The 54,882-nt window shown below is 66.5% G+C and carries 57 protein-coding genes and 2 tRNA genes (2 of these 59 only partly in view); 31 read left to right on the plus strand and 28 right to left on the minus strand.

The genetic code is table 11. The features are described from left to right. Together AB4Y79_RS03555 and AB4Y79_RS03560 are read right to left on the minus strand one after the other, a co-directional pair. Positions 1-220, minus strand: partial view of an FABP family protein gene (locus AB4Y79_RS03555; protein ID WP_018760487.1) — the beginning only. It extends 389 nt beyond the left edge of the window; only the first 220 of its 609 coding nucleotides appear in the window; the start codon lies at positions 218-220; its stop codon lies off the left edge, out of view. A gap of 173 nt (positions 221-393) precedes the next feature. Then, the gene (locus AB4Y79_RS03560) at positions 394-1,161 is read right to left on the minus strand and encodes a permease (protein WP_441858903.1); all 768 of its coding nucleotides are present in this window, start codon (positions 1,159-1,161) and stop codon (positions 394-396) included. A gap of 339 nt (positions 1,162-1,500) precedes the next feature. On the opposite strand from AB4Y79_RS03560, the gene AB4Y79_RS03565 reads away from it, so the two are divergent. The 15 genes from AB4Y79_RS03565 (at position 1,501) to AB4Y79_RS03635 (ending at position 15,076) form a co-directional block, all read left to right on the plus strand. Beyond that, a complete protein-coding gene (locus AB4Y79_RS03565; protein ID WP_308930255.1) occupies positions 1,501-2,199 on the plus strand; it encodes a winged helix-turn-helix transcriptional regulator in 699 nt (232 codons plus the stop codon). Positions 2,200-2,232: 33 nt separating this feature from the next. Next, on the plus strand, positions 2,233-3,201 hold the full coding sequence (gene mshD, locus AB4Y79_RS03570; protein WP_441858785.1) for a mycothiol synthase: 969 nt from the start codon (positions 2,233-2,235) through the stop codon (positions 3,199-3,201). 132 nt (positions 3,202-3,333) lie between these two features. After that, on the plus strand, positions 3,334-5,583 hold the full coding sequence (locus AB4Y79_RS03575) for an RNA degradosome polyphosphate kinase (RefSeq protein ID WP_441858787.1): 2,250 nt from the start codon (positions 3,334-3,336) through the stop codon (positions 5,581-5,583). 8 nt (positions 5,584-5,591) lie between these two features. Continuing rightward, entirely contained in the window at positions 5,592-6,560 is a 969-nt protein-coding gene (locus AB4Y79_RS03580; protein ID WP_308930253.1) for an NUDIX hydrolase, read from the plus strand. A gap of 319 nt (positions 6,561-6,879) precedes the next feature. Then, the gene (locus AB4Y79_RS03585; RefSeq protein ID WP_441858789.1) at positions 6,880-7,572 is read left to right on the plus strand and encodes a hypothetical protein; all 693 of its coding nucleotides are present in this window, start codon (positions 6,880-6,882) and stop codon (positions 7,570-7,572) included. A gap of 9 nt (positions 7,573-7,581) precedes the next feature. Further along, positions 7,582-8,385 carry a thymidylate synthase gene (locus AB4Y79_RS03590; protein ID WP_441858791.1) on the plus strand — a complete coding sequence of 268 codons (804 nt, stop codon included), beginning with the start codon at positions 7,582-7,584 and terminating at the stop codon, positions 8,383-8,385. Then, a complete protein-coding gene (locus AB4Y79_RS03595) occupies positions 8,382-8,966 on the plus strand; it encodes a dihydrofolate reductase (RefSeq protein WP_441858793.1) in 585 nt (194 codons plus the stop codon). The genes AB4Y79_RS03590 and AB4Y79_RS03595 overlap by 4 nt, the downstream gene beginning before the upstream one ends. Positions 8,967-8,970: 4 nt before the next feature. Beyond that, the gene (locus tag AB4Y79_RS03600; protein WP_308930249.1) at positions 8,971-9,189 is read left to right on the plus strand and encodes an NF038396 family protein; all 219 of its coding nucleotides are present in this window, start codon (positions 8,971-8,973) and stop codon (positions 9,187-9,189) included. Between the two features lie 86 nt (positions 9,190-9,275). Then, positions 9,276-10,343: a hypothetical protein gene (locus AB4Y79_RS03605; protein WP_441858794.1), complete on the plus strand. Its 1,068-nt coding sequence runs from the start codon at positions 9,276-9,278 to the stop codon at positions 10,341-10,343. 19 nt (positions 10,344-10,362) lie between these two features. Continuing rightward, positions 10,363-11,004, plus strand: a complete 642-nt coding sequence (locus AB4Y79_RS03610; RefSeq protein WP_441858795.1) for a hypothetical protein — start codon at positions 10,363-10,365, stop codon at positions 11,002-11,004. Then, positions 11,001-11,411 carry a hypothetical protein gene (locus tag AB4Y79_RS03615; RefSeq protein ID WP_441858796.1) on the plus strand — a complete coding sequence of 137 codons (411 nt, stop codon included), beginning with the start codon at positions 11,001-11,003 and terminating at the stop codon, positions 11,409-11,411. The genes AB4Y79_RS03610 and AB4Y79_RS03615 overlap by 4 nt, the downstream gene beginning before the upstream one ends. A gap of 419 nt (positions 11,412-11,830) precedes the next feature. Next, complete coding sequence (locus AB4Y79_RS03620; RefSeq protein ID WP_441858798.1) at positions 11,831-12,271, plus strand: hypothetical protein; 441 nt, start codon at positions 11,831-11,833, stop codon at positions 12,269-12,271. Continuing rightward, on the plus strand, positions 12,258-12,659 hold the full coding sequence (locus AB4Y79_RS03625) for a hypothetical protein (protein ID WP_441858800.1): 402 nt from the start codon (positions 12,258-12,260) through the stop codon (positions 12,657-12,659). Before AB4Y79_RS03620 ends, AB4Y79_RS03625 begins: the two co-directional genes overlap by 14 nt. 95 nt (positions 12,660-12,754) lie before the next feature. Continuing rightward, positions 12,755-13,885 (plus strand): aspartate-semialdehyde dehydrogenase, encoded by a 1,131-nt coding sequence (asd, locus tag AB4Y79_RS03630; protein WP_441858802.1) that lies wholly within the window; start codon positions 12,755-12,757, stop codon positions 13,883-13,885. 30 nt (positions 13,886-13,915) lie between these two features. After that, entirely contained in the window at positions 13,916-15,076 is a 1,161-nt protein-coding gene (locus AB4Y79_RS03635; RefSeq protein ID WP_441858804.1) for a cation:proton antiporter, read from the plus strand. Here AB4Y79_RS03635 and AB4Y79_RS03640 read toward each other — a convergent pair. Further along, positions 15,073-16,173 (minus strand): winged helix DNA-binding domain-containing protein, encoded by a 1,101-nt coding sequence (locus AB4Y79_RS03640; protein ID WP_441858806.1) that lies wholly within the window; start codon positions 16,171-16,173, stop codon positions 15,073-15,075. The genes AB4Y79_RS03635 and AB4Y79_RS03640 overlap by 4 nt on opposite strands. Before the next feature lie 52 nt (positions 16,174-16,225). Beyond that, positions 16,226-17,293, minus strand: a complete 1,068-nt coding sequence (locus tag AB4Y79_RS03645) for a UDP-N-acetylmuramate dehydrogenase (protein ID WP_441858808.1) — start codon at positions 17,291-17,293, stop codon at positions 16,226-16,228. 186 nt (positions 17,294-17,479) lie between these two features. On the opposite strand from AB4Y79_RS03645, the gene AB4Y79_RS03650 reads away from it, so the two are divergent. After that, positions 17,480-18,460: a trypsin-like serine peptidase gene (locus tag AB4Y79_RS03650; RefSeq protein WP_441858810.1), complete on the plus strand. Its 981-nt coding sequence runs from the start codon at positions 17,480-17,482 to the stop codon at positions 18,458-18,460. A 104-nt stretch (positions 18,461-18,564) separates the two neighbouring features. Here the strand turns inward: AB4Y79_RS03650 and AB4Y79_RS03655 are convergent, their stop codons facing one another. Next, positions 18,565-19,002 carry a MaoC family dehydratase gene (locus AB4Y79_RS03655; protein ID WP_441858812.1) on the minus strand — a complete coding sequence of 146 codons (438 nt, stop codon included), beginning with the start codon at positions 19,000-19,002 and terminating at the stop codon, positions 18,565-18,567. Between the two features lie 2 nt (positions 19,003-19,004). Then, complete coding sequence (locus AB4Y79_RS03660) at positions 19,005-19,466, minus strand: FAS1-like dehydratase domain-containing protein (protein ID WP_441858814.1); 462 nt, start codon at positions 19,464-19,466, stop codon at positions 19,005-19,007. 95 nt (positions 19,467-19,561) lie between these two features. On the opposite strand from AB4Y79_RS03660, the gene AB4Y79_RS03665 reads away from it, so the two are divergent. Together AB4Y79_RS03665 and AB4Y79_RS03670 are read left to right on the plus strand one after the other, a co-directional pair. Next, positions 19,562-19,942 carry an ArsR/SmtB family transcription factor gene (locus tag AB4Y79_RS03665; RefSeq protein ID WP_441858816.1) on the plus strand — a complete coding sequence of 127 codons (381 nt, stop codon included), beginning with the start codon at positions 19,562-19,564 and terminating at the stop codon, positions 19,940-19,942. Further along, on the plus strand, positions 19,939-21,630 hold the full coding sequence (locus AB4Y79_RS03670; RefSeq protein ID WP_441858818.1) for a SulP family inorganic anion transporter: 1,692 nt from the start codon (positions 19,939-19,941) through the stop codon (positions 21,628-21,630). Before AB4Y79_RS03665 ends, AB4Y79_RS03670 begins: the two co-directional genes overlap by 4 nt. On the opposite strand, the gene AB4Y79_RS03675 is transcribed toward AB4Y79_RS03670, so the two are convergent. The 5 genes from AB4Y79_RS03675 to AB4Y79_RS03695 form a co-directional block, all read right to left on the minus strand. Continuing rightward, positions 21,620-21,844, minus strand: a complete 225-nt coding sequence (locus tag AB4Y79_RS03675; protein ID WP_441858820.1) for a DUF3188 domain-containing protein — start codon at positions 21,842-21,844, stop codon at positions 21,620-21,622. The genes AB4Y79_RS03670 and AB4Y79_RS03675 overlap by 11 nt on opposite strands. Before the next feature lie 35 nt (positions 21,845-21,879). Continuing rightward, a complete protein-coding gene (locus tag AB4Y79_RS03680; protein WP_441858821.1) occupies positions 21,880-22,860 on the minus strand; it encodes a DUF2797 domain-containing protein in 981 nt (326 codons plus the stop codon). A 28-nt stretch (positions 22,861-22,888) separates the two neighbouring features. Next, entirely contained in the window at positions 22,889-23,752 is an 864-nt protein-coding gene (locus tag AB4Y79_RS03685) for an HpcH/HpaI aldolase/citrate lyase family protein (protein ID WP_441858823.1), read from the minus strand. 168 nt (positions 23,753-23,920) lie between these two features. Next, positions 23,921-24,862: an aldo/keto reductase gene (locus AB4Y79_RS03690; protein WP_441858825.1), complete on the minus strand. Its 942-nt coding sequence runs from the start codon at positions 24,860-24,862 to the stop codon at positions 23,921-23,923. 31 nt (positions 24,863-24,893) lie between these two features. Further along, on the minus strand, positions 24,894-26,606 hold the full coding sequence (locus AB4Y79_RS03695; protein ID WP_441858827.1) for a glycoside hydrolase family 13 protein: 1,713 nt from the start codon (positions 26,604-26,606) through the stop codon (positions 24,894-24,896). A 96-nt stretch (positions 26,607-26,702) separates the two neighbouring features. Between AB4Y79_RS03695 and AB4Y79_RS03700 the strand changes: the two genes are divergently transcribed. Then, the gene (locus AB4Y79_RS03700) at positions 26,703-27,911 is read left to right on the plus strand and encodes an ROK family protein (RefSeq protein ID WP_441858828.1); all 1,209 of its coding nucleotides are present in this window, start codon (positions 26,703-26,705) and stop codon (positions 27,909-27,911) included. 58 nt (positions 27,912-27,969) lie between these two features. On the opposite strand, the gene AB4Y79_RS03705 is transcribed toward AB4Y79_RS03700, so the two are convergent. The 8 genes from AB4Y79_RS03705 to AB4Y79_RS03740 form a co-directional block, all read right to left on the minus strand. Then, a complete protein-coding gene (locus AB4Y79_RS03705; RefSeq protein WP_441858830.1) occupies positions 27,970-28,287 on the minus strand; it encodes a hypothetical protein in 318 nt (105 codons plus the stop codon). Positions 28,288-28,298: 11 nt separating this feature from the next. Further along, complete coding sequence (locus AB4Y79_RS03710; protein ID WP_441858832.1) at positions 28,299-28,955, minus strand: SDR family oxidoreductase; 657 nt, start codon at positions 28,953-28,955, stop codon at positions 28,299-28,301. 16 nt (positions 28,956-28,971) lie between these two features. Continuing rightward, entirely contained in the window at positions 28,972-29,529 is a 558-nt protein-coding gene (locus AB4Y79_RS03715) for a dihydrofolate reductase family protein (RefSeq protein ID WP_441858833.1), read from the minus strand. 22 nt (positions 29,530-29,551) lie between these two features. Next, positions 29,552-30,349 (minus strand): membrane protein insertase YidC, encoded by a 798-nt coding sequence (gene yidC / locus AB4Y79_RS03720; protein WP_441858835.1) that lies wholly within the window; start codon positions 30,347-30,349, stop codon positions 29,552-29,554. Positions 30,350-30,442: 93 nt separating this feature from the next. After that, positions 30,443-30,516 (minus strand) — tRNA-Met (locus tag AB4Y79_RS03725). A 61-nt stretch (positions 30,517-30,577) separates the two neighbouring features. Then, a tRNA-Thr gene (locus AB4Y79_RS03730) sits at positions 30,578-30,649 on the minus strand. A 302-nt stretch (positions 30,650-30,951) separates the two neighbouring features. Beyond that, on the minus strand, positions 30,952-33,063 hold the full coding sequence (locus tag AB4Y79_RS03735; RefSeq protein WP_441858837.1) for a DEAD/DEAH box helicase: 2,112 nt from the start codon (positions 33,061-33,063) through the stop codon (positions 30,952-30,954). Positions 33,064-33,471: 408 nt separating this feature from the next. Further along, the gene (locus AB4Y79_RS03740; protein ID WP_441858839.1) at positions 33,472-34,125 is read right to left on the minus strand and encodes an MOSC domain-containing protein; all 654 of its coding nucleotides are present in this window, start codon (positions 34,123-34,125) and stop codon (positions 33,472-33,474) included. A gap of 134 nt (positions 34,126-34,259) precedes the next feature. On the opposite strand from AB4Y79_RS03740, the gene AB4Y79_RS03745 reads away from it, so the two are divergent. Genes AB4Y79_RS03745 through AB4Y79_RS03760 form a run of 4 tightly spaced genes read left to right on the plus strand, consistent with a single transcriptional unit; the run spans position 34,260 to position 38,744 of the window. Further along, on the plus strand, positions 34,260-34,850 hold the full coding sequence (locus AB4Y79_RS03745; RefSeq protein WP_441858841.1) for a Tat pathway signal protein: 591 nt from the start codon (positions 34,260-34,262) through the stop codon (positions 34,848-34,850). Between the two features lie 3 nt (positions 34,851-34,853). Continuing rightward, positions 34,854-36,065, plus strand: coding sequence for a glutathionylspermidine synthase family protein (locus AB4Y79_RS03750; RefSeq protein WP_441858843.1), 1,212 nt, complete (start codon positions 34,854-34,856; stop codon positions 36,063-36,065). A gap of 13 nt (positions 36,066-36,078) precedes the next feature. Beyond that, complete coding sequence (locus tag AB4Y79_RS03755; RefSeq protein WP_441858845.1) at positions 36,079-37,572, plus strand: APC family permease; 1,494 nt, start codon at positions 36,079-36,081, stop codon at positions 37,570-37,572. Continuing rightward, positions 37,569-38,744, plus strand: a complete 1,176-nt coding sequence (locus tag AB4Y79_RS03760) for an acyl-CoA dehydrogenase family protein (protein WP_441858847.1) — start codon at positions 37,569-37,571, stop codon at positions 38,742-38,744. The genes AB4Y79_RS03755 and AB4Y79_RS03760 overlap by 4 nt, the downstream gene beginning before the upstream one ends. A 9-nt stretch (positions 38,745-38,753) precedes the next feature. Here the strand turns inward: AB4Y79_RS03760 and AB4Y79_RS03765 are convergent, their stop codons facing one another. From AB4Y79_RS03765 to AB4Y79_RS03785, 5 genes are read right to left on the minus strand one after another with little or no spacing between them, the layout of a single operon-like run. Then, entirely contained in the window at positions 38,754-39,524 is a 771-nt protein-coding gene (locus AB4Y79_RS03765; protein WP_441858849.1) for an SDR family oxidoreductase, read from the minus strand. Positions 39,525-39,559: 35 nt separating this feature from the next. Then, positions 39,560-40,930 (minus strand): MFS transporter, encoded by a 1,371-nt coding sequence (locus AB4Y79_RS03770; protein WP_441858850.1) that lies wholly within the window; start codon positions 40,928-40,930, stop codon positions 39,560-39,562. Beyond that, positions 40,927-41,433, minus strand: a complete 507-nt coding sequence (locus AB4Y79_RS03775; RefSeq protein WP_441858852.1) for a winged helix-turn-helix transcriptional regulator — start codon at positions 41,431-41,433, stop codon at positions 40,927-40,929. The genes AB4Y79_RS03770 and AB4Y79_RS03775 overlap by 4 nt, the downstream gene beginning before the upstream one ends. A gap of 53 nt (positions 41,434-41,486) precedes the next feature. Then, positions 41,487-42,650, minus strand: a complete 1,164-nt coding sequence (locus AB4Y79_RS03780; protein ID WP_441858854.1) for a cystathionine gamma-synthase — start codon at positions 42,648-42,650, stop codon at positions 41,487-41,489. A gap of 11 nt (positions 42,651-42,661) precedes the next feature. After that, positions 42,662-44,047: a cystathionine beta-synthase gene (locus tag AB4Y79_RS03785; RefSeq protein ID WP_441858856.1), complete on the minus strand. Its 1,386-nt coding sequence runs from the start codon at positions 44,045-44,047 to the stop codon at positions 42,662-42,664. A 59-nt stretch (positions 44,048-44,106) separates the two neighbouring features. Here AB4Y79_RS03785 and AB4Y79_RS03790 point away from each other — a divergent pair, with 59 nt between their 5' ends. Next, positions 44,107-45,294 carry an SLC13 family permease gene (locus tag AB4Y79_RS03790; RefSeq protein WP_441858858.1) on the plus strand — a complete coding sequence of 396 codons (1,188 nt, stop codon included), beginning with the start codon at positions 44,107-44,109 and terminating at the stop codon, positions 45,292-45,294. 3 nt (positions 45,295-45,297) lie between these two features. On the opposite strand, the gene AB4Y79_RS03795 is transcribed toward AB4Y79_RS03790, so the two are convergent. Continuing rightward, on the minus strand, positions 45,298-45,711 hold the full coding sequence (locus AB4Y79_RS03795; RefSeq protein WP_441858905.1) for a VOC family protein: 414 nt from the start codon (positions 45,709-45,711) through the stop codon (positions 45,298-45,300). A 147-nt stretch (positions 45,712-45,858) separates the two neighbouring features. Between AB4Y79_RS03795 and AB4Y79_RS03800 the strand changes: the two genes are divergently transcribed. The 4 genes from AB4Y79_RS03800 (at position 45,859) to AB4Y79_RS03815 (ending at position 49,534) form a co-directional block, all read left to right on the plus strand. Then, the gene (locus tag AB4Y79_RS03800; RefSeq protein WP_441858860.1) at positions 45,859-46,842 is read left to right on the plus strand and encodes a DNA-3-methyladenine glycosylase family protein; all 984 of its coding nucleotides are present in this window, start codon (positions 45,859-45,861) and stop codon (positions 46,840-46,842) included. 107 nt (positions 46,843-46,949) lie between these two features. Further along, positions 46,950-47,546 carry a hypothetical protein gene (locus AB4Y79_RS03805; RefSeq protein ID WP_441858862.1) on the plus strand — a complete coding sequence of 199 codons (597 nt, stop codon included), beginning with the start codon at positions 46,950-46,952 and terminating at the stop codon, positions 47,544-47,546. A 75-nt stretch (positions 47,547-47,621) separates the two neighbouring features. After that, positions 47,622-49,106, plus strand: coding sequence for a hypothetical protein (locus tag AB4Y79_RS03810; protein ID WP_441858864.1), 1,485 nt, complete (start codon positions 47,622-47,624; stop codon positions 49,104-49,106). A 110-nt stretch (positions 49,107-49,216) separates the two neighbouring features. Further along, positions 49,217-49,534 carry a hypothetical protein gene (locus AB4Y79_RS03815; RefSeq protein ID WP_441858866.1) on the plus strand — a complete coding sequence of 106 codons (318 nt, stop codon included), beginning with the start codon at positions 49,217-49,219 and terminating at the stop codon, positions 49,532-49,534. Here AB4Y79_RS03815 and AB4Y79_RS03820 read toward each other — a convergent pair whose 3' ends face one another. Then, the gene (locus AB4Y79_RS03820; RefSeq protein ID WP_441858868.1) at positions 49,535-51,211 is read right to left on the minus strand and encodes an AMP-binding protein; all 1,677 of its coding nucleotides are present in this window, start codon (positions 51,209-51,211) and stop codon (positions 49,535-49,537) included. It abuts the gene before it with no gap. Between the two features lie 102 nt (positions 51,212-51,313). On the opposite strand from AB4Y79_RS03820, the gene AB4Y79_RS03825 reads away from it, so the two are divergent. Beyond that, positions 51,314-51,592, plus strand: coding sequence for a putative quinol monooxygenase (locus tag AB4Y79_RS03825; protein WP_441858870.1), 279 nt, complete (start codon positions 51,314-51,316; stop codon positions 51,590-51,592). Between the two features lie 66 nt (positions 51,593-51,658). Here the strand turns inward: AB4Y79_RS03825 and AB4Y79_RS03830 are convergent, their stop codons facing one another. Then, positions 51,659-52,096 (minus strand): thioredoxin family protein, encoded by a 438-nt coding sequence (locus AB4Y79_RS03830; RefSeq protein WP_308930210.1) that lies wholly within the window; start codon positions 52,094-52,096, stop codon positions 51,659-51,661. Positions 52,097-52,189: 93 nt separating this feature from the next. Further along, entirely contained in the window at positions 52,190-52,744 is a 555-nt protein-coding gene (locus tag AB4Y79_RS03835; protein ID WP_441858872.1) for an acyl-CoA thioesterase, read from the minus strand. A gap of 72 nt (positions 52,745-52,816) precedes the next feature. On the opposite strand from AB4Y79_RS03835, the gene AB4Y79_RS03840 reads away from it, so the two are divergent. After that, positions 52,817-53,551, plus strand: a complete 735-nt coding sequence (locus AB4Y79_RS03840) for a potassium channel family protein (protein ID WP_441858874.1) — start codon at positions 52,817-52,819, stop codon at positions 53,549-53,551. A gap of 341 nt (positions 53,552-53,892) precedes the next feature. Continuing rightward, positions 53,893-54,882, plus strand: partial view of a LysM peptidoglycan-binding domain-containing protein gene (locus AB4Y79_RS03845; protein ID WP_441858876.1) — the 5' portion only. 18 nt of this gene lie beyond the right edge of the window; only the first 990 of its 1,008 coding nucleotides appear in the window; it begins with the start codon at positions 53,893-53,895; its stop codon lies beyond the right edge, outside the window.

Genomic DNA, 54,882 nt, shown 5'->3' on the forward strand with positions numbered 1-54,882 from the left:
CGGTGAGCGGCCGCAGCCGCGTGCCGTCGTCGTCGGTCAACCAGCTTTCGGCGCGGTACTGAAGGTACGGCAGCCCGTTATGGGTGAACGATACGTGCTGCAGGAAGTGCTCGGAATCCTCGTCACCGCTGCCCAGCCGGCCGCGTCCCTCCCACTCACCGATGAGCCAGGAAAGGGGGACGAGTTCGGGGGTCAGATCTGTGGGAATCTCAATGGGCACTGGCATTACCTCGAGAGACGGCGGGGGTGGGAAAGGGAGCGGCTACTTCTGGCCCTTGAAGAGGCGGTAGACCACGAAACCGGCGAACCAGGCCATGGAGACGCTCGCGATACCGAGCAGGACGAGGAAGAAGATTTCAAATGCAAGTACGGACATGGTGCAATCCTAACCCGTTAGTAGATGAGTAGTTTGTCTATGAAGTAAGCCAGGGATCCCACAGCTGAGACCGGCGCCAGGCCCATGCTCAGCGCTGCCAGCATATTCAAAGGCGCGCCACGCAGCGTGGCGAGCCTGCGGAAGCTGGCCAGGACCGCACCCACAATAACGCCGAAGATGGCGGCCGGCAGGACGGCGATGTCCGACAGGACCAGCCCGGCGAGCGGACCGGCCAGGCCGGCCAGGACGACACCCAGCGGCGCCACGATGCTGTCCGGCCATTGGATGAGTCCGGCAAGGAGCGCCACGGCGGCGCTGATCGCGGCCACCAGCAGCATTTCGCGGACGCCATTGAACCGGGCACCGGCGATCCAGCCCGCGCCGAGGCAGGACAGGAGTACACCAACGCAGCACCCGAGGGTGGACTCCAGCCGTTGCGCCTGGCCGGTGCCGCGGATGAGTTGCACCACGAAGACGGCCATCATGCCCAAGGCGACGAAGGCAGGTGTCCAGTCGAGGTAGCCGGGGGGTGGCACCACGGCGGCAGAGACCGCGGCTGCGGCTCCCGGCAGGGCAATAACGGCGGCAAGGGTCTTTTTGGCGGGGATGCGCAGGAAGTGCGGCCACCCGATCCCGACAGCCAAGGCGATCAGGATGGCGACGGCAACCAAGGCTTCCGGAGAGGAATAGACACCGGCGATGATTGCGATGAGCCCGGCGATCCCGACGACGCCGATAGTCCAGGAGCCAAGTGACCGAACAGGTGACTGCAGTTCCGCCGTCATCCGGGGCCCGGCCTGTGCTTCGTCGGTGCACTCACTGCGCTGATTTCCCATCCTGGAATCGGGTGGAGGGCTGGTCCGCCCCCTCATGGCAGGGCTGGTCCGCCCTGGTCCAATCCTGCCCTATGTGAACGGCTTATGTCGCAAAACGTACCTGTCCAAGGCCCGAATCTGTGGCTTGGACAGGGGTGCCGGGTATACTCAAGGTTCAGCTACGCTCCCTGCTGAGGTGGCTGGCCGGCGGCGTGCTGACGGACCAAAACCTCACGCAGGAAGCCAGTACCGGCCGGTGAGAATCCGGTTCAGTCGCCCAATGATGCGCGGACGGCCCTTGGAGGAACAATGTCGCACATCCTGTTACTGACGAACAGCACCGGTTCTTCGGTGGACATCCTGCCTGCCTTGGAGCTGCTGAACCACCGGGTCCATATCCTGCCCGCGGAACCCACTGCCCTCCTCGAAACGGACCCGTGCGACATCGTCCTGCTGGATGCCCGCAAGGACCTGGTAGGTGCACGTTCCCTGACCCAGCTCCTAAAGGCCACCGGACTCAGTGCGCCGCTTGTGCTTATCCTCACCGAGGGCGGCATGGCAGCGGTTTCCTCTGCGTGGGCCGTTGACGACATCGTCCTTGATTCCGCCGGTCCCGCCGAGGTTGAAGCCCGCATCCGGTTGTCCGTTGCCCGGGCCGTGCCGGAGCAGGACGACGCGCCCAGCGAAATCCGGGCCGCCGGTGTGATCATCGACGAAGCAAGCTATACGGCACGGGTCAACGGCGCACCGCTGAACCTTACCTTCAAGGAATTCGAGCTCCTGAAATACCTGGCGCAGCATCCCGGCCGCGTCTTCACCCGCCAGCAGTTGCTCACGGAAGTCTGGGGCTACGACTACTACGGCGGCACCCGTACCGTTGACGTCCACGTCCGCCGGCTTCGGGCCAAGCTCGGTGCGGACCACGAGAACCTGATCAGCACGGTCAGGAACGTGGGTTACCGCCTCACCCTGGTCAGGCAGCAGGAAGACGAACTCACCGAAGCCTGAGCCTGGCGCGCCATCGACGTATAGCCTTGGCTCATGACTCCAGCGCATCCGCAGAAGTGGCCCGTCCAGGTTGTCCGGGGCGGGGTTGACCAGCAGCTCCTGAAAGATTGCCGCGACCTCCTGGCCGCGGCCGAGGAATCGGACGGCAATCCTTCGATCTCCGAACAGACCCTGGTCACCATGCGCGCCGGCGACTCCGCGGAGCACACCCTGCTGACCTTGGCCCTGTACGCACCCGACGAGGACTCCGACCCCGCCACCGGCCAGGACCTGGCCGGGTTCGCCGCCGTGGTGGACGAACCAGACGGCAACGGTGTCCTGGAAATCGCCGTCCATCCCTCCTACCGGAACCAGGGCGTGGCCGACCGGCTGGTGGGCGCGCTCAAGGAGGTTCGAGGCTTCGACGGCCTGAAGGCCTGGTCCCACGGGAACCACGAGGCCGCCGCGGACCTCGCCGCCCGCTACGGCTACGCGCCGGTGCGTGAGTTGTGGAAGATGCGGATGACGACGGCGGGAGCAGACCTGCCCGACGCCGGACTGCCGGACGGCGTGACCATCCGCGCCTTCGTGCCGGGCAGGGATGAGGACGCCTGGCTGGCTGCCAACCGGGCGGCATTCGCGCACCATCCTGAGCAAGGAAACCTGACCCGGGCGGACCTGGATGCCCGGATGGCGGAGGACTGGTTCGATCCTGCGGGGTTCTTCCTGGCCGAGGACCGGGAGGGCCGGTTGCTGGGCTACCACTGGACCAAGGTCCACCCGCGTCACGGCGGGCATCCTGCAATCGGCGAAGTGTATGTGGTGGGCGTGGCGCCGGAGGCACAGGGGCTTGGGCTCGGCAAGGCCCTGACCATCGCCGGCATCAAGCACTTGCGCGACGCCGGCCTGAACGGGGTCATGCTGTACGTGGATGCGGACAATACTGCGGCCGTTGCCCTGTACCGGCGGTTGGGGTTCACCCGTTGGGACATGGACGTCATGTATGGCCCGGCTGCGGGCTAGGTTCAGCGGGCCGGAACAAAGCCCGTCGGCGCGTTAAACACGGCCGTGCGGCCGGTGAATGCTTGTAAGGTTGGAAGGGAGCCGCGCGGGGCGGAAGCGCCGGCTTCACAGCGTCAGCCATAAGGAGAAGCCATGAACCCGGAACCCTCCGGAACAGCCACGTCCCAGGATGTTGCACTGCCTGCGCGGGCCCGTTTTGGCTCCTCCGAGGTCCCTGCCGCAAGGGCCACCCAGGACCGCATCGACATCCCCGAATTCGCGCCAAACCTTCAACCCGAAGGCGACATCCGGCCGGACCGTTTCCTGGACCGCGAACTGAGCTGGCTCGCATTCAATTCCAGGGTGCTGGAACTGGCCGAGGACCCCACCCTGCATCTGCTGGAACGCGTCAGCTTCCTGTCCATCTTCGCCTCCAACCTGGACGAGTTCTTTATGGTCCGCGTGGCCGGCCTCAAGCGCCGCATCGCCACCGGGCTCGCCGTCCCCTCCCCCGCCGGCCTGAGCCCGGTGGAGGTGCTGGAGCGGATCAGCGAGGAAGCCCACCGGCTGCAGGAGCGGCACGCGCAGGTTTTCGCCGACCAGATCCGCCCCGCACTGGCCTACGAACACATCCACCTCATGCACTGGCAAGAACTGGACGACGCCGCCAAGCAGCAGCTCAGCGTCATGTTCGCGGAAAAAGTCTTCCCCATCTTGACCCCGCTGGCCGTTGACCCGGCCCACCCCTTCCCCTACATTTCCGGGCTTTCGCTGAACCTTGCCGTGGTGGTCCGAAACCCGGTCAGCGACAAGGAGCTCTTCGCCCGCCTGAAGGTGCCGGACCAGCTGCCCCGGCTGATCTCCATCGACGGCCCCCGGGCCGGTGCCGTGCCCGGGCGGGTGGCCCGGTTCATCGCGCTGGAAGAAGTCATCGCCGTCCACCTGGACAAGCTCTTCCCGGGCATGGAGGTGCTCGAGCACCACACCTTCCGCGTCACCCGCAACGAGGACCTGGAGGTGGAGGAGGACGACGCCGAGAACCTCCTGCAGGCCCTGGAGAAGGAACTGCTGCGCCGCCGCTTCGGCCCGCCCGTCCGGCTCGAAGTAGCCAACGACATCAACCCCAATATCAGGGCGCTGCTGATCCGCGAGCTGGGCGTGGAGGAGTCCGAGGTGTACTCGGTCCCCGCTCCGCTGGACCTGCGAGGACTGTCGGTGATTGCCGGAATCGACCGCGCTGACCTTCATTACCCCAAGCACATGCCGCACACGTCGCGGTACCTGAACGAATCCGAAACGTCCAAGGCCGCCAACGTTTTCGCCGCCATGCGCCGCCGGGACATCCTGCTGCACCACCCGTATGATTCCTTCTCCACGTCGGTGCAGGCGTTCCTGGAGCAGGCGGCGTCGGACCCGAAGGTCCAGGCGATCAAGCAAACCCTCTACCGCACGTCCGGCGATTCCCCCATCGTGGACGCCTTGATCGACGCAGCCGAGGCAGGCAAGCAGGTCCTGGCCCTGGTGGAAATCAAGGCACGCTTCGACGAGCAGGCCAACATCTCCTGGGCCCGGAAACTGGAGCAGGCAGGCGTACACGTGGTCTACGGCATCGTGGGCCTGAAAACGCACTGCAAGCTTTCGCTGGTGGTCCGCCAGGAGGTTGACGGACTGCGCCGCTACTGCCACATCGGCACCGGCAACTACCACCCCCGGACCGCCCGCTACTACGAGGACCTGGGCCTCCTGACCGCGAACGACCAGGTGGGCGAAGACCTCTCCAAGCTGTTCAACCAGCTCTCCGGCTACGCCCCCAAGTCCACGTTCAAACGCCTCCTCGTGGCGCCCCGGTCCGTGCGGTCGGGACTCATCGACCGGATCGAGACGGAGATCCGCAACGCGAGGGCGGGCGTGCCCGGCCAGGTACAGATCAAGGTGAACTCGATGGTGGATGAGGCCATCATCGATTCGCTGTACCGCGCCTCGCAGGCCGGAGTGAAGGTGGACGTCATCGTCCGCGGCATCTGCTCGCTGCGCCCCGGCGTCCCGGGACTGAGCGAGAACATCACGGTGCGCTCCATCCTGGGCAGGTTCCTTGAGCACTCGCGGGTATTCGCCTTTGCCAACGGCGGTGACCCGGTGGTGTACATCGGGTCCGCGGACATGATGCACCGCAACCTGGACCGCCGCGTGGAAGCACTGGTCCAGCTGAGCAGTGCCGACGACATCATCTATGTCCTGGATCTACTGCGGCGGTACATGGACCCGGAAACGTCCAGCTGGCACTTGGACAACGAAGGCCGCTGGATACGGCACCACCTTTCCGAGGACGGCAAGCCGCTTGAAGATGTCCAGTCCTGGCTGCTGGCGTCCCGGCCGCGGCAGCGCAGCCTGAGCCGGCGCTAGGCAGCGCATTGTCGAGCGATGCACTCGTAGCCGACCAGACTGACCACCCAGGGGAACCCGTAGCCGTAACCGCTGCGGGCGCCATCCCGTGGCGGGTCAACAAGGACAGGCTGGAAGTCCTGCTGATCCACCGGCCGCGCTATGACGACTGGTCATGGCCGAAGGGAAAGATTGACGACGGCGAGACGGTCCCCGAATGCGCGGTCCGGGAGGTGCGCGAGGAGATCGGACTCGAGGCACCGCTGGGAATCCCCTTGCCGCCTATCCATTACCACGTCGCTTCGGGCCTCAAGAAGGTCCACTACTGGGCGGTCAAAGTCAACGGCAACGGCCTTGTTCCGGACGGCAAGGAGGTGGACAGCGTGATGTGGTGTGGCCCGGACAAGGCGGCCCGGCTGCTGTCCAACCCGTCCGACGTCGGCCCTTTGGAGTACCTGCGGGACGCGCATGAGCGCGGCAGCCTGGACACGTGGCCCCTGGTGGTGCTCCGCCACGCCAAGGCCAAGCCGCGCTCGTCGTGGAGCAAGGCGGAGGGCGAGCGCCCGCTGGCTGCGACCGGGACCCGGCAGGCGCAGGCCGTGGGAAGGCTCCTGCAGGCATGGAAGCCGATGCGGGTGGTCACCAGCCCGTGGCTGCGCTGCGTTGCCACCGTTGCCCCTTACGCACGGGCCACGGGGGCGAAGGTTAAGCTCGCCGAAGGCCTGACCGAGCACAAGCACCAGCGCAACCCCCGAAAGACCGCCGCCGTCATCGAATCCCTCTTTGACAAGCAGCGGCCGGTGGTTGCCTGCACCCACCGGCCGGCCCTGCCGACAGTCCTCAAGCAGCTCGCCGGCCACATGCCTTCACACCTGGCGAAACTATTGCCTGCGGACGAGCCCTTCCTCTCCCCCGGCGAGCTTGTGGTGTGCCATGTAACCCATGGCGGGAAGAAGCGGGTTGTGGCGGTGGAACAGTTCAAGCCGTTTGACGACTAGCCAAAGCCCTGCTTGACCCCAGGCCCATATCCGCTTTGACTGGGTGGACCACGCACTGTTCTGGGGGGATAACGTGCACGCTGCCACGATCGCTGTTGTCGACGACGTTCCACCGATGACTGTCCTGTGGCCGTTACTGCTTGTAGGCGGCGTTTATTTCCTGCTCCGGTCCCTTCTCGGGGGAGGCAGTGGCAGGGACCGTGTGGCTATCGCGTCCCGGCACGCTTTCTGGACCGGCCTGATTGGCTGGTTGGCAAGTTCGTTGTTGCCGGCGGCAAATGCGGGGATCCTCCCGCTTTCCCCCAGTGGCACTGCGCCTGTGGACATCCTCCCTGCCGTTGCGTGGCCGGTTCTTGGCTGCCTGGCCGCCCACGTGCTGGGACAGCTCAGCGTTCCCGGCGGCCTTGTAGAGCCTCAACAATCCGGAAATCCGCGGCGTGTCCGGGATTTCCTTCCCCGCAGCCTGACCTGGACTGTTTTGGCGATCTTCGCGGGAGCTGCCACGCAGATTATCTGGACCTCCACCTTGCCTGGCTTTGCCCCTCTCCCCTATGAATCCCGACCCGACGGCAGCGGCGGTTACCTAACCGTCGGCGGAGAAGGCCGCATTCCCGGCGCCGACCTATCGGGTTACCTGGGCGGCGCCCTGCTGGTGCTGGCGGCTGGAACCCTGGTTGTCCTGGTTTTGATAACCCACCGGCCGCCGTTGGCCGGACTCACTCCGCTACAGGATGGACTTCTGCGGACCATCACCATGAACCGGCTGCTCCGCACGGTTGCCACCATCGCGTCCGGCCTGGCTGCCGTTGCGGGGAACCATGCGGCGCGGCCTGATCCTGCCACCGGACCCGCAAGTTGGATGAACCCGGCGGGCGCGCTCAACCTGGTGATCCTGCTGTTGATGCTGCTCTGGTCCGTTCCCAGGCTCTCCGGCCACCGTGTGGCAGGCCGCGCCCGGCGCCAGCACGGCCGGCCGCGGCGCACCCAGGGTTTCCCAGTGGCGAGCCAGTAGACTTGGGGCGTGAGCATCCCTACGCCGTATGAAGACCTCCTGCGCGATGTCCTGGCCACCGGCACCCATAAATCGGACCGCACCGGCACCGGAACCACCAGCGTTTTCGGCCGCCAGATGCGCTTTGACCTGGCCAAGAGCTTCCCGCTGATCACCACCAAGCGGGTCCACTTCAAGTCCGTGGCGGTGGAGCTGCTGTGGTTCCTGCGCGGCGAGACCAACATCAAGTGGATGACGGACCAGGGTGTCACCATCTGGAACGAATGGGCCGATGCAGACGGCGACCTTGGCCCGGTCTACGGCGTGCAGTGGCGCAGTTGGCCCACGCCCGACGGCGGCCACATCGACCAGATCGCCGAACTCATCGAGAACCTGAAGTCCACACCGGACTCGCGCCGGCACATCGTCTCGGCCTGGAATGTCTCCGAACTCAACGACATGGCGCTGCCGCCGTGCCACGCGTTCTTCCAGTTCTACGTGGCCAACGGCAAGCTCTCCTGCCAGCTCTACCAGCGCTCCGCCGACATGTTCCTGGGCGTGCCGTTCAACATCGCCTCCTACGCGCTGCTCACCTGCATGGTGGCCCAGCAGGTGGGGCTCGAACCCGGCGAGTTCGTGTGGACCGGCGGGGACGTGCACATCTATGAGAACCACATGGACCAGGTCCTCAAGCAGCTGGAACGCGAGCCGTACGAGTACCCGCAGTTGAAGATCACCCGCAAGCCGGCGTCGATCTTCGACTACACGCTCGAGGACTTCGAAGTGGTGGGCTACCAGCACCACCCCACCATCAAGGCACCGATCGCCGTATGAGCACCGAAAACTTCACCGACCCCCAGTCCTTCACGGAGGAACTGGCTGCCTCCGTCACCGGAGTTGGTCTCGTGTGGGCCCAAACCTCCGACGGCGTCATCGGCAAAGCCGGGGACATGCCCTGGCACCTGCCCGAGGACCTCAAACACTTCACCCGGCTCACCACCGGGCACCCGGTCATCATGGGCCGCAAGACCTGGCTCTCCTTTCCGGACAAGTACCGTCCCCTGCCCGGCCGCACGAACATCGTCATTACCCGGCAGAAAAGCTGGGCCAACACGCCTGAGGCGGAGGGCGCCGTCGTGGTTCCTTCCCTGGACGACGCGCTCCTTGAGTCGCAGTTTGTCGACGGCGGCGAAACGGTGTGGATCCTGGGCGGCGGCGACGTTTTCCGCCAGTCCACGGATCTCGCCAACGTCGCCGTCGTCACCACCATCGACGTGAAGGCCGACGGCGACACGTTCGCTCCCGAGCTTGGCCCCAGTTGGGAGGCGTCCGCCTCCGTCCCGCCGGACGGCTGGCTGACGGCCGCCAACGGCACGCGCTACCGATTCACCAAATGGTCACGGACCGAGGGCTAGGAACATGCTGAAGAAACCCGAAACCCTGTTCGTCCTGGGCTACATGCTGCTTCCCTTGCTCGCGCTGCTGTCCGCGATCGTGGGACTGACCATGATCCTGGGCGGCAACAAGATCGCCGGTGCCATCGTGCTGGTGGTGGTCACACAGGTTTTCACCTTCGGCGCATTCTTTGCGCTGCGTGCGCGCAAGGCGGCCGTGCTGGAGGAGTCCAAGCGGAGCTAGTTAGCGGGAGTGTATGGGGAGGCCACCCCATACACTCCCGTCGTTATCCTGTTCTAGGCTGGGCACGCCCATCACGCCGGGGGCTGATGGATGAATATTGGGGGGAGATCCTGGTGGCGGGAACTTTGTGGGGTGCCGACGTCGCGCAACTGCGCACCCTAGCGCAGCAGTTCAGCAAGACGGCGGACCTGCTGCAGCAGCAGTCAACGCAGCTGAGCAGCCAGATCAACAACAATCCGGCTTGGAAGGGCGCGGACGCCCAGCGCTTCCGCTCTGACTGGAACAGCAACCACCGGACACTCCTTCAGCAGACGGTCACGAGGCTGCAGCAGGAATCAAAGGTGCTGCTCAAGAACGCCGACGAGCAGGAGAAGGCCAGCACCGACGGCTCGGGCGGAGCGGGTGTTCCTGGATCCCCCTCCGGTATCGGAGCATTTGCGGGTTCTGCCGACACCCCTGCTGCCGCAAACCCATGGGGGCCCGACTGGCTCGCGAAGGGCTCTCCGTTCAGGGATGCCTGGGGCGTCCGGGGCTTGGCGAAAAACGCCCTTGACCTGCCCAAGAATGTCTTTGGACTGGCCACGATGGCTTCCAAGGGCCTCGACGCTTTTACCGATGTAGAGCTCTGGGGCAAGCTTCCAGGCAAGAGCATCACGTACAACCTACTGGACTCGGGCGCAGATCTCCTCGGACTGAAGAATCTCCAGAAATACATCCCAGCGCTTAACCAGTTCGGTGGAGTATTCAAAGAAAGCCCATGGCTGTTCAAAGGCCAAGGCTCAATTCTTGAAGGCCTTGGCAAGGGCGGCCTCGGCCGGGGCCTGGGATGGGCAGGCGTGGGCCTTAACGCCTTCGACACCGCGGGCTACATCGCGGAGGGCAAAGGGGAAGAGGCGCTCTGGTCCGGCGCGAAGACCGCCCTTGGCGTGGCTTGCTTCCTTCCGCCTCCCGCGGGAACCGTTTGCCAAGTGGTCAGTGCCGGAATCGCGATTTACGAGATCCCAGCGGTCAGGGAGTTTGTGAACGGTGCCGCCGAGAACGTCGTGGACACCGTGGCCAGCGCCGTGAAGGACCCCGGCAAGTTCGTCGAAGACACCGGGAAGAATCTGGCCGACCTCGGCAGGGGCGCTGCCAGCTTCCTCGGCATCGGTTAAATCAACTTAAGGACAGTTCGTGACAACCAGCAGTGACTCTATCGAATCGCCGGACACAGCGATCGGCTTCGGCTTTGCCGAAATCGCATACCTCATCAGAAGGTTCGATACCGACGCCGCCAAAAAGTCGGGCCAGGTCCTCCGGTTGGAAGAAGAAGTCCGGTCGGACCCCATCTGCATCGCCGGAGGATCTTCGCTTCTGGGCCGTGGCTTTGCCAGCGTCGAGGACGACCTTGAACTGGAAGGGCCGGCGGTTCCCACCGCGTATGCCTTATCCAGGGCAATGCGATGGACTGAAATCAGCCTGGTTGACGGCGAGAAAACTGACACCGTGGTGCATGTGGAGTCGGATAAAGTATCCGTGCTGATGCAGCCCAGAACCCTGGCCACGTGGTTCGTCTTCGCCCAGGACCCGGATACCAGCGGCGCAGACGCCCAACTCTCTCTCCTCCAAGAACACCGGCGAACCCATCCCGAAGGAACCGCCTTCATCCGGGTGAAGACGACATCCGGAGAAGACCATTTGCTTATCCGACCAGACGGCCTCGGCTGGGCCGTGGGCAAAGTTATTGATCCCACAAAGGATGTCGAGGAGACCGCCGGGCTGGACACCTCCGACCTGCTCGCCTGGATCCGGCAAACCCGCGGAGAAGCCAGATGAGCAGCGAGACACCGCAACCCGGGCCGCCGGCAAGGAGCAGAGGCTACTACAAACGCCAGATCGAACAGGAAGCCGCGAAGCAGGGGCTGACGAGCGAGGAATACGGGGTTTACAAAGGCTCAACCGGAAGTGCCATCAAACCCGTCAACTCGGCTGGCGGCCTGCTTTTTCTGGCCGTCCTGATCTCGTTGTTTTCTGCTGTGGTCGTTGGAGCGGCGATTATTCTGCTCACCGGCGAAGGGGTCACCAATTGGGTGCAATTCATCATCGGCTGCTCCATCGTGCTTGTCCTGGTGCCCACCTCATGGGCTTACTACTTCAAAGAGCGTAAGGCGGCGCGCCTCCGGAAAGCGGCTGGTAAAACTCTTGAGCCGCCCACCCGCCGCTCGGGCAGGCCGGACTGGTGACCATAATCAGCCGTAGAGCAGCAATAGAGGAATTGCGGCATTGATTCACAGCTCAGACCAGAAGCGGCGTAACGACGCAGCGTATGCCGAACACAAGGCCGCGCTTGCACGGGGTGAAAAGCGGGTGCTGCGAACGACCAACACGGGCGAACTGCACAGTTACCCCGCCGACGAAATTGGGTTTTCCCCGGGCCGTGGACACGTGCGGGTCCAAACCTGGTGGGGTATGGGGACCCTGACAGGCGTCATGGTGCTCTTGGTCCTCCTTTCCCTTGTAATACTGCTGAGGCCCCTACCGGACGGCGGTCAACCGTTCTGGGGCGCCTCGGTCCTCACTGCGTTCAGCGGTCTTGGAGCTTGGTACACCTTCGGCATGGCAAAGGATGAGTATCGGGCCAAGAAGCTGCGCAAGGAACGGCATGCCCCCGAACCAGGAGCAGGACATGTCTCCCAGTGACCCCAAGGACAGACACGAGATGCGCGCTGCAAAGAATGCCGAGAGGATCCTCTTTCCCACGGTGACCGGGGAACTGCACAGCTACTCAAGGGAAGAACTCGGAATAGTCACGGCAAGCTCGCATCCGCAGGTACGGTCCGCTGGAGGCTTCCTGGTGATGGCGGTTGTCTTAGCTGCTGTGGCGGTCTTCTCTATCCTGCTGGTCGCAGGACCTACAAGCAGGGGTCAAGATCCGATGTGGAGCGCACTGTTCTTAACTGCAACCGGAGTTGGGGGCGCCGTGTACGCCCTTCGAATGGCAAAGGTAGCTTCGAGAGCCAAACGCCTGCGGGCGGAACGGGGAAACCTCGAGCCAAGCGCGCGCCAGCTGGACTGCGACCAGGACCAGCATGGCCAGGCGTAGCCGGGGCGTGCCGCAGGAACCGGGCTATGTTCCCTACCAACAACCTGAAGAGCGGACACTGCACCGGCTCTCCGAAAACACTGACGTAGTCGCCTACAGCGACGACGAGTATGGGGTCAGGAAGGATGATGGGCTCGGCATCATCAAACCTGTGAACTCCTGGGGCGGTTTGCTGTTCCTTTCCCTCCTGATGACGGCCTTGTTCGGTCTGATGCTTTACGGCATCGTCCAGATGGCAGTGACAGACCAGTGGGGAATCCTGGGCGAGATCTGGTGGATGTACCTGCTGGTCCTTTACCCCCTGTTCGCAGGCTGGGACGGCTTCTTCAAGGAGCGCAAAGCTGAAAAGCTGCGCCGGGCCAGGAACCTCAGGCGGCCCGTCGAATAGCGCCTCAGGCGCGTGCCGCCGTCGTACCTCCCGCGCCCGCTCCACAGTGACGTAACCGACTGCGCCCTGCCGGATGCGAAGTCTAAACTGGACGAATGACTACAGCAGCTTCCCCCTCCGTCGGCCTGATCGGATGGCGCGGCATGGTCGGTTCCGTCCTCATGCAGCGCATGCAGGACGAGGGCGACTTCGCCAACATCAACCCGGTGTTCTTCTCCACCTCCAACGCGGGAGGTGCCGCGCCTTCCTTCGCTGAAGGCGCTGGCAAGCTTGAGAACGCGTTCGACGTCGACACGCTGGCCAAGCTGCCCATTATCGTCACCGCCCAGGGCGGCGACTACACCAAGCAGGTCCACGGCGAACTGCGCAGCCGCGGCTGGGACGGCCTCTGGATCGATGCCGCCTCCACCCTGCGCATGAGCGACGATTCCATCATCGTGCTGGACCCCATCAACCGCGACGTCATCGACAAGGGCCTGGTCAACGGCACCAAGGACTTCATCGGCGGCAACTGCACCGTGTCCTGCATGCTCATGGGACTCGGCGGCCTGTTCAAGAACGGCCTGGTGGAGTGGGGTACCTCCATGACCTACCAGGCGGCCTCCGGCGGCGGGGCACGGCACATGCGTGAGCTCCTCAGCCAGTTCGGAACGCTCAACGCCGAGGTCAGCACGGAACTGGACGATCCCGCGTCGGCCATCCTGGACATCGACCGCAAGGTCCTGGCCCACCAGCGCACGGACATCGACGCCACCCAGTTCGGTGTTCCCCTGGCCGGCTCCCTGATCCCCTGGATCGATGCCGACCTGGGCAACGGACAGTCCAAGGAAGAGTGGAAGGCCGGGGTGGAGACCAACAAGATCCTTGGCACCTCGGAGGAGAACCGCGTGATCATGGACGGGCTTTGCGTCCGCATTGGCGCCATGCGTTCCCACTCCCAGGCTCTGACCCTCAAGCTCCGCGAGGACCTCTCCGTCGCCGAGATCGAGAAGCTGCTGGACGAGGACAACCAGTGGGCCAAGGTGGTTCCCAACACCAAGGAAGCCTCCATGTCAGAGCTGACCCCCGTCGCCGCCTCCGGCACCCTGGACATCCCCGTGGGTCGCATCCGCAAGATGGAAATGGGCCCGCAGTACATCAGCGCCTTCACCGTGGGTGACCAGCTCCTCTGGGGCGCCGCCGAGCCGCTGCGCCGCATGCTCAACATCGCCACCGGCAACCTGTAACATCCGGCCCGGCCGCCGCGCAGGCAGATCATGGCATTCCTGGCCCTCGCCCTGATCACCGTGGTTGCCATGGCCGGCCCGCTGCTGGCGTTGCCCGCCAAATGGCGGGTGCCAGTGGTGGCCGGCGAGTTGTTCGCCGGCCTCGCCATTGGCCGGAGCGGGCTGAACCTGATCGACCCCTCCGACCCCACGCTGAGGCTCCTTTCCGACGTCGGCTTTGCCCTGCTGATGTTCGTCGTAGGTACCCATGTGCCCGTACGGGACGCCCGGCTCCGTTCAGCCTTGGGCCACGGTGCCGTGCAGGCCGTGGTGGCAGCGGCCTTGGCTGCCGCCACCGGCGTTGCCGTGGCGGCCGCCTTCGGTACCGGCCACGCCCCGCTCTACGCGGTCCTGCTCGCGTCCTCGTCAGCGGCGATGGTCCTGCCAATTATTGACTCACTGCACCTCAGCGGCCCTCCCGTGCTGGCCATGACGGCGCAGGTAGCCATCGCGGACGTCGCCTGCATCGTGGCACTCCCCCTTGCCCTCGATCCCGTGAACGCCGGCCGGGTAGCGGTGGGATCCCTCGCCGTCGCACTCTGTGCCGCGGTGCTGTTCCTGCTGCTGCGACGCGCTGAGCAGTCCGGCGCCCGGGCCAGGCTGCACAAACTTTCGGAAAACCGAAGGTTCGCCCTGGAGCTCCGGATCCAGCTGGCAATCCTCTTCGCCCTGGCCGGGCTGGCCGTCCTCAACAACGTGTCCATCATGTTGGCCGGCTTCGCCTTCGGTCTGGTGGTGGCTGCGGTGGGTGAACCCCGGCGCCTCGCCCACCAGTTGTTCGCGGTCAGCGACGGATTCCTGGGCCCCGTCTTCTTCGTCTGCCTCGGCGCCTCGCTGAACCTGAGCGAGCTGGCGGCGTACCCGGGCATGATCCTGCTGGGGCTGTGCCTCGGAGGCGGATCCCTTCTCATCCATGCGGTTCTTCGCCTCCTGGGCGTGCCGGCCATCCTCGGCGTCCTGTCGGCGGCCCAGCTTGGCATCCCGGTGGCTGCGGCCAGCATCGGAACCCGGACGGGGGTCCTGCTCCCCGGTGAGGGCGCCGCAGTGCTCCTCGGAGCCCTGGTCACGATCGCCGCGAGTGCCTTTGCAGGGCAGCGGGCCGCCCGGCGGTGGACACCTCCCGCGGCCGTCAAGCCGCTCCCGAAAACCTAGCGGCCCAGAAACCTCAAATAATCTTCGGCGGCCTTCGCGAGCGTTTTTTGGGCGGCCGGGCCAAGGGGCGAGGTTGCGTCGAACATCTCGGGTACGACGACGGCGCTCCGGCCCGTGCCCTGGACAACCCAGGTGCCGGCAACCTTCCCCGCGGCCACCACGGTCTTCTTGAAGACGCCGTTGCCGCCCGGAACGATCAGGTCGAAGTGCTCCGGTGCCAGGACGGGCGTGCGGTCAGTGTAGCCGAGGACGAACTCGTCAAAACCGGGCAGCAGGTGTACGGAGCGGGCGCCCGGCAGGCCGGTATCAAGGAGGCCCGCCGTCTCGGGCGACATCCAGTACGTGGTGCCCTCAAACTCCAAGTCCTCCAGCTGCCCGCTGACCTCCTGGAGCGCGGCCCTCACCTCGGTCAGCGGCAGCTGCGTCCACCAGGCGAAGTCCCGGAGGGTGGCCGGCCCGTGGCTGCGGAGGTAGCGCAGCAGGAATTCCGCGACTGCCTCTTCCCGTCCCAGGCGGCGGGATGAGGGTATCCATTGGTCGAAGGCGGCGATCAGCTGCTGGTTCCCGGCCAAGGGGCCGAGCACCAGCCAGCCGTGCCGGCAGAGCGAGCCGAGGAGGTGGATGCCCCGCTGCCCGGCGGTTGGCTGGCCGCCGGCGTCGAAAACCCGGAACAATTCGGGGCGGCTGATGGGGCCCTCCGCCAGAATCCGGTCGAGGGCGATGTCCCGTGCCTTCTCAACGTCCGCCCACGCGATGTCCAGCTGGCGGTGCCGGGCAGCGATGCTGCGGGTAAGCCGCTCTGCGGTCAGATCGAGCATCCAGCGCAGGTCCTCAGGGGCCACCAGATGCAGCGTTCCACGCATCGGCCAGGACCGTACCACCGTGCCGTTGTCGATGGCAGCCCGCACGTCCGTGATTCCGGCGCCCGGCACCCGCACCCCCACCGCCCACAGCGCGGCGGGCAGGTCCTGGGCCTGCATGGCAGTCATCCACCGGACCAATTCCGGCACCGAGCCGCCACCGCCCGCAAGCCGTTGCGACGCCAGCCGCAGCCTGCCTATCATCCTGCGGTCGCGCAGGGCACCTCGTGCAGCCATGGCCCCATCCTAGGCCGCGTCACGGCTGGTGCCGGGCCCGCACACCCGTCGGCTAGAGTTCCAGCCCGATGAGCAGCGGCTCGGGGTGCAGCTGGATGCCAAATTGGCGTTCGACGCCGGCCCGCACCTCCCGCGCCACGGCCACCATGTCCGCCGCGCTGGCCGAGCCGCGGTTGGTGACGGCGAGCGTGTGCTTGGTGGACAGCGAGGCACGGCCAGCCGATACGCTTCCCTGTTCCAGCCCGAATCCCTTGCCGAACCCGGCCTGGTCGATCAGCCACGCTGCGGAGAGTTTCACCAGCCCATCCCCGCCGGCCGGGTAGCGCGGGGCCGATTCCGGCAACGTATCGGCAACGTCGGCCGGAACGATCGGGTTGGTGAAGAACGAACCGGTGGAATAGGTATCCCTGTCAGCGGCGTCCCACACCATCCCCTTGGAGGCACGCAGCCGCAGCACCTCCCGGCGGACGTCATTGGCGTACGCGCGCTTGCCCACGTCCACGCCGAGGGAACGGGCAAGTTCGGCGTACCGGATGGGTGCGCTCATGCGCCCCAGCGGCAGCTGGAATTCAACGGTGAGGACCACGTACCGGGGGGAACCGTCAACGGTGGTCCGCTTAAGGACGGAGTCCCGGTAACCGAATTCCAGTTCGGAACTTGTGAACGTCTGCACGGCGTTCCGCTCCCGATCCCATGTGCGGACGGCGGCGATGGTCTGGGACACTTCGGCGCCGTAGGCACCCACGTTTTGGACGGGGGTGGCGCCCGTTGAACCAGGGATACCGGACAACGCCTCAATCCCGGACCAGGCATGGCGTACGGCGTACTCCACCAGCCGGTCCCAGTTGTGGCCTGCCTGAACTACAACGGCCACCCCGCCGCAGGAGTCCTCCGCGTTCACGGTGAAGCCCTCCGAGGCGATCCTGACGACGGTCCCGGGGAACCCGTCGTCGGACACCAGGAGGTTGGAGCCGCCGCTGATGATCAGGAGCCGATCCCCTGCGGCGTCCGCCGACCTGACGGCGTCGATGATCTCCTCCTCCGTCCGGGCCTCGATGAAGGTGCCGGCGGGGCCGCCGACGGCGGACGTGGTCAGCTGGGAGAGCATGGTGGAAGTCACCCGTCAACAATACTAGGGAACCCCACACTCTCCCCGGCGTCGCAGCCCCCGGCCCCCCAGTAACAGATTCAATAATTAACTAACAAGATCAGTGTTGCATATTTACAAATCTGTCATATATGCGTATTTTCGAGCCAGCGGATCACAGACCTGGGCCCGCTTTCCCCGAAACCGCATAGGACAGCTATGACTATTACCAGGACTCTGGCCACGAGCCTCATGAGCCTATCGACAGCCGCATTGTTCGCCTTTTCATCGGCCGGAGGCGCCACAGCGGCACCCTCTGCCCCCGGAAACGACGCGGCTCCCGGGATCAGCAGCAACAGGACCGAGGGCGGCAGCGCGGACTACTGGACTCCAGAGCGCATGCGGGCAGCAGTGCCGGGCGACGTTCTTGCCAAGAAGGCGCTGCAGCGCCAAAAGGGCAATGCTGCCCCGGCCGGGGAAGCCGTTGGCAAGGGAACGGAAACGAAAATCAAGGGGTCGGATCCGGCGGTCCAGCCGTTGGCGAACGCCAGCGAAAACCCCGTCCCGCACATCGGCAAGGTGTTCTTTACGTTGGGCGGAACAGACTATGTGTGCTCGGCCAACTCGGTAGCTTCCACGAACCGAAGCACTGTTTCCACGGCAGGCCACTGCCTTAATGAAGGTCCCGGCGCCTTCGCAACGCGGTTCACGTTCGTCCCTGCCTACCTCAACGGGGCAGCGCCTTACGGCAAGTGGACGGCCAAGGCGCTCTACGCCCCGACCGAGTGGAGCTCATCAGGCAACATGCAGTACGACACCGGGTTCGCCGTGATGTCACCGCTGAACGGCCGTAACCTCGCAGACGTCGTGGGCGCCTCCGGGGTACGGTTCAACGCCGCCCGAGGCCTCAGCTACAAGGCGTTCGGTTACCCGGCCGCACCACCTTTCAACGGAGAATCCCTCAAGAGTTGCTCGGGGACCGCCACCAACGATCCCTACAACCCGCAGTTCAACACCCAAGGCATCCCCTGCAACATGACCGGTGGTTCCTCCGGCGGTCCCTGGTTCATTGGCACCTCCTCGGGCGGATACCAGAACTCGGTCAACAGCTATGGCTATGGAAGCAATTCCACCACCATGTACGGCCCGTACTGGGGTTCGGTCATCCAGTCGGTCTACAACGCTGCCGCGGCTTCCTGACCCATACGTGCCATAAAGGGTTGAGGGAGGAAGCCCCGGGGGCGCCCTCCCTCAACCGTGTTAAAACCCAGGACCGACAGTCCGACCATGGTGCCAGCGGGGCGTCAGGCCAGCTTGACCAGTGCCTGTGCTTTCATCAGGACTTTCTGCCCGGCGGCGACGACGGTGAGGTCGATCCGCGCCGTGTTGGCCTCCGCGTCGAGCTTTCCGATCATGCCGCTGACCTCGATCGTGGCGCCGGGCTCATCGGTGCCGGTGGTATCGGTGACCAGGACGGGCTTGGTGAAGCGGGTCTGGAAATCGACGACGGCGGCGGGGTCGCCTGCCCAGTCCGTGACAACCTGCACGGCAGAACCCATGGTGAACATCCCGTGCGCGATGACGCCGGGCAGCTCCACACTGGTGGCGAAGGCCTCGTTCCAGTGGATCGGGTTGAAGTCGCCGGATGCGCCGGCGTATTTGACCAGGTCGGTCCGGGTGACCACGATGGTGCGGCTGCCGATCTCCTGGCCCGGGCTGAGTTCGTGGATGCTTGGGCTCATGGCTACTGTCCCTCTCCGCGGACCAGGATGGATGACGTGGTGGTGGTGACCTGCTCGCGGGAGTCCCCGTCGCCAAGGGCGAAGATCTCCGAACGGGTGGTGATCATGGCGCCACCGCCCATGGCCCGGACACCGTCAACGTGGAGTTCCGCGACGAGACGGTCTCCAGCCACGATGGCGCGGTGGTGGATGAAGCGCTGGTCGGCGTGGACCACACGGGAGAAGTCGATACCGGCTTCCGGATCCTCGATGAGCTGGGCATCGGCACGCTGGGCGATGATGATGGCGAACGTGGGCGGGGCTACGAGATCGCGGTGGCCCAGGGCCTTCGCTGCCTCGACGTCGAAGTGCGCAGCGTGGGCGGCCTTGACGGCGCGGGCGAACTCGCGGATTTTCTCCCGGCCAACGTCATACACCTCTGCGGCAGGGTAGCTTCGGCCCTGCAGATCCGAATTGATAGTCATGGCTTCCAGCCTATCCCCGGCGCACCAGGGACAGGTTCCACAACCCACTGGTATGATGATTTCATCATTTCATCAAACCGCCAGGAGCCATTCCCTTGCTGTCCTCCGCCCAAGCGCCGCTGTACGAGATCAAGGCCAACCTGTTCAAGGGCCTGGCGCACCCGGCTCGTATCCGGATCCTTGAACTGCTGGCCGCAGCTCCGCAGGAAACTGCGCCAGTCAGTTACCTTCTGGCAGAGACCGGGCTTGAGGCCTCGCACCTCTCCCAGCACCTGGCCACCCTGCGCAGGCACAGGGTGGTGACCTCCGTACGCACCGCCAACGCCGTGACTTACCAACTGGCGCACCCAGGGGTTTCGCAACTGCTGGCCATTGCCCGGACCTTCCTCCTGGACAGCCTGTCCGAATCGAACGAACAGCTCCGGCTGGCGCAGCAGCTGCCGGCGGAGCACCTGTCCCGCGGATCAGCCTCGTGACGGCCACCGCCGCCACCCGCCGCGCCACTGCCAGGGCCGCCCAGAGTCTTACCCGGTTCCTCCCGTCCCGGCAGGATTACGCCGGTCTTCGCTCATCGTGGCGCACAGACCTGCTGGCCGGCATCACCGTGGGCATTGTGGCCCTGCCGCTGGCCCTCGCATTCGGGGTCAGCTCCGGGGTGGGCGCCGAGGCCGGACTTATCACCGCCATCGTGGCCGGCCTGGTGGCAGCCCTCATGGGAGGGTCATCAGTGCAGGTTTCCGGGCCCACGGGCGCCATGGTGGTGGTCCTGGCACCCGTCGTGGCCGTCCACGGCCCCGGCAGCGTAGCCCCGCTGTCACTCATGGCAGGGCTGCTGGTCTGCATTATGGGATTCAGCGGCTTGGGCCGGGCCGTAGCCTTCATCCCCTGGCCGGTGGTGGAGGGCTTCACACTGGGGATCGCGGCCATTATCTTCCTCCAGCAGGTTCCGCTCGCAACGGGCACGTCCGGCGTCCCGGGACACAACACCGTTGTCGCCGCCGTCGAAGCTGCCTCAGCCGCGCAGGCGCCCACAGTCCTGCTGACGCTGGCGCTCGTGGTGATGGTCGCCGTCGTGATGGTCCTGCTGCAAAAGCTGTTCCGGGCCATCCCGGCAAGCCTGGTGGCGGTCCTCCTGGCCACGGCGTCGGCCGAACTCCTGCAGCTGGATGTCCCGCGGATCGGTGCGCTGCCCCATTCCCTTCCCGCGCCGGCAGTGCCCGCCGTGGACATGGCCACCTTGGGAAGCCTTGCCATGCCCGCAGTCGCCATCGCCGTCCTGGCCGCCATCGAATCGCTGCTCTCCGCAAGGGTGGCCGCGGGGATGGCCGGCCCCGACGGCAAGCCCACCGGAGCCTACAGCCCGGACCGTGAGCTGACCGGCCAGGGCCTGGCTTCCATCGCCGCCGGACTGTTTGGCGGCATGCCCGCCACCGGAGCCATTGCCAGGACCGCGGTCAACGTGCGTTCCGGGGCCCGGACCCGCCTTGCCGCAGTGGTGCACGCCGTCGTGTTGCTGGGCATTACCTACCTGGCGGCAGGAATGGTCAGCCGGATCCCGCTGGCAGCACTGGGCGGGATCCTGATGGTTACGGCAACACGGATGGTTTCCCGGCGTACCGCTGCCGCCATCCTGCGTTCCACCCGGGCGGACGCCGCAGTCTTCGTTCTCACGGCCATCATCACCGTGGCCTTCGACCTGATCGTGGCCATCCAGATCGGGCTGGCCGCCGCGGCACTCTTCGCGCTGCGGAAATTCGCCTCGCTGAGCGGCGTCCAGCGCGAGCCGGTCCCCGGTCTTTCCGCCGACGGCGATGAGCACATTGCGGTCCTTCGGCTGGACGGGGCGATGTTCTTCGGCGCCGCCGAGCGTATCCTCCAGGAGATCAGCCAGGTGAAGGACGTCCAGGTGGCGATTATCAGGCTCTCGCAGCTGCGGATGCTTGACGCCACCGGCGCCCACGCGCTGGTGGAGGTCATCGCGGCGCTGGAACTGCGCGGCATCACGGTGCTGCTCAAGGGTGTGCGGCCGGACCACCTGGACCTGGTGACCAACGTGGGCGTGATCCGTTCGCTACGGCACCACAAACACCTGTTCCAGCACCTTCCCGATGCCGTGGAGCACGCCCGCAGCCATGTCCTGCGGAACGCAGCAGCTAGCGCCTGAGGTTCTTGCGGATCGACTGGCCGCGGACCACCATGCCCACGACGTGCAGCACCAGGCCCAGCCCGATCAGCGGAAGTGAAGCCATGGCCAGAGTCTGGTTGCCGCCGGTGTTGCCAATGATGTTGAGGATGATGCCGACGGCGATCAGTCCCATCGCGCTGAAGACCAGGACTTTGTAACGGGTTGGCGCAGTGGCCCAGAATTCGTTCAGCACCGTGCAAGTCTACCGTCCAGGCCTGCGGGGTCCGGCTAGAACAGGGACTCCTGTACTGCCGGGACCTCCGATGAGTAATCGCCCAGGGTGATGGTGCGGGCGGCCAGTTGGGACAGGTTCACCACGAACACGGCGTCCGTGCCATCGAGCCCGGCCAGCACGTTTGCCCCGCTCAGCGCCGCGATCCCGAAGCCGTGCTGCCCCTGGTCCAGCGCATGCGGGTAGGGATGCCGCTGGCCGGGCGCGTGCAGGGCGTCAGCCTGTGCCGGCCGCACCCACTGCTCCGCCACAGTTTCAAAGCCGCCGACGGCGGTGCGTGCCAGCAGCGCGCGCACGTCGGCGGCTGCCCGGGCATTGGTGGCCAGCAGGTCCCCCGGCGGGAGCGGCTGCAGCAGGGCGTCCGCCTTGGCTGCGGACCGCACTTGCTGCGTGAGGCCGACCTCGGCCGTCACCAGGTCCTCCAGGATCCGCACCACGCGGCCGTCCTGCGCCCTGGCAACATACGTGGCCGTTGCGGCCCCCTGCTCCGCGAGCCTGTTCCACTTCCGCGGACCGGAGGCGGTACCCACCTTGGTGGCACCGCCGGCGAACGTGGCAGCGTACAGCCAGTGTTCCTGCATCAGGTAGTCGCGCAGGCCGGGAGTGACCCGGCCGCCGCGGTGGAAGTCGTGCATCAGCCGGGACTCATCGAGCACGAAGCACCGTTCGCACTGCTTTCCGCGGGCTGCGGGGGCCGCGGAGGCGCAGAGGATGTGTCTGCGCGAGGCCGCCGACTGGACCTGGATGTGGCCCAGGCAGGACCTGCCTGGCTGCACCACCCGGAAGCCAAGGCGTGCGCCGGAATGGAGGCCCAACTCCCTGAAGTCCCCGTCCGGTGACTGGAGGCGCAGAACCGGGCCGCCGGCGTCGGCAATTGCCTTGGCAGGATCCACCACCTTGGGACCCGCCGCTGCGCTGGTGCCCGGCGGTTGCCCATCCCAAAAGACCCCGTGGACCAGATACGGGGTATCGGTCAACGGGGTCTCCTGAAGAACGGTGGTGGCGCTAGAGTGCGGGCTGGACTCCGAAGGCTACGGCGAGCTTCATGATCTTCTCGGCGCGGCCCAGGCGGGGCAGGTCCGAGCCGTCACGGATCACGCGGCCGTTCGCCTCGAAGTCGTTCATGAAGTCGGTGGCCCACGCGACGTCGGACGGGGTGGGGCTGATGACCTCGTTGATCACCGGGGTCTGGTCGATGGCCAGGCAGAGCTTGCCGGTCATGCCCATCATCACCGTGATGCCGGTCTGTTCGCGCAGGATGGGGTGGTTGGTGCCGACGGTGGGGCCGTCGATGGGGCCGGGCAGGTTGCCCACGCGGCTTGCGACGACCAGCTTGGCGCGCGGGTAGGCCATGGCCTCCGGGGTGGCGGCCATGCCGGTATCGCGGCGGAAGTCACCGGACCCGAACGCCAGCCGGAACGCGCCCTGTGCCTTGGCGATGTTGTTGGCTTCCTCGATGCCGACCGCGGATTCGACCAGCGGGATCACGGGGGTCTTGCCGTCCATGCGGTGGAAGCTCTCGGTCACCTGGTCAGCCGATTCGGTCTTGGCGAGCATGACACCGAGCAGGCCCGGGGTGCCGCGCAGGCCCGCGAGGTCATCGGCCCAGAACGGGCTGGTGGCATCGTTGATCCGGACCCAGGCCTGGCCGCCGGCGGTCAGCCAGTCCACCACGTTGGCCCTGGCCTGGTCCTTCTGCGACGGGTCCACGGCATCTTCAATATCCAGGATGATCGAATCGGCGCGGGACGCGGCCGACTGGTCAAAGAGCTCCGGCTTCATGGCATTGACCAGCAGCCACGAACGGGCGATCTCTGCGGGGATATTGCGTTCCGGCCTTACGGTTTCGGCGGCGATGGTAGACGTCATGGTTTCTACAGTATCCGCCCCGCAACCGGCACGGGGAAGAAAACGGCCGGCTTGTGAGGATCAATACGAACTAAACGCGTTGTGACTGGACTGCCGGGGAGAGTAGCTGGCAGTAGCTGTCGTTTTGGGGCTTCAAAACGACAACTACTGCCAGTCAGTTGGGAGCGGTCAGGGGATGTTGCTGCCGCGTGCCGTCACCCAGAGCCGGTACCAGTCGGCGCGGGTCATGGCACGGGCCGCCCGTTCCGCATCTGCGCAGGCGCGGATGCGTTCGGGGCTGGCTGTCCCGATTACCGGCGCGATTCCGGCCGGGTGCTTCATGAGCCAGCCCAGCAGGATGGCCTCGCCCGTAGTGCCGTACTCCCCCGCCAGTTCCGCCACCAGTTCGGCGGTGGCCTCCTCGGCCGGGGTGGGGCTTTCCAGCTCTGCCCCCGTGTAGGCGCCGCGGGCCAGGGAGCCATACGCCTGGAGGGTGATGTTGTTGCGGGCGCAGTACTCCAGCGTGCCGTGCGGGAAGCTGTAGTCCAGGTGCTCCGGGTGGTTGACCAGCACTTGGCTTTCCAGCCACGCCCGCTTGAGCAGGCTCATCTCCAGCTGGTTGGCCACCACCGGCGTCTCCAAACGGTCCTGCAAAACCTCGATCTGCGCCGCGGACATGTTGGACACACCCAGCTGCCGGACCTTGCCCTCGGCCATCAGCTGCCCCACCGCGGACGCCACCTCCGCAGGGTCCGCCAACGGGTCAGGGCGGTGCAGGAGCAGAATGTCCACGGAGTCTGTCCGAAGCCGCTTGAGGCTGCCGTTGACCCGCTCCAGGATGGCTTCCCGGCTCAGGTCGTAGTGGGTCTGCAGGCCGCGTTCGTTCAGCCTGATTCCGCACTTGGTCTGCAGCCGGATCCGCTCCCGCAGGCCCGGGATGGCGGCCAGCACCTCACCGAAGACGGCTTCGGACTTCCCGTTCCGGTAGATGTCCGCATGGTCGAACAGGGTGATCCCTGCGTCCAGGGCGGCCTGGACGGCAGCGGTGGCCTGGTCCACATGCTTGGCTTCATACGGTTCGTCAGACCAGGTGCCGCCCAGTCCCATGCAGCCGTAGATGAGTTCCTGCATCAGGGGCGCCCGCTTCCACGGGGGCCGCGCATCAGCGCAGCCACGCGGTGGTGTTCGCTGGCAGCTTGCCGTCCTCCAGCGGTGAGCTGCTGACCAGCACCTCACCGGGGGGAAGGTCGACGGCGGCGTTCCCGAAGTTGGTTACCGACTGCCAGCCGTTGGGTCGCTTGAAATGCAGCACGTCCGGGGCGCCTGCATCAATCCACTCCAGCTCTTCACCCGTGAGCAGTTCGCGGCGCAGTTTCAGGGCCTTGCGGTAGAGCTCCAGGGTGGAGCCGTCGGTGCCGTCCTGGGCCTCCACCGCGTACTTGCTGAACCAGTCCGGCTGCGGCAGGTGGGACCCGCCGTCGCCAAAGCCGAAGGAGATGCCTTCCACCTTCCAGGGCAGCGGCACCCGGCAGCCGTCGCGGCCGATCTCCACGCCCTTGTTGCGGAAGTAGGAGGGGTCCTGGCGCTCGGATTCGGGAATGTCTGCCACTTCCTGCAGGCCCAGTTCCTCACCCTGGTACAGGTAGGCGGAACCGGGAACGGCGAGCATCAGCAAAGTTGCTGCGCGGGCTCGGCGTTCACCGAGTTCCACGTCCAGCTGGTCCTGCGGTCCCCCGGCGAGCAGCCAGTCCTTGCCGTCCTGGCCCTTGGCGCCGGCCTTTTCCTTGGCCATCTGGGGCAGGCCGTAGCGGGTGGCGTGCCGGACGACGTCGTGGTTGGAGAACACCCACGTGGAGGAGGCGCCGGTGGCAGCGGCCTCGGCAAGGTTGCGGGTAATGATCTCCTTGTACTCGGCGGCGTCGAAATCGGCCTGCAGCAGGTCGAAGTTGAACGCCTGGCCCAAGCCCTGCGGGCTGGCATAGCGGGCACGCCGGGTGGCGTGCACCCAGGCCTCCGCCACGGCGGTGCGCGGCGGGTTGTACTCGTTGAACACCTCACGCCATTCGGCGTAGACCTCGTGGACTTCGTCGCGGTCCCAGAAGGGGTGCGAGCCGTCGTCGAATCCGTCCACACCGGTGTTGGCCGCGCTCAGTTCGAGCTTGGACAGCAGCGGTTCGGTGAGGTCCTTGGTGAGGGCGTGCGCCACGTCGACGCGGAAGCCGTCCACGCCGCGGTCGGACCAAAAGCGCAGGGTCTTGAGGAAGTCGTCGCGGATCTCGCGGTTGGACCAGTTCAGGTCGGGCTGCTCCTTGGCGAAGATGTGCATGTACCACTGGCCGGGGGTGCCGTCCGGTTCGGTGATCCGTTCCCAGGCGGGTCCGCCGAACACCGAATCCCAGTCCGACGGCGGGAACTCGCCGTTGGGGCCCTTGCCGTCGCGGAAGATGTAGCGGTCCCGCTCCGGGGATCCCTGGGGCGAGGCCAGCGCTTCCTGGAACCACTTGTGCCGGTTGGAGGAGTGGTTGGGGACGATGTCGGCAATCAGCTTGATCCCGGCGTCGTGCAGGGCCTTGGCCATTTCGTCGAAGTCGTCCAGCGTACCCAGCTTGGGATCGACGTCGCGGTAATCGTCCACGTCATAGCCGCCGTCCGCCAGTGCGGACGGGTAGAACGGGCTCAGCCAGACGGCGTCGATTCCCAGCGACTTCAGGTATGGCACCTTGGCGGTGATGCCCTTCAGGTCGCCAATGCCGTCGCCATTGGAGTCCGCGAAGCTGCGGGGGTAGATCTGGTAGACGGAGGCCTGGCGCCACCAGTTGGGGTCGGCCAGACGGTCGGAGTCGGACAGGGTTGCCAGCGTGGCAGTGGTGGACAAGGGGTGGTCCTTTTCTTTGCAGCAGGTACATTTATATTGAATCTAAATTTACTTCTTCAAATATTATCTGGTGCTTTGGACAGGAAGGTCAACAGCATGGCTGAACTGGTTCCGGCGACTCCCCAGCTGCTGCGGCGGGTCAGTGCCGGCGCGGTCCTGGAGTACCTGCGCGCGGCGGCGGCAGTGACGGTCACGGACGTCATGGCGGCCACGGGCCTGACCCGCGCCACCACCATCGCCGTCTGCGAGGACCTGGTCCGGCGGGGCTGGGTCCTGGAGCGGGAGAACCAGCGGGAGTTCGGCGGCTACCAAAAGGGTCGCCCTGCCCGCCGGTTCGAACTCAACGAACGTGCGGGCGTGGTCCTGGGCATGGACATCGGATATGCCAAGGTCACCGTGGTGGTTTCGGACCTCCGCGGCAAGACCGTGGGGCGGGCCAGCCGTCCCTTCCAAGCCGGTGACGTCGGCTCCCGGGAGCGCATAGCCTTCATTGACGGGGTGGCCATGGCGGCGCTTCGCTCAGCTGTTGCCGCACCGGACCAGGTCCTGGCGGTCTGCGCCGGGGTGGCCGCGCCGGTGGACCGGCACGGGGACGTGGTGGCCACGCAGAAGTTCTGGGGGCTTTTTGACCTGGGACTGCGGCCGGCCCTCAAGGAAGCCCGGGGATGGACGGTACTCGTTGAAAACGACGCCAACCTTGCGGCCCTGGGCGAACGGTGGCAGGGCGCAGCTGCGGGGATCGACGACGTCGTGGTGATCCTGGCGAGCGAACGGCTGGGATCCGGGATCGTGGAAGGGGGCCGGCTGGTCCACGGCACCCGCGGCAGCGCCGGGGAGCTTGCCTATCTGGACCTGGTGGACGGCGTGGGCGACACCTACGGGATCGCCCACCTGGCCCGGACTTGGGCCGCGGAGGCCTTGGCCGGGTCCGCCCCCACCACCCTCCGGGCCCTCAAGCCGGGCAGGGTCGAGGCCGAGCAGGTCTTCGCGGCTGCGGCCGACGGCGACGCCGTGGCACAGGACATCCTGGACCGGCTGGCGGACAGGATGGCCCGGGTGGTGGGGACTGTAGCCACCTTCCTCAACCCGGAACTGGTGGTGATCGGCGGCGGCGTGGCCAATTCCGCGCATGTGCTGCTGGGCCCCATCACCGCTCGGCTGTGCAACTTTACGGCCACCCCCGCTCGGGTGGCCGTCTCCCCGTTGGGAGACTCGATCGTGACGGTGGGTGCGGTGCGCTGTGCCCTGGACTACGTGGAGAAGCATTCCCTCGATCTGGAGTTGGCCCCGCCGGCCGAGGCCTAGCTATTCCGGCATGATCATGGTGCGCAGGTCCAGCTGCCGCAGCACCCGGTCCGCCACCTCAGGGTCCATGTCCGGCTCGTTGCGGGCCGCCACCACTTCCTGCCGCGCAGCATCCAACGCGATCGTTTGGACCGCGACGGCCAGTTCCCGCCCGCGCTGCCGCTTTTCCGCCAGGGGCCTCGTCAGGCAGGTTGCCGCCCGCCAGCTCGGCCCGCAGGCGGCGCATCCGTTCCTTGACCAGGGCCACCTTTTCCGGCGGCAGGTCCTTCATCAGGTGGTGCTGCTTGAGGGCCGCGACGGCGGCGGCCTGGTCGCGCGCGGCGAGCAGGCGGACGGCATCGCGTTCGGCTGTCCCGTCCTCGGAGGCCTTCAACACGTCGCGGGCACCTAGGCGCGCGGTCCCAATGCTGCTGAGACCGGCAGGGTGCCGTCGCGGAACTCGATGGTGCGGCCTGCGGTCTGGGGCAGGTCCAGCACTGCCGCCGCCACGATTGCCGTGTTGGCCCGCGACGTGTCACGGTCCCCGTCGGGTGACGGGTCGACGTCGATCAGGCCGGTTCCGGGCTTGTCCGTCAGGGTGCCGGGGCCAAGGATGGTCCACTCCAGCCCGGTGCCGCGCAGGTACTCGTCCGCGGCTGCCTTGGCCTCCGCGTAGGCGAAGAAGCTGTTGCTTTCCGGCACGCCATTGTCCTTGCCTGCGCCGAAATAGGACACCATGACGTACCGGTTAACGCCGGCCTGCGCGGCGGCATCGATGGAGCGGATGGCGGCATCCCGGTCCACGGCGTAGGTCCGCTCGGGGTTGCCGCCGCCCGCGCCGGCCGACCAGACCACGGCGTCGTGGCCCTGGAGTGCGTCGGCGATGTCCGTAGTCGCGGCATTCTCGACGTCCAGGACGGACGGCGTGGCGCCGGTGGCGGCGACGTCGGCTGCGTGGTCCGGATTCCTGATGAACGACGTGACGGCGTGGCCCTCGCCGGCGAGGAGCTGGGACAGGAGGAGGGCCACTTTCCCGTGGCCGCCAATGATGGCGATGCGTGTCATGCCCCCATTCTGCCTGCTAGGTCAGACATCTGTAACGCAGGTACACCGCCCCGGCCTCGAAGCGGCGCACGTCGACCAGCTCCAGCCGGGACTCCAGGCCGTCCGGCAGGAAACGCAGCCCGCCGCCCACGGCCATCGGGTTGATGAACAGCCGGCACTCGTCCACGAGGCCCGCTTTCAGGGCGTGCGCGGCGATGGTGGGGCCGCCGATGCTGATGTCCTTGTCACTGGAGGACTTCAGGTCCCGCACAGCGTCCGGCAGGAACTGGCGTTCCAGCCGGGTCCGGGGCGTTGCCGTGGCGTCCAGCGACGCCGAGTACACCACCTTGTCCGCCCCCTGCCAGATTTGGGCGTAGTCCTGGATCACGGCAGGTTCATCCGCAGTGTCCATGGTTTCCCAGACCGACATGACCTGGTACATCCTGCGGCCGAACAGGTAGGTGCCCACGTCCCGTTCGAGGTCGTTGATGAAGGCATGGACTTCCTCGTCGGGGGCGGACCACGCGAAGTTGCCGTCCCTGTCTGCCGTGTAGCCGTCGAGGGACATGATTGCGGAATAGATCAACTGCGCCATGGGCCCATTCTGCCGCCGGACATCAGGCCCGCATAGGCTTTCGCCACACCAGGAACTGCTGCCCCAGGGTCCAGAGGTTGGAGACGGTCCAGTAGACCAGCACGCCAATGGGGAAAAAGATGCCGCCCACACCGAAGACCAGCGGCAGCACGTACAGCAGGACCTGCTGCTGGCGGACCAGCGGACTGCCGGGATCCTGCCCGCTGACGGATCGGGCCGCCACGAGTTTCTGTGTCAGGAACTGGCACGCGATCATCACCAGGATCATGGCGACGGCGAGCACGGCCACGGCGGCCGGGTCGCCGCCGCCGTGAACCAGGGCGGCGGACAAGGGCGCCCCGAAAATGCTGGACGAGTCGAATTGGACCACCTGCGCCCGGCCCATGGCCCCGATGCCGTTGCCCTGTTGCGAGGCGTTGGAGATCCCCGACAGGACCTGGAACAGGGCGAGGAAGAACGGTGCCTGGATCAGCAGGGGCAAGCATGCCGAGAATGGATTGGTGCCGTGCTTCCGGTACAGGGCCATTTGTTCCTGGGCCATGGCCTGCCGTGAGCCCTGGTCTGTCCTGCCCTTGTACCTGTCTTGCAGTTCCTTCAGGTCGGGCTGCAGGAGGCCCATCCTGCGCTGGGCCCGGACCTGCGCCAGGAACACCGGGATGAGGGCCGCGCGGATCACCAGGACCAGGCCCACGATGGCCAGGGTCCAGGTCCAGCCTGACGCTGCAGGCATTCCTGCCGAGCTCAGGCCGTCGTGGAAGGCCACCATGATGACGGACACCAGCCACCGGAATGGTTCCATGACCGCTGCAACAACATCCACCGAATCCCCCATCCGCCAGTTGCTGCAAAGCTACTGCCGATCCGGGAAACAGGAAAGCCCCCGGGATCTCGGGGATTCCGGGGGTTCAGCCTGTAGCGGTGGGGAGGCTCGATCTCCCGACCTCACGATTATGAGTCGTGCGCTCTAACCAACTGAGCTACACCGCCACGAATGAGAAAAACCTGCGTCAAGCCGGTCAAAACCGCCTTGACACAGGCCCTCATTCAGAGCCCCCCACCGGAATCGATCCGGTGACCTCGTTCTTACCAAGAACGCGCTCTACCACTGAGCTAGGGGGGCAACGAGTAAATACTCTACCGGAAGATTTACGCACCAACAAATCGGGATCGACGCCGGGCGGGAGCGATCGAAACAGCTGCGTGGGCGCCGGGCGGCGGTCCGTTTTTCCGCGTCATTCCGCGGTTTCCGGGTATCGAAAACACAAAGCGGACGACGCCGGGAAGCGGCTTGGGCGGCCACCCCCCAACGCCTCGCCGGGCAAATGTGGTGAGGCCCACACCTCACTGGTGGTTAAACGACGGTGGGCCGGCTCAAAAGAGCCGGCCCACCGTCGTCGTCAATTTTTCACACCCGCAGGAGGCTTACCACTTGCCCTTGCGGTTGAAGTCGCGGTGTCCGCTGTCGCCGCCGTGGCGCGGCTTGCGGGAGCCGTCACCGTGGCCACCGAAGCGCGAGTCGCCGGCCTGGCCGCGGTCGCTGAAGGAACGCTCGGACCGCTCACTGTACGAACGTCCGCCGCGCTCAGCGGAGGTCCGCTCGCCGTCATTCTTTCGGAATTCCTTCTTGAACCCGCCGTTGCCCTTGAAGTTGCCGCCACGGTCGCCGCCACGGTTGCCTTGGTAGGCGCCGCGGTCGCCCGACGGCTTGCGGCCGTTGTCCAGCTCAAGGTGGATCAGCTCGCCGCCGATCCGGGTGCGGGACAGGGCCCGCAGCTGCTCGGGGCTCAGGTCCGCCGGGAGCTCCACCAGGGAGTGGTCCGAGCGGATGTCGATGCCGCCGATCTGGGCCGAGGAAATGCCGCCCTCGTTGGCAATGGCACCGACGATGGAACCGGGCATGACGCGCTGGCGGCGGCCCACCGCGATGCGGTAGGTGGCGTTGCCCTCGGTCAGCGCACGGGTAGGCCCACGGGAGCCGAAGCCGTCCTTGGAGCGTTCACGCTTCTGGAATTCGGGAGCAGCGGGCAGTTCCTTGACCAACAGCGGCTGTCCGCCCTGGGCCATGACTGCCAGTGCCGCAGCGATTTCTGCTGCCGGCACCTTGTGCTCTTCCTCGTAGGAAGCGATCAGGTCGCGGAACATCGAGACGTCCTCGGACTCAAGGGTCTCGGTAATGCGCTCGGCGAACTTGCCCAGGCGCAGCGTGTTCACGGTCTCGGCGGTGGGCAGGTGCATCTGCTCGACCGGCTGGCGGGTGGCCTTTTCGATGGCGCGCAGCAGGTACTTCTCGCGCGGCGTCATGAACAGGATCGCGTCACCGCTGCGGCCCGCGCGGCCCGTGCGGCCGATGCGGTGCACATAGGACTCGGTGTCGTGCGGGATGTCGTAGTTGACCACGTGGCTGATTCGCTCCACGTCCAGGCCGCGGGCTGCGACGTCGGTAGCCACCAGGATGTCGATCCGGCCTTCCTTCAACGCGTCCACAGTGCGCTCGCGCTGCTGCTGCGGGATGTCGCCGTTGATGGCTGCGGCCTGGAAACCGCGGGACTTCAACTTGTCAGCCAGGTCCTCGGTGGCCATCTTGGTGCGCACGAAGGCGATGACGCCGTCGAAGTCTTCCACCTCGAGGATGCGGGTCATGGCATCGAGCTTGTGCGGGCCCATGACCTGCAGGTACCGCTGGCGGGTGTTGGCACCGGTGGTGGTCTTGGACTTGACGGAGATCTCGGCCGGGTTGTTCAGGTACTGCTTGGACATACGGCGGATCTGACTCGGCATCGTGGCCGAGAACAGTGCAACCTGGCGGTCAGACGGGGTCTGCTGGAAGATCTGCTCCACGTCTTCGGCGAAGCCCATGCGCAGCATCTCGTCGGCCTCGTCCAGGACCAGGTACTGGAGTTCGGACAGGTCCAGGGAACCCTTGGAGATGTGGTCGATCACGCGGCCCGGGGTGCCGACAACAACCTGGGCACCGCGGCGCAGGCCGGCGAGCTGGGGGCCGTAGGCGGAGCCGCCGTAGACGGGAAGGACCGTGAAGTCATCGATGTGCTTGGCGTACGAGGTGAAGGCCTCGGCAACCTGGAGCGCGAGCTCGCGGGTCGGGGCCAGGACCAGGGCCTGGGTCTTGCGTGACGGGCCGTTGAGGTCGTGGAGTTCGGCCAGGCGGGACAGTGCCGGTACTGCGAATGCTGCAGTCTTACCGGTTCCGGTCTGGGCCAGGCCAACAACGTCGCGGCCTTCGAGCAGCAGCGGGATGGTGGCGGCCTGGATGGGGGACGGCTTTTCGTACCCGACATCCTGCAGTGCGGCCAGGACACGGCCATCGATGCCGAGATCGGCGAAGCGGACGCCGTCTTCGTCGTCCTCGTCAGCCTTGGCTGCGGGGGCTTCTTCCGCTTTCGCGGCGGGAGCAACCGGGGCGGTTTCGGGAGCCTCGGCGGTTTCAGCGGCAGCCTCTGCTGCGGGGGCAGCGGGCTCGGTGAATTCGATGCTGACGGTTGCTTCGGGGGTGGTTTCGTTCTGGTTTTCGGGCATAGGGAGATATTCCTCATCCATAGGGGGCCAGGCGGCACTACCCGAGGTGAGCGGAGCCGCAGTACGCGTGCCGATGGTGCCGGGCAAACGTTGACCGGCCGGTCACAGAAGTCCGGCGCTTTCGCAATCCCGTGGCAGGACTTCGCGCTGCATCTCTTGGCTGCTATCCCAGCAGTCTGTACAGCGTTTTCTTTAGCCGGCTCTCCCTATGAAAATGCCCGCATCGCTTGCGCGGGCCCCAACACTTGCCAGTCCTGCCTCAAAAATTGGGCAGGAATAAGGGATTTCCGGAGTGGGGGATATTTCAAGTGTAGGGCACGGACGCCGCCGACGGGAAATTAAGGGCCCGACGACGGCGGTGAGCTTGCGCACACAGCGTAAGGGCGGCGCACCACGGATGCGTCGGGGCTACTCCCCCAGCCGCCGCAGCAGTAGCTCGAACCTGGTGTGGTACTCCTCCTGGAGCCTGATCTCGCCGTCGGCCTCGGCATCGCGGAGGGCCTCTACAGCCTCCGCGTCCGGCGCACTGAACCATCTGCCGATGGTCACTCCATGGCGCGGCACGAACGTGCGGTGGATGTAGTCACCCGACTGGATGGTGCCCGTACGGATGACACGCAGGTAGGCTCCCACGCGCCCTTCTTCGGTGAAGCGCTTCACCCATTGGGGTTCTTTCATCCGGCGCTGGAAGGTGGCGCAGGGGACGCGCGGGGAGGTGACCTCGAGGACGACGTCGGCCCCCACCTGCCAGCGCTCCCCGATCACCGCGTTGGTTGGTTCAATGCCGGAAACCCGCAGGTTTTCGCCGAAAATGCCTGGCGGCAGCTCGCGGCCCAGCGCCCCGGACCAGAAATCCGCGTCGGACTGGGAGTAGGCGTAGATGGCCTGGTCATCGCCGCCGTGGTGGACCCGGTTGGCCTGGATATCCCCGTGTACGCCCAGCTTGTGCACCTTCACCGGACCATCCGACGGGCGTTTGTCGATCGCCGTGACGCCAACATTGCCCTGGTCTCCCAGGAGTTGGTGGACGCGGCAGACGGCGAGGACAGAAGCTGGTTCCATGGCTTCAGTCTAGGGTTCCTGCCGGCTGTGCCAATCTCGTCAACGGACTCGTGCAGGGACTACGCTGGGTCGAGACTTGCATGTGGGGGTGCAGTGCTGCGCCCAAATAGTGTGGACAACTGAGGGGGACGGCCGTGGCGTCGAACGAAAAGGACCCGAAAGCGGACCCGGAAAAAGGGCCTCCGGAGGGAAGCGGAACCGCCAAGCCTCCGCCTTGGCAGGTACCCAAGCCTGAGTTGCGTCCCGACCTCCTCAAGGAGCCTGTCCCCCTGGTGGACCCGTTTGCCAGTGAGCGCGAAAAGCAGCTCAACTCGGCGGCGGCGCGGAAGAAGCGCTCCCAGCGCCGCACGGTGGTGGTAGGCCTGGGCGTGACCGCGCTCCTGGCCGGGACCATCACGGCTGTGGTGGCCAGCAACGAGGACGACCCCGAGTACGCGCAGGTCTGCTTCAACGACGAAACCGGCGAGCGCGTCGAGGACACCAACTGCGACAGCTCCGCCGGCCGCAGCGGCGGCGTCTACGCCTGGTATTTCTACTCCCGCGGGGCCAGTGTCCCGTCGGTGGGCCAGAACAGGTCCACCGCGCCCGGCTACGCGCGGACCATCCCCAGCGGGGCAAAGGCCTCCACCGGTTACAGCAGCAAGGGCGGCACGGTCAGCCGCGGCGGGTTCGGCTCCAGCGCCAAGAGCGGCTCAAGCGGCGGCGGCAAGGTCTCGGGGGGCTGAACGGTGAAGCGACTGATATCCGAACCCCGGCCCGGCTGGAAGCAGAAGATCGAAGAGCAGGGCCTTGTCTTCTCCACCACCACCATGGATGACGGGCGCCGGATCGAATACTGGAACGAATCGGCGTACTACGAATTCACCATGGACGAGGTGGAGACCCTTGAGGTCGTCGCGGAGGACATGCACCGGATGTGCCTGGAGGCGGCAAAGTTCCTGGCCACCGGTGCCATGGGGAGCATCGGCATCGGCCCCCAGGCATTGGAGCTGGCTGGTGAATCCCTGCAGGCCGCCGACGTGGACGTCTACGGCCGGTTCGACTTCATCTACGACGGCCGGGGCGGGCCGGCCAAGATGCTCGAATACAACGCCGACACCCCCACCGGACTCATCGAAGCCGCCGTCGCCCAATGGTTCTGGCTGCAGGACGTCCACCCGGAGAAGGACCAGTGGAACGGCATCCACGAGGCCCTGATCCGGCAGTGGAAGAAGTTCCAGTACCGCACGGGCATGAGCACCCTCCATGTGGCCCACTCCGAGGTGGAGGAATCCGGCGAGGACTGGATGACCGCCGCGTACATGCGCGACGTCGCCAGCCAGGCGGGGTGGACCACCATTGGGATCAACATGTCCGATATCGGCTGGGACCCCAACCTGAACCGGTTCGTGGACCTGGACAACTTCATGATCAGCACCATCTTCAAGCTGTACCCCTGGGAGCTGATGATGAAGGAGGAGTTCGGGCCCCGCCTCCTGGAACGGGCGCACAACCCACGCTGGGTTGAGCCGGCCTGGAAGATGCTGCTCTCCAACAAGGCCCTGCTGGCCGCGTTGTGGCACCTCTACCCGGACCACCCAAACCTGCTGCCCGCGTACCTCACCAGCCCGGGGCCGCTGAAGGAATGGGTGGCTAAGCCCCTGCACGGCCGCGAAGGCGACAACATCCGGATCCACGCGGACGGCATCAATCTGGAGCAGCCCGGCGGTTACGGCCGCGAGGGCTGGTGCTACCAGCAGTACCACGCCCTTCCCGACTTCGACGGCAACTGTCCTGTGCTGGGCCTCTGGGTGGTGGACGGTGAATCCGTAGGCTGCGGCATCCGGGAATCCGACGGGCCGGTCACTGACTACTTCTGCCGCTTCGTGCCCAACACCATCGACGCACCGGCACCGCTTTCGGCGCTGGCCAACTCCAGCAAGGCAGGTATCGCCCTATGAACCCGGAGACAGCATGAGCACGGACATTACGACGACGGGAGGTCCCGGCGGCGGGCCCGGCACCCCGGTGCCCGGCAAGGGATTGCGGGCCGGGATCCTGGACCTGGGCGACTCGGTGATGCTGGGGCTGGCCTCCACCGCCCCGGTTTACTCGCTGGCCGCCACCCTCGGCCTGATCGTTGCCGTCAACGGCAACTACACTCCCCTGATCCTGCTGCTGGGGTTCGTCCCGGTCCTGTTCATCGCCTACGCCTTCCGCGAGCTCAACAGTGCCATCCCGGACTGCGGCACCACCTTCACCTGGTCCCGCCAGGCCTTCGGCCCGTGGGCGGGCTGGCTGGGCGGCTGGGGCGTGGCGCTGGCCGGGATCGTGGTCCTGGCCAACCTCGCCCAGGTGGCCGGCCAGTATGTGTGGCTGCTGGTGGGTGACGGGTCGCTTGCGCAGAACAAGGTGGTGGTCACCGCCACGGGGCTGCTGTTCATCGTGTTGATGACCCTGGTGAACTACCGCGGGATCCGGCTGGGCGAACACGTCCAGCGGGTGCTGACCTACGTCCAGTACATTGCCCTTGGCATCTTCGCGCTGGCGCTCGTGATGCGCATCGTGGGCGGTGCGCCGGAGGGCCAGGCCTTCGATATCGAGTGGTTCAACCCGGCGGGTGCCTTTGCCGACCCCGGTGCCGTGGTGCATGGAACCCTCCTTGCCCTGTTCATCTACTGGGGCTGGGACACCTGCCTTGCCGTGAACGAGGAAACCGAGAATCCCACCAAGACTCCCGGCCGCGGAGCCGTGATCTCGGCTTTCGTCCTGATGGCAATCTATGTTTCGGTGGCCCTGCTGGTGATGATGTACGCCACCGTGGGTTCCGAGGGCATCGGCCTGGGCAACGAGGCCAACAAGGACGATGTCTTCCTCGCCATGAAGGACGTGGTCCTGGGACCCTGGGGCTGGCTGATCGTCATAGCGGTCCTGGCCTCCGTCCTGTCCTCCACCCAGACCACCATCCTGCCCACGGCCCGGGGCACCCTGTCCATGGGGGTCCACGGAGCTCTTCCGGCGAAGTTCGCCGAGGTCCACGAACGGAACCAGACGCCCGGTTTTTCCACCCAGGTGATGGGCGGCGCGGCGGCTGCCTACTACGTGGCCATGAGCTTCCTGAGCGAGAACCTGCTGGCGGACTCCATCAGCGCCATCAGCTTGTTCATTGCGTTCTACTACGCCCTCACCGGGTACGCCTGTTTCTGGTACTTCCGGGCCACCCTGCGGGACTCTGCACGGAACCTTTGGTTCCGCGGCATCCTGCCGCTGCTCGGGGCACTGCTGCTGACCGCTGCGTTCTTCGTCTCCGCCGTGCAAATGTGGGACCCGGCGTACGGCGATACCCAGATCCTCGGCGTCGGCGGTGCCTTTGTCAGCGGCGTGGTGCTGCTGGCGCTGGGCGCGGTCCTGGCAGCCGTGTGCCGGTTCCTCCCGGCCACCCGCGGCTACTTCGAGGTGAAGCGTTGAGCGCCGGCCCGTCCGATGTCCTGGACCTGGACTCCCTGCTGTCAGCGGAGGAACTGGAGCTCCGCGAGCACATCCGCGACTTCACCCAACAGCGGATCAAACCGGAGATTGCCCGCTGGTACGAGGACGCCGTGTTCCCGCTGGAACTGGCGACAGAACTCGGTGAGCTGGGTGTGCTGGGGATGCACCTGGACGGCTATGGCTGCCCGGGCCGGTCCGCCGTCGAATACGGCTTGGCGGCCATGGAGCTGGAAGCCGGGGACTCCGGCATCCGCACGTTCGTCTCGGTGCAGGGTTCACTGGCGATGACCGCGATCCATGCCTGGGGCTCGGAGGAACAGAAGCAGGAGTGGCTGCCCCGGATGGCCGCCGGCGAGGTGATCGGTTGTTTCGCCCTGACCGAGCCGACCGCAGGGTCGGACCCCGCCTCGATGGCCACCTTTGCCCAGCGCGACGGCACCGGCGAGGACGCCGGCTGGTTGTTGAACGGCGCCAAGCGCTGGATCGGCCTGGCCTCGGTGGCCGGCGTGATGGTGGTCTGGGCCATAACGGACGACGGCGTACACGGCTTCCTGGTGCCGGCCGGAACCCCCGGCGTGACGGCCACGCCCATCCGGCAGAAGCTGTCCATGCGCGCGTCCATCCAATGCGACGTGGTGTTCGACGACGTCCGGCTCGGTCCGGAGGCGCTCCTGCCGGCGGCCCGCGGGCTGCGCGGCCCGTTCACCTGCCTGAACGAGGCCAGGTACGGCATCGCCTGGGGCGCCATGGGCGCGGCCCGCGATTCCTACGAGGCCGCGCTGGCCTACTCGCAGGACCGGTTGCAGTTCGGCAAGCCGCTGGCCGGATACCAGCTGACGCAGGAGAAGCTGGTGAACATGCTGCTGGAGATCCAGAAGGGCACCCTGCTGGCGCTGCACCTGGGGCGGCTGAAGGACGCCGGGACCATCCGGCCCGAGCAGATCTCGCTGGCCAAACTGAACAACGTCCGCGAGGCCATCGCCGTGGCGCGCGAAGCCCGGACAATCCTTGGCGGCAACGGCATTACCGGCGACTACTCCCCGCTCCGGCACGCCGCGAACCTTGAATCCGTCCGGACCTACGAGGGCACCGACGAGGTGCACACCCTGATCCTCGGCAGGCACATCACGGGTTTGGGCGCCTTCCACTGACTCAGGATTTCAGGCTGAAAAGCCGCCGTCGGCCTTGATCAGCTGCCCGGACACCCAGCGGCCGGCCGGGGACAGGAGGAACGCCACGGTCCCGGCGACGTCGGCAGGGGTACCGAGGCGGCCCGTCGGCTGCTTTGCCGTGAGCTCGTCCTTTATCTCGGGGGTCATCCAGCCCGTATCAACCGGCCCTGGGTTCAGGACGTTCGCGGAGATCCCCTGTGGACCCAGTTCGCGCGCTGCGGCAATCACGATCCGGTCCAAGGCACCTTTGGAGGCGCCGTAGGGAAGGTTGAACGCTGTGTGGTCACTGGTCAGCGCAACGATCGCGCCGCCGTCGTCCGTGGCCTGGCGGGCGAACGCGGCGATCAGCTGCCAGCTGGCGCGCGTGTTCACGGCGAAGTGCCGTTCAAAGGACTCAACGGTGGTGTCCAGCACCCCGGAATCCACCGATTCGGCGTGGCTGAGCACCAGGGCCTGCAGTGGGCCGGCAAGCTGCACGGCCTCGGTCACCAGCCTGTCCGGCACGGCAGGATCTTGCAGGTCTGCGGGAAGGGTGTGGACTGTGGCGCCGATGGCTTCGAGCTCGGCCGTGAGGCGGAGGACATCGTCCGGCTCGCTCCCCCACGGCATGCGGGCGTCGTAGCCGGACCAATAGGAGAGGACGAGGTCCCAGCCGTCCGCGGCAAGCTGCCGGGTGATGCCGGCGCCGATGTTCCCCAGCCGTCCCGCGCCGGTGACCAAGGCAACGGGGCGGCCAGCTGCGGGTTCGAGTGGTTCCATCCGACCAGCCTAGCGGCGGCCCGTGATGCGCTGGTTCAGGCCGCAGCCGGCTCCGCTTCCCGCGAACTGCGGTTCCGGCGGATCGTGGCGCTGATGACCGCGGCGATGGTGCACATGGCCGCGGCGCCCAGCCAGGCATAAGTGTAGTGCCCGGTGGCATCCCGCAGGGCACCGGCGGCGATGGCGGCCGCGGCGGCTCCCAGCTGGTGCGCCGCGAACACCCACCCGAAGACCACGCTGCCGTCCGCGCCGAACGTCTCGCGGCAGATGGCGGCCGTGGGGGGAACGGTGGCCACCCAGTCCAGTCCGTAGATCACCACGAAGACGATCATGCTCGGCTGCACCTCGGCGTTTAGCAGCAGCGGGAGCACCAGCAGGCCGATGCCGCGGAACTGGTAGTAGACGGCCAGCAGCACGCGCGGATTGAACCGGTCGGTCAGCCAGCCGGAGGCGATGGTGCCGATGATGTCGAAGATCCCGACGACGGCGAGCAGCCCTGCGGCGGTGGTTTCGGGCATGCCGTGATCGTGTGCGGAGGGGATGAAGTGGGTGCCGATCAGGCCGTTGGTGGTGGCGCCGCAGATGGCGAAGCCGGCTGCGAGCGCCCAGAAGGTCCGGACTTTGCTGGCCCGGCGGAGTACCTGGAGGGCGCGGACAGCGGCGTTGGCGCGGGGTCCGTCCGGGGTGGCGGCGGTTGTGGTTGCCTCCTGCTCCACGGCCTCAACCTCCACCGCGGGGGCCGCACCATACGGCAGCACCCCGACGTCGGCGGGCGAGTTCTTGAGGAACTTCAACACCAGCGGGACCACCGCGAGGGCGCCGGCGGCAATCAGCAGGGAGGCCTGCCGCCAGCCGGGATCCTGCGCGAGCAGGGCGATGAACGGCAGGAAGACCAGCTGGCCGGCCGCACTGCCTGCGGTGAGGATCCCAATGACCAGCCCGCGGCTCCTGGTAAACCAGGTGTTGGCGATGGTGGCGGCGAAGACCAGCGCCATGGAACCGGTGCCGAGCCCGATCAGCAGGCCCCAGGTCAGCAGGATCTGCCAGGACTGGTTCACCAGCACCGTCAAGGCGCTGCCCAGGCCGATCAGGACCAGGGCCGTGGCCGTGACCGCCCGTACGCCGAACCGTTCCATCAGGGCGGCGGCGAACGGCGCGGTCAGGCCGAAGAGCACCAGGTTGATGCTGACAGCCGCGGAAAGGACCGTGGTGGACCAGCCGAACTCCTGCTGGAGCGGGACCATGAGGACTCCCGGTGCCGCCCGGAATCCGGCCGCCCCGACGAGTGCCAGGAACGCCACGGCGGCGACGATCCATGCCGGATGCAGCCGGCGGCGCTGAGCTGTGCCCGGCCGGGTGGCGGTTTCCGCCGGAGTCTTGGCTGCTTCATCGGGCAGGGTGCTCACGCTGCCGTTCCTTTCCCGGCTGCGGTGGACAACCGGATGGGCTGCTCGGACCGTGACCGGCTGTGCCAGCTGGTGTTGGCCGCGGTGAGGAGTTCCCCGCATTCGGTGCAGGTATCGGCCGAGGTGGTGGGTTTCCCGCAGCCCGAGTGGATGACGTACAGGTGCGCCTGGTCCGAGGGGGCGGGCAGGTGCTTTTCCGCCCAGATGGTGACCGCATTCAGGACCGGGAGTGCGTCTTCGCCCATGGGTGTGAGCACGTACTCCTGGCGGGCGCGGCCGCCGTCGTCGTACGCCTTCTTCTCCAGCAGCCCGGACTCGACCAGACCTGCGAGCCGCTTGGTGAGCACGGAGTCGGCCACCTCGAGGCGCGCCTTCATGGCATCGAAGCGCCCGTTCCCAAAGAAGACCTCGCGCAGGACAAGGATGGACCAGGGGTCCCCCAGGATGTCCAGGCCGCGTGCCATGCTGCAGGTGCGTTGGGACCAGTCGGATCGGAGAGGCATAGGGGAACCCTAGCTGACTTTCTTCAAGAAAGCCAGAGTTCCCTCGTTGCCGGCTAGGGAATTGCGGAGAAGGCCTGGTCCAGGTCGGCGATCAGGTCCTCAACATCCTCGATGCCGCAGGACAGGCGCAGCAGGTTCACCGGAACAGCCAGCTCCGTGCCCTTGACCGAGGCGTGGGTCATCTCGGACGGGTAGTTCATAAGCGATTCGATTCCGCCCAGCGACTCGGCGAGGGTGAACACCGAGGTGGACTCGGCCACCTTCCGGGCAGCCGCCTCACCACCCTTGAACTGCACAGACACCATGCCGCCGAATTTGCGCATCTGCTTCCTGGCCAGCTCGTGGCCGGGGTGCGAGGGCAGGCCCGGGTACAGGACAGCCTCAACCTCGGGGCGTTCCAGCAGCCACTCGGCCACCGCCTGGCCATTTTCGCTGTGCCGGTCCATCCGCACGCCAAGCGTCTTCAGCCCGCGGGTGGTCAGGAATGCGTCCATGGGGCCGGACACCGCCCCCACCGCGAACTGCACGAACCCGATCTTCTCCGCCAGTTCCGCGTCTTTGACCACCACGGCGCCGCCCACCACATCCGAGTGTCCGCCGATGTACTTGGTGGTGGAGTGGACCACGACGTCGGCACCAAGGGCGAGCGGGTTCTGCAGGTAGGGCGACGCAAAGGTGTTGTCGACCACCAGCAGGGCCCCGGCGTCGTGCGCGATATCCGCGAGCGCGGCGATGTCGGTGATCTTCATCAGCGGGTTGGAGGGCGTCTCCACCCACACGAACCGGGTCTTGTTGGCGGCGACGGCGTTCCTGACCGTGTCCAGGTTGGCCATGTCCACGGGAGTGTTGCCAATCCCCCAGTCGCCCAACACGCGGCTGATCAGCCGGTAGGTGCCGCCGTAGGCGTCATTGCCGAGCACGATGTGGTCGCCCGGGCGGGTGAGCGCGCGGATAAGCGCGTCTTCCGCGGCCAACCCGGAACTGAAGCTGTAAGCGTGCGTGCCAAGTTCCAGGGCGGCGAGCTGTTCCTGCAGGGCATCCCTGGTGGGGTTGCCGCCGCGGCCGTACTCGTAGCCGCTGCGCAGGCCGCCGATGCCGTCCTGGGCGTAGGTGGAGCTGAAGTGCAGCGGCGGTACCACGGCGCCGGTTCGGGGCTCGAAGGCCTGGCCGGCGTGGACGGCGCGGGTGTTGAAACCCTGGTTCTCAGAGGCAGTCATGGGTGCTCCTTTTAGTTGCTGAGGTAGGCCAGCAGGTCGTGCCGGGTGAGGATCCCCACGGGCGCGCCCACGAAGGTGACCATCAGGGTGTCCGTGTCCGAGAGCAGCTCCCTGGCGGCGGAGATGGTCTCCAGTGATCCGATCACGGGCAGCTTGGGTCCCATATGTTCGGAGATCTTGTCCGTCAGCTTCGCCTCGCCGCGGAACAGTTTGGCGGTCAGGCTGCGCTCATCCACGGCGCCCAGGACCTCGCCCATTACCACGGGCGGTTCCTGCGAGAGGACCGGGATGTGGCTGACGCCGAACTCGGTCATGATGTTGATGACATCGCGCACGGACTCGTTGGGGTGGATGTGCACCAGGTCCGGCAGCTCGCCGTTCTTGGACTTGATGACCTCCCCCACTGACGTTTCCTCGCCGCCGGAGAGGAAGCCGTAGGAGCGCATCCACTGGTCGTTGAAGATCTTGGCCAGGTAGCCTCGACCGGAATCGGGCAGGATGACGACGACGACGGCACTTTCCGGCAGGTCCCGGGCGGCCTTGAGGGCTGCCACGACGGCCATCCCGGAGGAACCGCCCACCAGCAGGCCTTCCTCCCGTGCGAGGCGCCGGGTCATGGCGAAGGAGTCAGCGTCGCTGACGGCGATTACGTCGTCGGGGACGGTCTTGTCGTAGTTGGCGGGCCACATGTCCTCGCCCACGCCCTCGACAAAGTAGGGGCGCCCGGTCCCGCCTGAGTAGACCGAGCCCTCGGGGTCGGCGCCGATGATCCGGACCACGCCGCCGTCGGACTCCGGCCGGTCCGCCGATACTTCCTTCAGGTAGCGCCCGGTGCCGGTAATGGTGCCACCGGTGCCGGCGCCGATAACGCAGTGCGTGACCCTGCCGTCCGTATCGCGCCAAATCTCCGGACCTGTGGTCTTGTAGTGGCTGCCAGGAGCTGCCGGGTTGGAGAACTGGTCCGGTTTGTAGGCACCGGGTGTTTCGCGGGTAATCCGGTCCGAGACGCCATAGTAGCTTTGCGGGCTGTCCGGCGGAACCGACGTGGGGGTTACCACCACTTCGGCGCCGTAAGCCTGCAGCACGGCACGCTTGTCCTCGCCCACCTTGTCCGGAACCACGAAGATGCATTTGTAGCCCTTCTGCTGGGCCACCAGGGCCAGGCCCACGCCGGTGTTGCCGGACGTCGGCTCCACGATGGTGCCGCCGGGCTTCAGCTTTCCGTCGCGCTCGGCGTCCTCGATCATCTGCGCCGCAATACGGTCCTTGATGGATCCGCCCGGGTTCAGGTACTCCAGCTTGACCAGGACAGTGGCCTTGATGCCGTCGGTCACATGGTTGAGTTTGATGAGCGGGGTATTGCCGATGAGGTCCAGGATGGACTGGGCGTACTTCATAGGTACAAAGCTACCGCTTCCTGCGCGGCAGTCCCTGCCCGGGATGCGAGGATAGGCCGGTGAAGCAGTTCGCATGGCTGAAAGCCGCCCGGAGCTACCTGCTGCCCGGCGCAACCCTGGCAGCAGGCCTGGCCGCCCTCACTGTCGGCGCCCTCCCCATCCCGGCCTTCGGCGAGTTGGCCGGGCGCACTATTCCCATCCTTGCGTTCGTGCTCGCAATGTCCCTGGTTACCGAGCTGGTGGACGAGGCAGGGCTGTTCCGGGTAGTGACGGACCGCCTGGCTGCGATGGGCCGGGGCCGCGTTTTCACCCTGTGGCTGCTGGTGGTTGCCGTGGCCACGGTGGCCACGGTATTCCTGTCCCTGGACACGACGGCGGTGCTGGTGACACCGGTGGTTGTCCTCCTGGCCGTCCACGCCCGGATCCCCCCGCTGCCGTTCGCGCTGACCAGCATCTGGTTGGCAAACACCGCATCACTGCTGCTGCCCGTTTCCAACCTGACCAACCTCCTGGCCCAGGACCGGCTTGGCCTGACTCCCTGGCGCTTCGCGGGACTGGTGTGGGCCCCCGCCGTCGTGGGCCTGCTGGTCCCCCTCATCCTGCTGTGGCTGGCGTTCCGCCGGGACCTGCGCGGCAACTACGGGCCGCAGCCCGCGCATCCCGTGCGAGACCGCACCCTGCTGAAGGCTGCCGCCGTGACGCTCCTGGTCCTGCTGCCGGCGCTGGTGTCAGGCGTCCCGGTCCAGTACCCCGCCCTTGCCGCGGCGTCGGTCCTCCTGGCGGTCTTCCTGCGCCGCAGGCCCTCGGCTTTGCGGTGGTCGATGGTCCCCTGGCGGCCGCTGATGCTGACGGTGGGCCTGTTCATGCTCATGGAAACGCTGCACGCGCAAGGGCTCACCACGTTGCTGGCCGGCATTGCCGGGTCGGGCGACGGTTTGCCGGCGCTCCTGCAACTGGCCGGGCTGGGCGCAGGGGCGGCCAACGCTGCGAACAACCTTCCCGCCTACCTGGCCCTGGAGCCGGTGGCTGGTTCACCGGCCAGGCTTGCCGCGCTGCTCATCGGCGTGAACCTCGGTCCGCTGGTGAGCCCGTGGGCTTCGCTGGCCACGCTGCTGTGGCATGAGCGGCTACGGGTGCTGAACGTCCCCGTCAGGTGGGGCGGGTTTGCCGTGGCCGGACTGGTGGCCGTCGTGCTGACGGTGCCGCTGGCAGTGCTGGCGCTGTGGCTGGTTTCAGGGATGCCCTGACCTTCAGGCGCCGTCCGGGGTTCCGGGGGCCTGCGGGGCCACGTTCTCCCAGAGCCCCATCACGTTGCCCTCGGAATCCTGGAAGTATGCCGTGTAGCCCACGCCCGGGATCTCACTCCTGGGGATGACAACGGCACCCCCGAGCCCTTCGACGGTCTTCAGCGTGGCGTTGATGTCCGGAACGTCCACCGTAATGACCGGGTGGGTGACCCGCCCCTCCCTGGCCATCATTCCGCCATTGATCGCTCCGGCGGCGGTTGGCTGGCCCGTGGCCGCATCCATGTCCGTCGTGATGACCATGCTGTAGTCCATGCCCGGGACAGGTTCAACGCGCCACCCCAGGGCCTCCTGGTAGAACTTCCTGGCCCGCTCCTGGTCGTCCGCGGGAATCTCGAAATGCACTACTCCGCCCACAATGGCCTCCTGCTTCTCTGCGGCATGGCGGTTGGGCAGCAGTGGATCCGCTGCCCGTGCGACACCCGCAGTGATCGTAGTCCGGGGCCAGGTAGCGGAGAAGGGCCGATGGTCCCGCCGTTGTCGGTGGGCCGTGGGACGATGGAAGGCATGACGATCGCAGAGGCACCTCCCCGGCTGGCGGCCGCGGCGGACGTGTCCCTGCGCTGGTATCCGGAGGCGCCCTACAGCCTTTCCCGCACCCTTGGCCCGCTCCTGCGCGGCAACAGTGATCCTTCCTTCTGCGTCCAGGGCGACGTCATCTGGAACGCGTTTACGGCTCCCACCGGGCCGGCCACCCTGCGGCTGGCCCCCGCGGGCGGCGAAGCGGGCGGCCCGTGGGTGGACGTCCAGGCGTGGGGCCCGGGGGCCGCAGCCGCCGTCCAGGCAGCGCCCCGGCTCCTGGGGGCCGACGACGACTGGCAGGGTTTCGACGAGCCCTCCTTCCACGCCACATTGCCCGGCATGGTCCGGGAGGCACGCAGGCGCAGTCAGTCGCTGCGCCTGCCCGCGAGCGGCCGCATGGTGGATCAGCTGGTGCCCATCATCCTGGAGCAGAAGGTCACGGTCATTGAGGCCCGGCGCGCCTACCGCTACCTGGTGCACCGCTTCGGAACGCCCGCGCCCCCCGCAGGGCTGTCCACTCCGGCCGGCCTCGTCGTAGCGCCAACGGCCGCGCAGTGGCTGCAGATCCCCAGCTGGGAGTGGCACAAGGCCGGCGTGGGGCCCCAGCGCTCGGCCACCGTCATGCGTGCGCTGCGCTCCGCCGTCGCACTTGAACGCCTCGCAGTGCTGCCGGCCGCTGAAGCCGCGGAAAAGATGCAGGTGATTCCCGGGATCGGCGTCTGGACCGCCGCGGAAGTAGTGCAGCGCACCCACGGCTGCCCCGACTCGATTTCCGTGGGTGACTACCACCTGGCGGCCTACATCGGTGCGGCGCTCACCGGCCGCAGGACCGACGACGCCGGCATGCTCCGGCTGCTGGAACCCTGGCGGGGGCACCGGCAACGCATCGTGAGGATGATCCAGAGCACCGGATACCGCAAGCCCACCTTCGGCCCGCGGATGACCATCCAGGACCACCGCCGGCACTGACGTTCCGAACTGCCAGGCCGCCCGTGCTTAATCCGGATCTCAATGGGTACGGCTACGCTGTGGCGTCCAGCCAGCCCGACGGCTGGACCACGACTGAGAGGAACCCCATGAGCTCCAATCCAGGCAGCACCAACCAGGCCGGCGGGGAACCCCTGGACGTGGATCCAACCGGGCAGGACCCGGCCGCCGTGGACCCCGGCGAGGACTGGAAGATGCAGCTCCAGCTGGCAATCTTCGACGTCGCACCGAACGCAGAGGGCAAGAACGAGGACGAGATCCGGGACATGCTCCTGGCTGAGTTCCGCCGCAGGGGCATCGAATCCCCGCCCGGCACCTGGCTGGACTCGGTGGCATCGTCGGCGTTCTACGGTGAGCCCTACATCGTTGACCTTCCGGCGGCAGTGGCCGCGGACGCCGTGGAGCCCGCCCCCACCGAGGACGTCCGGGAACGGCTCGCCTCCCGGCGGGAGCTCCAGCAGGAGAAGCTGCCGGCGGGAATCCTCCCCGCACCGTCCGAGTGGAACATCCCGGCCAACGAGGTCACCGGCGGCAGCACCCCCAGCCTGCCGCTAAAGTCACGGGCCGGATCGAACGGTGCAGCCGTCCTGGCGCTCGCGGCAGCAGGGCTCGCTGCGGCCGTCCTGGTGGCGGTTGTTGCGGCCCGGGTGTCCCGCCGTCCGGCCTCGGACAGCGGCAGGAGCTAGCGGGCAGTTCTCCCCATCGAGCCCTTTGCCCCCTTCGCATAGGCTGTTGGAAGCTTGTACTGATATGGGGGAACCGTGGCAGGCATCTATGGGGCCGACGTCGCCCAACTCCGTGCGTTGGGGAAGGCTTTGACAGCCTCCTCAACCCGCCTGACATCCACCAGGGTGGCACTTTCCAGGGATGTGCGCGACGCAAGCCGGTGGAAAGGCTCCGACGCCGAGAGATTCCGGAGTGACTGGGACGGCACTCACAGCCTCACGCTGGGCAAAGTCATTGCGGCGCTGGCAGAGGCAGGGCGAGCAGCTGCACGGCACGCGGACGAGCAGGAACGGGCCAGCGGCACCCGTGACACGGCAGGCAGGACCAGTACATCAGCGCCCGACGCCCGCAAAGGGTCAGGGAACATCAGCTTCCTTGGCGAAGACCACTCCAGTCCACGCCATGCAGACCGGGGAGAACCCAACCTGACGCCCGCTGAGCTCGACCGGCTCCGCAACAAGGTCAGTGCTGCTGCGTCCGGCGGCAACTTCCTCGCGGGCAATGACGCTGAGGTGAACGGACTGCGTGAGGCCCTGACGGCCCTCACGCCCGCGCAGCTGAACCAGCTGCTGGCATCGCTGTCCGACGACGAACTCCGCAACCTGGGCGCCGGCGCGGCCGGCGACGGCAAGGGATGGTTCAACTCCGAGGGAACCACCCCGTTCGAACGGCAGCAACTGCTGGACCAGCTGTTGTCCAAAGCCTCAGCGGACCAAGTGCACAGGCTGAAAGACCTCATCCCCTGGGCCCAGCCGGACGGAACGGCAATGGGCGACGCCGCCAGGCCTGGAGGTCCGGACCCAAGCAGCACAAGCCGGTGGATGGAGCCCCGCTTCCCGGTGATCGGCGAGCACCCCAGTGCGGACGACATCAGGCAAGGCCAATACGGAGACTGCGTGGTCCTGGCGGCCGCCGGTGCCATGGTCAACGCCGATTCCGGTTGGGCTCGGGAGCACGTCACGGACAACGGCAACGGGACCGTGTCCGTCCTGCTGTTCGACAAGAACGGGCAGGAGCAGTGGGTCACCGTCACCTCGGACCTGCCGGCGAACGCCTACGGAGGGCAGCTGGGCGCCAAAACCGGCTTCGGCGGCAACTGGCCGGCCTATGTCGAGAAAGCACTGGCACAGGTCTACACCGAGGACGACAACAACGACGGCACCAAGGAAGGGTCGCCCCCGGACCAGGCCTGGCCGCCGGGCCACTACCGCGCCATCGAAGGCAACTGGGGCCCGGACGCTTTCCAGTACCTTGCAGGACCGGAAGTGGAGCGGACCAAGGACGCGGACGTGCTGTGGGGTGCAGCCTCCGGGGGCAAGCCATCTGTGGTGACGACCCTGGGCGAGGCCCCGGATGGCGCCCCGAACGGTTACCACGCCAACCATGCGTACTTTGTCACCGGAACCGATGAACGGGGAAACATCATCCTGCAGAACCCATGGGGCGCATTCGAGCCTTCCATGGCCATTTCCAAAGAGGACTTCCGCCGCCTCTTCAGTGATGCGACGGTGACCCATTGAGACCTCAACCGCTGCGGACAGCCGCCTGGGTCTTCATGCCGGCGCTCCTGTGCCTCGCGGCCTGTTCCGCCCCGGCACCCAGTTCCCCCGACCCCACGAAAGACCCGGACATGACCAAAAGCGCCAGCTGCACCAATGCCGGTTCCTACCGGCTCGTCCCCTCCGTCAACGGCTCGTTCCCGCTGCTTCCGGTAGCCCCCGGCGGTGCCGACGCCACACCGCTCGTGCGGTTGTCCAGCACGCACCTGAAGAATGAACCGGTGACCGCGGACCTTTCGGTTGCCCTCTTCGCCAGCGGCGGTCCCGCGTCCCGGGAGTTCCGCGGCCTCGCCCTGGGCCAGGAAGCCACCTTTGACGGCTACACCATCAAGGTCACGTCAATCTGCGACGGTGAAGTCCTCTTTGACCTGGTGAAGCAGCCCGAATAGTCAGAGGCCCAGCCGGGCCACAGCCTCCTCGCGCATCTGGACTTTGCGGATCTTCCCGGAAACCGTCATGGGGAAACTCTCGCGGACCTCCACGTACCGGGGGATCTTGTAGTGCGCCAGCCGCCCCTGGCAGTACTCGGCGACTGCCGCCGCGTCCAGTGGTTCTGCCCCCGGTTTGAGGATGATGCACGCCATCAGTTCCTCGCCGTATTTGGCATCCGGGACCCCGATGACCTGGACATCCTGGATGGCGGGATGGGTGTACAGGAACTCCTCAATCTCCCGCGGGTAGATGTTTTCGCCGCCCCGGATCACCATGTCCTTGATCCGGCCTTCGACCACCACGTACCCGTCCTGGTCCATCCGGGCAAGGTCACCGGTGTGCATCCAGCCGTCGGCATCGATCGCTTCGGCCGTCTTGTCCGGCTGGTTCCAATATCCGGACATCACGGCGTAACCCCGGGTGCAGAGTTCACCGATCTGCCCGCGCTCCAGATCCTCTCCCGTGGCCGGGTCCACGATCCGGCTTTCCAGCTGCGGCATGGTCCGGCCCACGGTCTCGGTGCGCTGCCGGAGCGTGTCACCCTTGCGGGTCATGGTGGACACCGGAGATGTTTCTGTCATGCCGTAGCAGATGGCCACATCCACCATGTTCATCTCGGAGATCACCCGGTTCATCACCTCGATGGGACACAGCGAACCGGCCATCACCCCGGTCCGGAGCGTGGAGAGATCATAGGAGCCAAAATCGGGGAGCGCCAGCTCGGCGATGAACATGGTGGGCACGCCATACAGCGACGTGCCGCCGAAATCCTGTACCGCCTCCAGCGCCGCGGCCGGTGAGAACCCGCGGCCCGGGACGATGGTCGCAGCGCCGTGGCTCAGCGCGTTCAGGTTGCCGATCACCATGCCGAAGCAGTGATAGAACGGCACCGGGATGACCACCCGGTCGTGTTCGGTGTACCCGAGCAACTCGCCGATCGCGTAGCCGTTGTTCAGGATGTTGTGATGGGTCAGCGTGGCGCCTTTGGGGAATCCCGTGGTGCCGGAGGTGTACTGCAGGTTGATGGGATCGTGCGGGCTGAGCTCGGCCATGCGGGCCAACAGGTGCGGATGCGTCACGTCGTCCGCCCGTTTGAGCAGTTCGGCGTACGTGAGTTCGGCGTCGCTTTGGGGGCTGCCGGCGTTCAAGGCGTCCAGGCCGTGGTCCGGCAGGAAGACGAGTTCCTTCAGGTCCGGGCACACGCCGAGCGCCTGGCGGGCCATGCCGACATAGTCGCTGTTGGTGTCCGACGGCGCCGTGACCAGCATTCGCATACCGTTTTGCTTGATGACGAATTCGAGTTCGTGGCTGCGGTAGGCGGGGTTGACGTTCACCAGGATCACCCCGGCCTTGGCGGTGGCGTACTGCAGGAGCGTCCACTCGGCGCAGTTGGGGCTCCAGATGCCCACCCGCTCCCCCTTGGAGACGCCCACGGCGAGGAGCGCCCTCGCCAACCGGTCGACGTCGTCGTTCATCTTGGTGTAGCTCCAGCGCCGCGCATCGGCGCCGGGCACGGGTGCGGCCTCGATCAGTGCGTCGTGGAGCGGAAACTGCGCGGCAACGCGCTCGAAGTTCGCGCCAATGGTTTCTTCCAGGAGCGGGACTTCAGTGTCCCCGGCTGTATAAGCACGCATGCTGGAACGCTACCAACAGGATGCCGGCAGGAGAAGGAAGGCAGGGCTGGAAGCGGGCGCAACACAAGGGACGGGCAGGCGGCGCCCGGTATTGTGAAAGCCATGAGTGCACCCATTGACCTGATAGCAACGTTCATCCCCAACGACGGCGAGTCCTTCCGCGTCAAGCTGGCCTTGGAAATCGCGATCGACGAGGTGGTGAACGAGCCGGGCTGCATCCGATACGAGCTGACCGAAGCGACAGAGGAGAAGCTGGTCCTGACCGAGCAGTGGGCGTCCCAGGAAGACCTGGACAAGCACTCCAAGGGCACCGCCGTGCAGGACCTGAACGAATCGTTGAGCGCGCTGCTGGCCGAACCGGTCAAGGTGGAACGCGTCTGAGGCAGCGTTATTAACGCAAAATGCGGGACCCCGGTGTGGGGTCCCGCATTTTGCGTTAATAACGGTCTAGAAGTCGGGAATCTGGGTGCCGTCCTGGGGACCGCTCTGGGTGCCGGCAGGCTTGCCGGCTGCCGCGGCTGCCTCTTCCCGCTGGCGGGCCACATGGGCGTGGACCTCATCCATGTCCAGCGCCTTTACCGCGTCCACCACCTGTTCCAACTGCTGGGCGTTCAGCGCGCCGGGCTGTGAGAACACCAGTACCTTTTCGCGGAAGGCCATCAGCGTGGGGATGGAGGAGATGCCTGCCTCCGCCGCGAGCTGCTGTTCCGCTTCGGTATCCACCTTAGTGAAGAGGACATCCGGGTGCTTCTCGGAGACGGTGGCGTACGTGGGCCCGAACTGCTTGCAGGGGCCGCACCATTCTGCCCAGAAATCGACCAGGACAATATCGTTGCCTTCGATCGTGGATGCGAACTGTTCACCTGTGATGTCAAGGGTAGCCATAGGTCTACGCTACGCGCCCGGGATTGCCTGTGTCGCGGGTGTTCGCTCCCCGCGTTATCGGGAATACCGGGCGTACGACGACGGGACGCTGGCTCAGCGGTTGGCATCCCACAGGTGCGGGGCCGGGGTGCGGCTGCCGGGGAGGGCGCTGGTGGCGCGCCATTCGTGGATCCATTCGGGCAGCACCAGGTCCGCGGGCGGGGCACCAAACTCCGCGATGATCTCCTCCTGGCTGACCGGGCCCCCTTTGCTGACCAGCCGGGTGGCGATGTAGGCACGCGCGTAAATCTCGCCGTCGGCCACCATGCGCTGCTCAAAGAAGATCGCCTTGGCGTCCAGGCCGATGACGCGGGTCTCGATGGTGTAGTCCTGCCACAGCTGCAGCGATTTGCGGAACGTGATGGTCTCCGCGGAAACCACGGGACTCCAGCCGCGCCGGCGCATCCGCTTCCAGACACCGCTGCGCACCATCAGGTCGAACCGGCCAAGGTCCATGAGCGAGAGGTACATGCCGTTGTTGACGTGCATGGCGATGTCGATATCTGTCGGCAGGACGCGAAGCGGCAGGGACGACGCAGCCCATACCGGCACGGGCGTGCGCCGGGAGGAACGAAACAGCAGGAACAGGGTTCTCAGGAGCAGGTGCATGATCCAATGCTACCCGCGGGTAACATAGTGGTCCTCTGCTGTTGCGTGTTCCATCGCCGTAGGATTTCCTGCATGACGCAGCAACGCTACCGCGACCTGGCGGAGTGGCCCCTGATGGCAACGGCACTGGTTTTCCTGGCGGCGTACGCGTGGCAGGTCATCGGCCGGTTTGAGGGCCAAGGCGCGGACTGGCTGGAAATGGTCATGTGGGTGACGTGGTGTGTGTTCGTCCTGGATTACGCGGCGAACTTGTGGCTGGCGGAGAACCGCCGGCAGTGGTTCATCCGCAACCTCCACGAGCTGGTCATTGTGGCGCTCCCCTTCTTCCGGCCTTTGCGCCTGCTGCGGCTGGTGACGCTGTTGTCAGTACTGCACCGGACCGTGGGCGAAACGCTGCGGGGCCGGGTGGTGACCTATGTGGCGGGCTCTGCCGCCCTGCTGGTGTTCGTGGGCGCGCTGGCAGTCCTGGACGTGGAACAGTGGGCGCCCGACGCGAAGATCCTCACGTTCGGCGACGCCCTGTGGTGGGCCACGTCCACCATCACCACCGTGGGCTACGGGGATATGTATCCGGTCACGCCCATTGGCCGGCTGGTGGCGACGGCGCTGATGATGAGCGGCATCGCCGTGCTGGGCGTGGTCACCGCGTCCATCGCGTCCTGGCTGGTCCAGCGGGTGGAGGACACCGCGGAATCGGTGGCCGAAGCCGTTGAAGAACCCATGCGGGTGGAAGTGGCTGAGCTGGTGGCCGAGATCGCCCTGCTGCGCCGGGAAATCGCGGAACTGCGGGACCGCCGGCCGCTGTAGCGGCAAGTACCGGACGCACCGGGCCTGAGTAGGCGCGCTGCCGGGGACGAGTACCGGGGCCGAAAACTCGGGTAATCCCTACTGGTGCCTGCGCCGTGGCCGGATTCCTAGACTCGGGATTCCTAGGACCACCACGCACTGGCAGGTGCACCGGGTTGCTTCCGGACGTTCCTGCCGTCACGCGGAGCTCCGCATTTTCTGGGTATGCGGATGCCTCCATCTTGCGTCGCCCGCGGCTCCGGCAACTGCCGGAGCCTGCGGCGCAATGGCATCTCGATGCGTCCTTCGCCAAGGGCCTGCGCCGCATGTCCTGGCTGGACCGAACCCAGATGGGCCCTCCCATGAACCAGCCTCTCCCCCCTTCCGACGGCACCAGCAGAAGCTTTGTCACCGACGAACCCCGGACGGACCTCACCACCGGCCGTCCGGCCATCAGCAACAAATTATGGGCCGGTATGGCCACGGCGGCCGTTGTGGCCGCGATGGGCGTCGGCGCGATGGCGGCGCCGCCTGCCTCCGTCAGCGGGGGCACACCTGCGGCAGCCGTCCAGATTGCGGAGGCCGCCGCGCCGTCGCCGGGTCCCGCCGTTGAATCCGGCGCCGCGGCCGACGCGGCCGGGCAAAACGCACCCGATGCGGCAGCCGCCGTCGCCGCGCCGGCACCGGCGGCCGCTCCGGCAGCGGAGGCAGCGCCCGCCCCCGAGCCCCCGCCGGCCCCGGCACCAGCCCCCGAACCGGCGCCCGCGCCTGCCCCCGCACCGGCAGGTGACCCCAACGTTTACACGGTGGTTTCCGGCGACACTGTGGGCGGGATTGCTGCCAGCCACGGCGTGGACATGAATGCCATGCTCGCGGCCAACGGGCTGGGCACCTACAGCATCATCTACCCGGGCCAGACGCTTCTGCTGACCGGCCCTGCCATAGCAGTGGCCGCCCCGGCCCCAGCTCCAGCCGCGGCACCCGCCCCCGCGCCGGCCCCGGCCCCCGCCGCGGCTCCGGCACCTGCGCCGGCGGCTCCCGCCGTCCGCACCATCTACGTGGCAGGGTCCGGCGGCCAGTCAATGGTGGACGCATGCATCGGACCCATCCACTTCACCCCGAACGACGGGTACTCGCTGTTCATCACCGAGCACGATTTCTGCGGCGGCTGGGCACGGTTCTCCGGAATCGGCGTGGGTGAGACGGTGAGCATCCCCGGCTACGGAACCTACACGGTGACGGGCCGCGGCACAGTCCCCAATCCCGGAACCACCAACGACGTGATTGCGGTCTTCGGCGGGTTCCCGCGGGCCATCCTGCAAACCTGCATCCCGGGCACCAGCACGATGCTT

Origin of the sequence: Pseudarthrobacter sp. YAF2 (assembly GCF_052113345.1) — a bacterium.
Classification (GTDB): domain Bacteria; phylum Actinomycetota; class Actinomycetes; order Actinomycetales; family Micrococcaceae; genus Arthrobacter.

What these genes read in the sequence shown, in the direction of transcription:
- AB4Y79_RS03640 (WP_441858806.1), bottom strand. Translation starts at nt 16,173, where the DNA reads ATGGCTGCACGAGGTGCCCTGCGCGACCGCAGGATGATAGGCAGGCTG.
- AB4Y79_RS03835 (WP_441858872.1), bottom strand. Translation starts at nt 52,744, where the DNA reads ATGCACCTGCTCCTGAGAACCCTGTTCCTGCTGTTTCGTTCCTCCCGG.
- AB4Y79_RS03740 (WP_441858839.1), bottom strand. Translation starts at nt 34,125, where the DNA reads ATGGAACCAGCTTCTGTCCTCGCCGTCTGCCGCGTCCACCAACTCCTG.
- AB4Y79_RS03595 (WP_441858793.1), top strand. Translation starts at nt 8,382, where the DNA reads ATGAGCACCGAAAACTTCACCGACCCCCAGTCCTTCACGGAGGAACTG.
- AB4Y79_RS03805 (WP_441858862.1), top strand. Translation starts at nt 46,950, where the DNA reads ATGAGCTCCAATCCAGGCAGCACCAACCAGGCCGGCGGGGAACCCCTG.
- AB4Y79_RS03650 (WP_441858810.1), top strand. Translation starts at nt 17,480, where the DNA reads ATGACTATTACCAGGACTCTGGCCACGAGCCTCATGAGCCTATCGACA.
- AB4Y79_RS03785 (WP_441858856.1), bottom strand. Translation starts at nt 44,047, where the DNA reads ATGAAGTACGCCCAGTCCATCCTGGACCTCATCGGCAATACCCCGCTC.
- AB4Y79_RS03710 (WP_441858832.1), bottom strand. Translation starts at nt 28,955, where the DNA reads ATGACACGCATCGCCATCATTGGCGGCCACGGGAAAGTGGCCCTCCTC.
- AB4Y79_RS03800 (WP_441858860.1), top strand. Translation starts at nt 45,859, where the DNA reads ATGACGATCGCAGAGGCACCTCCCCGGCTGGCGGCCGCGGCGGACGTG.
- AB4Y79_RS03690 (WP_441858825.1), bottom strand. Translation starts at nt 24,862, where the DNA reads ATGCAGGAACTCATCTACGGCTGCATGGGACTGGGCGGCACCTGGTCT.
- mshD (WP_441858785.1), top strand. Translation starts at nt 2,233, where the DNA reads ATGACTCCAGCGCATCCGCAGAAGTGGCCCGTCCAGGTTGTCCGGGGC.
- AB4Y79_RS03815 (WP_441858866.1), top strand. Translation starts at nt 49,217, where the DNA reads ATGACCAAAAGCGCCAGCTGCACCAATGCCGGTTCCTACCGGCTCGTC.
- AB4Y79_RS03660 (WP_441858814.1), bottom strand. Translation starts at nt 19,466, where the DNA reads ATGACTATCAATTCGGATCTGCAGGGCCGAAGCTACCCTGCCGCAGAG.
- AB4Y79_RS03765 (WP_441858849.1), bottom strand. Translation starts at nt 39,524, where the DNA reads ATGGAACCACTCGAACCCGCAGCTGGCCGCCCCGTTGCCTTGGTCACC.
- AB4Y79_RS03685 (WP_441858823.1), bottom strand. Translation starts at nt 23,752, where the DNA reads ATGACGTCTACCATCGCCGCCGAAACCGTAAGGCCGGAACGCAATATC.
- AB4Y79_RS03755 (WP_441858845.1), top strand. Translation starts at nt 36,079, where the DNA reads ATGAGCACGGACATTACGACGACGGGAGGTCCCGGCGGCGGGCCCGGC.
- AB4Y79_RS03700 (WP_441858828.1), top strand. Translation starts at nt 26,703, where the DNA reads ATGGCTGAACTGGTTCCGGCGACTCCCCAGCTGCTGCGGCGGGTCAGT.
- asd (WP_441858802.1), top strand. Translation starts at nt 12,755, where the DNA reads ATGACTACAGCAGCTTCCCCCTCCGTCGGCCTGATCGGATGGCGCGGC.
- AB4Y79_RS03625 (WP_441858800.1), top strand. Translation starts at nt 12,258, where the DNA reads ATGGCCAGGCGTAGCCGGGGCGTGCCGCAGGAACCGGGCTATGTTCCC.
- AB4Y79_RS03600 (WP_308930249.1), top strand. Translation starts at nt 8,971, where the DNA reads ATGCTGAAGAAACCCGAAACCCTGTTCGTCCTGGGCTACATGCTGCTT.
- AB4Y79_RS03615 (WP_441858796.1), top strand. Translation starts at nt 11,001, where the DNA reads ATGAGCAGCGAGACACCGCAACCCGGGCCGCCGGCAAGGAGCAGAGGC.
- AB4Y79_RS03820 (WP_441858868.1), bottom strand. Translation starts at nt 51,211, where the DNA reads ATGCGTGCTTATACAGCCGGGGACACTGAAGTCCCGCTCCTGGAAGAA.
- AB4Y79_RS03565 (WP_308930255.1), top strand. Translation starts at nt 1,501, where the DNA reads ATGTCGCACATCCTGTTACTGACGAACAGCACCGGTTCTTCGGTGGAC.
- AB4Y79_RS03605 (WP_441858794.1), top strand. Translation starts at nt 9,276, where the DNA reads ATGGATGAATATTGGGGGGAGATCCTGGTGGCGGGAACTTTGTGGGGT.
- AB4Y79_RS03715 (WP_441858833.1), bottom strand. Translation starts at nt 29,529, where the DNA reads ATGGCGCAGTTGATCTATTCCGCAATCATGTCCCTCGACGGCTACACG.
- AB4Y79_RS03825 (WP_441858870.1), top strand. Translation starts at nt 51,314, where the DNA reads ATGAGTGCACCCATTGACCTGATAGCAACGTTCATCCCCAACGACGGC.
- AB4Y79_RS03560 (WP_441858903.1), bottom strand. Translation starts at nt 1,161, where the DNA reads ATGACGGCGGAACTGCAGTCACCTGTTCGGTCACTTGGCTCCTGGACT.
- AB4Y79_RS03830 (WP_308930210.1), bottom strand. Translation starts at nt 52,096, where the DNA reads ATGGCTACCCTTGACATCACAGGTGAACAGTTCGCATCCACGATCGAA.
- AB4Y79_RS03635 (WP_441858804.1), top strand. Translation starts at nt 13,916, where the DNA reads ATGGCATTCCTGGCCCTCGCCCTGATCACCGTGGTTGCCATGGCCGGC.
- AB4Y79_RS03735 (WP_441858837.1), bottom strand. Translation starts at nt 33,063, where the DNA reads ATGCCCGAAAACCAGAACGAAACCACCCCCGAAGCAACCGTCAGCATC.
- AB4Y79_RS03840 (WP_441858874.1), top strand. Translation starts at nt 52,817, where the DNA reads ATGACGCAGCAACGCTACCGCGACCTGGCGGAGTGGCCCCTGATGGCA.
- AB4Y79_RS03575 (WP_441858787.1), top strand. Translation starts at nt 3,334, where the DNA reads ATGAACCCGGAACCCTCCGGAACAGCCACGTCCCAGGATGTTGCACTG.
- AB4Y79_RS03780 (WP_441858854.1), bottom strand. Translation starts at nt 42,650, where the DNA reads ATGACTGCCTCTGAGAACCAGGGTTTCAACACCCGCGCCGTCCACGCC.
- AB4Y79_RS03620 (WP_441858798.1), top strand. Translation starts at nt 11,831, where the DNA reads ATGCCCCCGAACCAGGAGCAGGACATGTCTCCCAGTGACCCCAAGGAC.
- AB4Y79_RS03775 (WP_441858852.1), bottom strand. Translation starts at nt 41,433, where the DNA reads ATGCCTCTCCGATCCGACTGGTCCCAACGCACCTGCAGCATGGCACGC.
- AB4Y79_RS03655 (WP_441858812.1), bottom strand. Translation starts at nt 19,002, where the DNA reads ATGAGCCCAAGCATCCACGAACTCAGCCCGGGCCAGGAGATCGGCAGC.